The sequence below is a fragment of the Streptomyces sp. NPDC001002 genome (assembly GCF_053599215.1).
Genome location: NZ_JBSFLV010000087.1, coordinates 1 through 40,715 on the forward strand (window position 1 = coordinate 1; position 40,715 = coordinate 40,715).

The following is a 40,715-nucleotide window of genomic DNA, read 5'->3' on the forward strand; positions in this document are numbered from 1 at the left end:
GGAAAGCGAGCGGGTCAGCTCTTGGTGAAGCGGTACGTCTTGCTGTCCGTCAGCACACAGAAGCCCGGCGACACGACGATCACGCGCAGGGTGCCGGTGCGGCGGTCGTAGTCGATGCCCTCGGCCTCGAAGGTGCCGGAGCAGCCGCTGCGCAGCGGGAGCTGGCGCAGGGCCGTGACGTGGCCGGAGACGTCACCGCTGCCGCTGGGCTGGGCGGAGAGGTCGACCTGGAGGAGCGGCTTGGTGATGCCGAACAGCGTGCCCGCCGGGTCGTCGGAGGAGCACAGGAGCGTGGTCGCGCTGGAGAAGTCGCAGCCCTGCACGTCCCGCACCGGGTGGTCCAGGTTGACGACGGAGACCTGCGGGAGGTTCGCCGAGGGCGAGGTGCTCGCGTTGACGCCGGGCGTCGGGAAGACCAGGAAGCGGCTCATGGTGCCGTACTCGCCGGAGAGCATCCACTGTCCGTCGGGCGAGATCGCGACCCACGAGTTGTTGAGCGCCTCACCGGAGCTGAGCGTATGCACGTACTCCGACCAGGCCCCGCCCGGCGCCTGCACGCGGTACATCTTCGCGGTGCCCGAGTCGGCCTGGTACGGCTCGACGTAGTAGCCGTTGTAGGAGGCGTCGGGGTCGCCGACGTGGTTCCAGCCGCGGACGCTGACGCCGACGGGGATGGTGCCGATGCCCGTGTAGCGGTTGGCGCTGTTCGCCGGGACCTCCACGGAGGTCAGGCCCTGGCTCTCGGTCAGCGGGTCGGCCCGGTCGGAGCCCACCTCGGTCCAGGTGTCGGCGGCCGACGCGGGCGGGGCGGCGGACAGGACGGCCGCGGTGGCCAGGGCGAGCAGAGCGGTGAGCGTCGCGTGGACACGTCTCCGGGCGCGCAGGGGCATAGGGAGTGCTCCTCCGTGGGGGGCGGAATAGATCGCCGGACAGTCTGTCGGGCCGACGTAGGGCATGTACAGACCAATAGGAGAACAGAGGCCGTCCAGTCGGCGACGGCCCCTCGCGGGTACTGTCGTCACGGCTTCACCGGACGTCCGTGGCCGTGTTGAGAGATGGTGGAGGAGAGCGGCCAAAGCGTCACAGGGACGGTTGAGCGCGGTAGAACAGGGGTGTCGGCACGGGGGACGGCGTGCCGCGTCGAAGGGGCTGAGGCGGTGCGTGGAATGAGAGCACCTGGGATTCCACCGGCCGGGAGCGACGGGTCGGTAGGCCCGAGCGGGCTGCTCGACGTGCTGGGCGTGGCCTCGGTGGTGCTGGACACCAAGGGCCACATCGTGCTGTGGAGCCCGCAGGCGGAAGAGCTGTTCGGCTACCCCGCGGACGAGGCGCTCGGGCAGTACGCGGCCCGGATCATGGTCGACGAGCAGCATCTCGACCTGGTCGTCAAGCTGTTCGCCGACGTCATGCTCACGGGTCAGAGCTGGGCCGGCGCCTTCCCCATCCGGCGCAAGGACGGCACCACCCGGCTCGTGGAGTTCCGCAACATGCGGCTCCTGGACGACCAGGGCGACGTCTACGCGCTCGGTCTGTGCGCCGACCAGTCGACCGTCCGCCGACTGGAGCGGGACGTGGCGCTGTCCACCCGGCTGGTCGCGCAGTCGCCGGTCGGGCTCGCCGTCCTGGACACCGATCTGCGGTACGTCTCGGTCAACCCGGCCCTGGAGCGGATCAACGGCATTCCGGCCGAGGAACACATCGGCCGCACCTTCCGCGAGGTCCTGCCGCATCTCGACGTCGAGGCGATCGAGTCGGCGGCCCAGCGGGTGCTGGAGACCGGCAATCCGCTCGTCGACCAGCAGACCACCGGCCGTACGCCGGCCGATCCGCACGACGAGCACGTCTGGACGATCTCGCTCTACCGCCTGGAGGACGCGGTCGGGACGGTCCTCGGCGTCGCCGGATCCGTCGTGGACATCACCGAGCAGCACCGGGCGGGCGTCGAGGCCGAGGCCGCACGCCGGCGGCTGGCCCTCATCGCGGACGCCTCCGCGCGCATCGGCACCACCCTCGAACTGGACCGCACGGCCCGGGAGTTGGCCGACGTGGCGGTGCCCGAGCTCGCCGACATCGCGGCCGTGGATCTGCTGGAGGCGGTGGTCGACGGCCGGCGCAGCAGCCTGGGTCCCGCCGAGCCCGCGGTGATCCGGGCGCTGGCCGTGCGGGCGGCGGACGCGTCCGAGGCGCTGCGGGCGGCCGACCCGCCGGGGCAGGTGGCCCGGTACGGACCCGACCGGCTGGTCACCGAGTGCGTACGGACCGGCGCCCCGGTGCTGGTGGCGCAGGTCGGCGCGGACGACCTGCCGCACATCGCCCGCTCCCCCGAGGCCGCCGAGCTGCTGTCCCGGGCGGGCGTGCACTCCTATCTGGCGGTGCCGCTGATCGCGCGCGGCGAGGTGCTGGGCGCCCTCGACCTCAAGCGCACCCGCAATCCGCTGCCGTTCAGCGACGACGACCTGCTGCTCGCGCGGGAGCTGGCGGCGCGGGCGGCGGTGCAGATCGACAACGCCCGCTGGTACCAGAACGCCCGCGACACCGCCCTCACCCTGCAGCGCAGCCTGCTGCCCAGCCACCCGCCGGTGATCGGCGGCCTGGAGGTCGCCTCCCGGTACCAGCCCGCGGGCGCCACCACCGAGGTCGGCGGCGACTGGTTCGACGTGATCCCGCTGGACGGCCGCAAGACCGCGCTGGTGGTGGGCGACGTGATGGGCAGCGGCATCAACGCCGCCGCGACCATGGGCCGGCTGCGCACCGCGACGACCACGCTGGCCTCCCTCGACCTGGATCCGGCCCGGCTCCTGGAGCACCTCGACCGCATCACCCAGGACCTGGACCACTCCATCGCGACCTGCGTGTACGCCGTCCACGACCCGGAGCTGCGGCAGTGCCGGATCGCCAACGCCGGACATCTGCCACCGGTCCGGCTGCGCGAGGGGCGGGCCCCCGAGCTGCTCGACCTGCCCACCGGGGCGCCGCTGGGCGTGGGCGGGGTCGCCTTCTCCACCACCGAGATCGACCTGGAACCCGGCGACCGGCTGGTGTTCTACACCGACGGACTCGTGGAGACCCGCCAGCATCCCCTCGACGAGCGCCTGGACGCGCTGCTGTCCCTGCTCGAAGGCCCCGACCGCCCGTTGGAGGACGTCTGCGACCTCCTGCTGCGCACGCTCCACCAGCCCGACAACTCCGACGACGTGGCACTGCTCATCGCGCGCGTGCAGAAACAGGACGGATGCGAGTGACCGACGGGCCGTTCTCACAGCGATTGATTACCTGCTCCTTATCGGGCGCATCCCACAATCACAGCTAGGCGTGGCACAGGGGTGCCGGGCCGATGGGAGCTTGCCGTGACGCACGAACCGGACCAGCAGCCCACCGCCGGGGGCGAGCCGCCCGAGCGGCCCTTCGGTGAGACATCCGACTGGGAAGTCATGACGGGCCCGGGCGGCGCCGAGCGCTCACCGGGCCCCACCTGGGACCGGGTCTGGCGGCGCCGGTCCGCCCGGGCCCGGACGGTGATCGCGGCGACCACGGTCGCGGTCCTGGCCGTCGGCGGCACGGTCGCCTTCGCGGCCACGTCCGGCGGCTCGGACGAGAGCGCCTCGCCGTCGGCCGCGTCGTCCTCGGCCTCGGCGTCCCCGTCGCCGGACGGGCCCGGCGAACGGCACGGCGGCGGCCGGTGGTTCGGGCTCGGCGGCATGGGCGCGCACGGCGAGGCGACCGTCAAGGACCAGGACACGGGCAAGTGGGTGGTACGGGTCTGGCAGCGCGGCACGGTCGAGAAGGTCGACGGCGACCAGGTCACCGTGAAGAGCGGCGACGGCGCCGAGTGGGTCTGGTCGGTGCCCTCGGACGCGACCGTGTTCCACGACGGCACCAAGGGCTCCGGCGCGGACGACCTGAAGAAGGGCGAGAACGTCTTCCTGGCCGGCACCCGCGCCGACGACGGCACCAGGGCCGCGACCAACGCCCTCATGGGCACCTGGGACCACAAGGGCCCGGACGGCGACCGGCGCGGGGGCCCGGACCGCGGCGGCCCGCACAGCTGGCTGCCGCCCTCCCCCTCCGCGCCGCCCTCACCGTCGGACAGCGGCGCCACGACGTGACCCGGCCCGTCAGGCCCTGACGCCGATCACGACGTGGGCGTACGGCTCGTCGTCCGTGGCGAGACGGGATGTCAGGCCCGCCTCGCCGAAGACGGCGAGTGCCGCGTCGGCGCGGTGCTCGCCCGTGTCGACGAGCAGACAGTCACCAGGGGCGCGGCCGTCGAGGACGCACGACGACAGGACCCGGTCTGTCAGCCCATGACGCCGATGACCACGTGGGCGTACAACTCCTCCTCCGTGGCCAGGCGAGCCGTCAATCCGCCGTCGGCAAAGGCGGCGAGTGCCGCGTCGGCCTGGTGGTCGCCGGTCTCGACGAGCAGGCAGCCGCCGGGGTCGAGCCAGTCGGAGGCCGCGGCGGCGACCCGGCGCAGCAGGTCGAGCCCGTCGGAGCCGCCGTCCAGCGCGGTGCGCGGTTCGTGGTCGCGGGCCTCGGCGGGCAGCAGGGCGATCTCGGCGGTGGGGACGTACGGCACGTTGGCGGCGAGGATGTCGACCCGGCCGCGCAGGGCGGCGGGGAGTGCCTCGTACAGGTCGCCAGTGTGCACGTGGCCGCCGTACTCGGCGATGTTGCGGCGGGCGCAGCGCACGGCCGCCGGGTCGATGTCGGCGGCGTGCAGTTCCACCGTGCCGAGCGCGGCGGCCAGGGCGGCGCCGACCGCGCCGGAGCCGCAGCACAGATCGACGACCACGGCGGCGTGCGGGTGCTGGGCCAGGGCCTGGTCGACGAGGAACTCGGTGCGGCGGCGGGGCACGAAGACGCCCGGTTCGACGGTGACGCGCAGTCCGTGGAAGCCGGCCCAGCCGAGGACCTGTTCGAGGGGCTCGCCGGCGACCCGGCGGTCCGTCAGGGCGGTGACCTCGTCCGGGGTGCGCGCCCCGGCGAGTATCAGTTCCGCCTCGTCCTCGGCGAAGACACAGCCGGCGGAGCGCAGGGCGGTGACGACTCTGGACAGCAGAGCGGGAGAAACGTGAGGGGGCATGAAAGCCGAGAGCCTTTCGGTGATCCGAAGGGCGCTCCCGCGGTCACCGGCGAGCGGTGATCCGTGTCGTCGCTACGAGGCGAGAGCACCCGACCTGAACAGCGGTAATGGGTCTCACCTCCAAGGAACGGGCGGCTGGGACGGACCCCGGCCGGACCCGCACACCCTACCCCAGCGCCATGGACGGCCGGGGGGCGGCGGCCGTATGTCCAGTTGTACTGTGCAACCAGGTGAGTGAGGGAGGTCCCATGGACGCGGCCGAGGCAGTGGAGGTCATCCAGCACGAGATGACGGCGTTCGCCCGCCGGGCCCGCGCCTCCGCCGGGCGGATGCATCCCGAGCTGTCCCTCGTCTCGTACACGCTGCTCGGGCATCTGGAGGAGAGCGGCGGCTGCCGGGCCACCGACCTGGCCGCGCACTACGCGCTGGACAAGTCGACGGTCAGCCGGCAGGTGTCCGCGCTGGAGCGGGCCGGGCTGATCGGGCGGCACCCGGACCCGGACGACCACCGGGTCCAGACGCTGCACCTGACGGACGCGGGCCGGGAGATCCTCGCCCAGGTCACCCGCAGCCGCCGAGCCGCGTTCCGGGAGCGGCTGGCGGACTGGCCCGAGGAGGACCTGGTCCGGTTCGCCGCCTATCTGGAGCGCTACAACGCGGGTACCGCCGCGGACTGATCCAGCGTCTGCGGCACCCGGACCCCGAGGAAGGTGATCTTGCGGCGCAGTCGGAAGCCGAGGGCCTCGTACAGCCGGATGGCGGTGGTGTTCTGTGCGCCGGTGTGCAGGAACGGCGTCTCGCCGCGCTCCCTCATGCCGTGGGCGACGGCGAGGATCAGCCGGGTCGCCAGGCCCTCGCCGCGGAAGGCGGGGTCGGTGCAGACGGCGCTGATCTCGGTCCAGCCGGGCGGGTGCAGCCGCTCCCCCGCCATGGCGATCAGGGCGCCGTCACGGCGGATTCCCAGATAGGTGCCCATTTCCACGGTCCGGGGCAGGAACGGGCCGGGCTTCGTCCGTTCGACCAGGTCGAGCATCTCGGGCACGTCGGCGGGGCCGAGCAGCACGGCCTCCGGTTCCGGCGCGGCGGCCAGGCCGTCGTCGACGAACTGCACACCGTCGATCCGGAAGGTGACCTCCCAGCCGTCCGGGATCTCGCCCCCGAAGCCCGGCAGCGCGATCTCGGTGCCGGGTCCCGCCAGGGCCGCGACATCCGCCCAGTCCTCGGCGTCGGGATCGTCGGGCAGCGCCAGCCACGGCGACACGTCGACCGGGTAGCGCAGCACCCGCCCCTGCCGCTCGGCGAAGTGCGCGTGCGGGCCGGTCAGGGCGCCGAGGGCGGGGTTGTCAAGGATGAGGGACGCATCTGCCGCGGTCCTCGGAGCGCCGAGGGCCGTACCGCTCAGCCCGCTCCCGTCCGTACCGTTCGCCTCGCTCATCCGGCGACCTCGATCACGATCTTGCCGCGGGCGTGACCGTCCTCGACGGTGCGCAGCGCCTCGCCGGCCTGCTCCAGCGGGAAGGTCTGGGTGACGTGCGGATCCAGCTCGCCGGCCAGGACGAGCCGCGCGATGTCGTCCAGGACGGCGGCGGTGCGGGCGCGTTCGACGCGGGCGCCGCCCAGCTCCGCCACGATGTGGGGCGGGGCGGCCGCGGTGATCAGCTTGGAGTGGTCGGTGAGCAGGGTGGCCGCCTCGGTGAGCACCGGGCCGCCGACCAGGTCGTACACGCCGTCCACGCCGTCGGGCGCGGCGGCACGGACCCGCTCAGCGAAGTCCGGTCCCGAGGGCACGTGTACCGCGCCGAGCGACTCGACGAAGTCCTTCTTGCCCTCGCTCGCCAGTCCCACGGTGCGCAGGCCGAAGGCCCGGGCGATCTGCAGGGCCGCCGCGCCGACTCCGCCGCCCGCGCCGGTGACCAGCAGGGTGGCGCCCGCGGGCAGGTCGAGCTGGCGGACGCCGTCGTACGCGGTGGCCGCGGCGATCGGCAGCGTGGCCGCGTCGGTGAAGGACAGGTCGGCTGGCTTGTGCGCGGTGACCGCGGCGGGCAGCAGGGCATACTCGGCGTATCCGCCGGCCACGGTGTTGCCGAAGACCTCGTCGCCGACGGCGAATCCGCTCACGCCGTCCCCGGTCTCCTCCACGACACCGGAGACCTCGCCGCCGAGCACGACGGGAAAGGCCGTCTTCTCGCTCTCGCCGGGGCGGCGGTAGCCCCCGCGCAGCTTCCAGTCGACGGGGTTCACTCCGGCGGCGCGTACCGCCACCAGGATCTGGCCTGCTCCGGGGCGAGGCCGCTCCACGTCAACGAGCGCCTCGGTCTCCGGGCCGCCGTGCCGCGTGTAGACGTACGCCTTCGGCATTGCTCCCACTCTCCCTTCACGGTCGCCGGACCAGCGGTCGTCCGGGCCACCGGAACCGGCACGTCTCGTCCAAGGAAGATCGCCGGGCGGCTATTCCCGGAGGCCGGGACACTTCACACAGCCTTAATGATCGCGGGCCGCCCGCGTTCGGGCCACACCTGACAGGGACGTACGGTTGAACACGCAAACAGTCCGCACCCGTCCCGCTGGATCCGCATGAACGTCACCCGAGGCTTCACCGGACGCCCCCGCGTCCACAATCCCGGCCTGCCGCCGGGGCAGTACGACGCGGGCGACGACTGGCCCGTCCTGTCCGCCGAGGTCACGCCCGAGCTGGCGCCCGCCGACTGGACGTTCCGGATCGACGGTCTGGTCGAGCGGCCGCACACCTGGGACTGGGAGCGGGCGCACACGCTGCCCGCCTCCGCGTACGCGGGTGACATCCACTGCGTGACGAGCTGGTCGAAGTTCGGGGTGCGGTTCGGGGGCGTGTCCCTGGACGCCTTCCTCGACGTGGTGCGCCCGCACGGGTCGGCCACTCACGCGGTCGCCTATTCGCACACCGGATACACCGCCAACCTCCCGCTCGCGGACCTGACCGGCGGGCGCGCCTGGATCGCGTTCGAGTACGAGGGTGAGCCGCTCGCCCCCGAACACGGAGGCCCGGCGCGGCTGTTGGTGCCGCACCTGTACTTCTGGAAGAGCGCCAAGTGGATCGCCGGCATCCGGCTCCTCGACCACGACGAGCCGGGGTTCTGGGAGAGCAACGGCTACCACGCACGCGGCAACCCCTGGGCCGAGCAGCGGTACGCCGGTGACTGAGACCAGCGGTGTGCCGGTGATTGAGGCCTCCGCGCCCGACAGGACCCGCACCCCCTCCACGACCTTCACGCCCGCCACCCGGTTCGCCGTGCCCGGCCGGATCGCGGTGAGCGAGCAGGCCGCTTCCGACTGGCAGACCGCCACGCTGACCGAGATCCGCCGGGAGACTCCGCGCGCCGCCACCTTCCGGTTCGCGGTGCCCGGCTGGACGGGGCATCTGCCCGGCCAGCACCTGATGCTGCGACTGACGGCCGAGGACGGCTACACGGCCCAGCGTCACTACTCGATCGCCTCCGCTCCCGACGACTCCGGGCACATCGAGCTGACCCTGGACCACGTCGAGGGCGGCGAGGTCTCGGGCTGGTTCCACACCGAGGCCAGGACCGGCGACCGGGTCGAGGTGCGCGGCCCGGTGAGCGGCTTCTTCGCCTGGCCCGGCGACCGGCCCGCACTGCTCATCGGCGCCGGCTCCGGTGTCGTACCGCTGATGTCGATGGTCCGGCACCACCGGGCGCGGGACCTGTCGGTGCCGTTGCGGCTGCTGGTGTCGGCGCGCGATCCTGAACAGCTCATCTACGCGCGGGAGTTCGGCGCCGAGACGACACCCGTGTTCACGCGGGGCGCGCCGCGCGGTGTGCCGGTGGGACGGCTGGCCGCCGCCCATGTGGCGCCGCTGCTGGCCGAGTTGCCGCCCGGTGGGTGGGAGGCCTATGTGTGCGGCTCCAACGCGTTCGCCGAGCATGCCTCTCGGCTGTTGGTCGAGGCCGGGCAGCCGGTGGACCGGATCCGGATCGAGCGCTTCGGCTGACCCGTCTCGGCGAATCTCGGCCGATTCCCTTCGGTCTACATCGACTTGGCGGTTTCCGGCCGGTCCGGCACTGAACGTTGTGCGGACTTCGGGGTACCAGCATGCGTGTACGCACGCGTACGCATAAGCGCTGCCGAGGGACAATGCGGACCGGACACGGTACGGCTCCTCCGGCTCAGGTCACGTCGAGGAGGTCGGCATGCGAACCCGGGTGCGCGGCTGGCGGTGGCGGCGCAATCCGCTGCGCCGCCGGTCCGACGTCGTGGAGGCGTGGACGGCACTGGCGGTCGCCGTCCTGCTGTTCGTGGGCGTCCCGCTCGCGGGAGTGCTCGTGGGCTGGTGGGCCCACGACGAGGCACGGTCGGTCGCGGCGGCACAGCACGCCGAGCGCACACAGGTACGGGCCGAGGTGGTCGGGAAGACGCCCGCCACCCTGCCCACGGCCCAGAACGGTCGGGAACACCCGTACCGCGTCGACGTGCGCTGGACCGATCCCGTCACCGGAGTCCACACGACCACGGCCCGGGTCCCGTCGGGCACCCGGCACGGGGACACGGTCAAGGTCTGGTTCGACTCCGAGGGCCGGGCCGTCGCCCCGCCGCCGGGCGTGAGCGAGATCTGGCAGCACACCGTGAGCATCGGCATCTGCGCGGCGGGCGGCACGCTGGCCCTGACGCTGCTCGGCGGCACGCTGATCCGCCATACGGCCCACCGCAACCGCCTGTTGGAGTGGGAACGGGAGTGGGCACGCACCGAGCCGGAGTGGACGCGGCGCGGGGTGTGAGGCCTCGGGTGTGAGCGCCGCGGGTCGAGCAGGCGCCCCGCGAGCGAGAGACACGCAGGTGAGAGACGCGCCCTCAGCCCACGGCCTGTCCAACTCCCTGCATCCGCCGCGCGATCCGCCCGTGATCCCGCAGCGCGTCCGCCAACCCCGGCAGCACCGGCTCGCCCCGGTCGACCAGAACCCGGCCCCCGACCACCGTCGTCCACGCCCGAGCCGGTCCGCAGCGCAACCACGCCTCGACGGGATCGCTCAACGCACCGGCCAGGGCGACCTCGTGCAGGTCCCAGACGACCAGGTCGGCACAGGCGCCCGGCCGCAGATGCCCCAACTCGTCGGCGCGGCCGAGGCATTGGGCCGAACCGCGGGTCGCGATGTCGAGGGCGTCGCGCGCGCCCATGGCGCCGGGACCGCCCCGATAGCGGCCCAGCAGCAGGGCGTTGCGGGTCTCCATCCAGAGCGAGGCGTGGTCGGTGGACGCGGAGCCGTCACAGCCGATGCCGACCGGCAGGCCGAGTTCCCGCATCTCCTTCACGCGCGCGGTGCCGCCGCCGATCAGCATGTTGGAGCTCGGGCAGTGCGCCACGCCGACGCCCGCGGCACCGAGCCGCCGCAGCTCGTCGTCGTTCGGGTAGATGCAGTGCGCGACCCAGGTGCGGTCGCTCATCCAGCCGGTGTCCTCGAAGTACTCGACGGGACGGCAGCCGTAGGTCTCCAGGCAGTACGTGTCCTCGTCGCGGTCCTCGGCGAGGTGCGTGTGCAGGCGCACGTCGTGGCGCTCGGCGAGTTCGGCGGTCGCAATCATCACTTCTTTGGTGACCGAGAACGGCGAGCAGGGCGCGAGGGCGACCCGGATCAGTGCGCCGGGCGTCGGATCGTGGTGGGTCTTGATGAGCCGCTCGCTGTCGGCGAGGACCTCGTCGGTGGTCTGGGTGACGCTCCTCGGCGGCAGTCCGCCGTCCTCCACGGAACGGGTCATCGAGCCGCGGGTGGCGTGGAAGCGGAAGCCGATGTCGCGGGCGGCGCGGATCTCGGCGTCGACCAGGTTCGGGCGCGGATGCACGTACAGGTGGTCGGAGGACGTGGTGCAGCCGCCCATCAGCAGTTCGGCCATGCCGACGTACGCGGACACGTAGACGGCCTCCTCGTCGAGGGCGGCCCACAGCGGGTAGAGCGTCGTCAACCAGTCGAAGAGGGTGCCGTTCACGGCGGGGGCGTAGGAGCGGGTGAGGTTCTGGTAGATGTGGTGATGCGTGTTGACCAGCCCCGGCGTGACCAGCCGTCCGGCGGCGGACACGGTCGCACGGGCCTCGGGTTCGCCGCCCGCGGTGCCCACAGCGGTGATCCGGCCGCCCGTGACGGCCGCCCAGCCGCCGGGGATCTCCCGCTCCCCGTCCACGACCAGCACTCCGGCGTCCTTGACCAGCAGATCCACGGCTGACGTCATGGCGCCATCGTAGACAGGGGGTACGACAAAGGCCTGGCGAGTCCTCCGACGTCACACGTACGGTGTGATCATCCACGCTGTCCCTTCACAAAGGCGGTCCTGCATGGCCCTGTTCGACCTCCCCCTCGACGAGCTCCACGAGTACCGCAGCGCGTCCGCCGAGCCCGACGACTTCGACGTGTTCTGGTCCAAGACCTTGCAGGAGGCCCGGGAGCACGACCTGGACGCCCGGTTCGAGCCGGTCGACACGGGTCTTTCCACGGTCCAGGTGTACGACGTGACGTTCGCGGGCTTCGGCGGGCACCCGGTGAAGGGCTGGCTGCGGCTGCCCGCCGGGGCGACGGAGCCGCTGCCGCTGGTCGTGGAGTTCATCGGGTACGGCGGCGGGCGCGGGCTGCCGCACGAGAACCTGCTGTGGGCGTCGACGGGCCGGGCGCACTTCGTGATGGACACCCGCGGCCAGGGCAGTGCCTGGGGCGGCGGGGGCGGCACCCCGGACCCGGTGGGCGGCGCGCCCGCGTACCCCGGCTTCATGACCCGCGGCATCGACGCGCCCGAGAACTACTACTACCGCCGGGTGTTCACCGACGCCGTGCGTGCCGTGGAGGCCGCCCGCTCGCACCCGCTGACCGACGCCTCGCGCACCACGGCCCTCGGCGCGAGCCAGGGCGGCGGGATCACGATCGCCGTCGGCGGACTGGTCCCGGACCTGGTCGCGATCGCGCCGGACGTGCCGTTCCTGTGCGACTACCCGCGTGCGGCGACCCTGACGGATCGTCACCCCTACCGCGAGATCGCCCTGTTCCTCAAGACCCATCGCGGCCGCAGCGAGGACGCCCTGCGCACGCTCTCCTACTTCGACGCCGTCCACTTCGCCGCCCGCGGCAGCGCCCCGGCTCTGTTCTCGGCGGCCCTGGAGGACCAGACCTGCCCGCCCTCCACCGTGTTCGCGGCCTTCAACGCCTGGGCGCACGAGGACAAGGCGATCGAGGTGTACGACTTCAACGACCACGAGGGCGGCGGGCCCTACCAGGAGGCGACGAAGCTGCGCTGGCTGAAGTCGTACGCCTGAGCGGCGGCCTTCGCCACGCTGCGAGGTTGTCGTCGCGCCACTCTTCCACCCAGTCCGACCAGTCGGTACGTTCGGTTTCGCCCGGGTCGCAGCGTCGCGGCCCGGGCCTGCGCGGACGACGGAGGTCCCCATGGCGGAGCGCGAACCCACGGTGCACGGCGACTGCGACGAACGGTTCGCGGCGGTGCGGACGGCCTTCGAGGAGAACTTCCGCGACCGGGACGAACTCGGTGCCGCCGTCACGGTCACCGTGGACGGCGAGGTCGTGGTCGACCTGTGGGGCGGCTGGGCCGACGGGGCGCGCACGCGGCCCTGGGAGCGGGACACCCTGGTCAATGTGTGGTCGACGTCGAAGGGTCCGGTCGCGCTCTGCGCGCACATCCTCGCCGACCGGGGCCTGCTCGACCTCGACGCCCCGGTGGCCGCGTACTGGCCCGAGTTCGCCGCAGCTGGCAAGGAGAGCGTCCTCGTACGGCATCTGCTGTCCCACCGCGCGGGACTGGCCGGGCTGCGTGAGCCGCACTCCGTGGAGCAGCTCTACGACTGGGAGTTCACCACGCGGCGGCTCGCGGCGACGGAGCCGTGGTGGGAGCCGGGCACGCGGTCCGGGTACCACGCGCTGACGTACGGCTTCCTGGTCGGCGAGGTGGTGCGCCGGGTCTCGGGGCTGCTGCCGGGGGAGTTCCTGGAGCGCGAGGTGACCGGGCCGCTCGGCGTCGACTTCACGATCGGGCTGCCGGAGAAGGAGGCCGGGCGAGCCGCCGAGCTGATGCATCCGCCGGTCGCCTCGGAGAGCGAACAGGCCGCGATCTTCAGCCAGTTGACACCCGTGGCGATCGCGGCGCTGACCAACCCCATGGTGGGCGCGACCGAGGCGAACACGGCCGAGTGGCGGGCCGCCGAGATCCCGGCCGCCAACGGACACGGCACGGCACGGGCCGTCGCCGCGCTCTACGGGATCTTCGCGGGCCGGGGATCGTACGGCGGCCACCGGGTGCTGTCCGCGGAGGCGGCCGAGCGGGTCCGGGAGGGGCAGGGCAGTTGCCGCGACCTGGTGCTCGGTGCCGGGTTCGAGCACGAGACGGAGGTCGCGCTCGGGCTGTGGCTGAGCGGTCCGAACGGCTCCTACGGACCCGACCCGCGCGCTTTCGGACACGACGGCTTCGGTGGCTCCTGCGGTCTCGCCGACCCGGAAGCGGGGGTGTCCCTGGGCTACGTCATGAACCGCATGGGGCCTCATATCGCGGACGACCCACGGAAGATGGCACTGGTGGACGCCCTGTACAGCACCCTCTGAAGGGTGATCGACGCGGACTTGTTTCGGCCGAACCCGCCGACCGCCCTTCCCTGCTGGTTTAGACCAATGCTAGACCTTGTGGCGCAATGAGCCCGCACGGCTACGGAACGTCACCAACAGGAGGCGCGGCATGGCCCGCACCGATCACCCGGTCTCCGAAACACAGCCGCTGTACTGGCGCGTCGCGACGGAACTGCTCGACGAGCTGCGCAACGGGCCACCCGGCGGGCGGCTGCCCAGTGAGCGGCGGCTGGCCGAGCGCTTCGGGGTCAGCAGGGAGACCGTGCGGCAGGCCCTTGAGGTGCTGCGCCGGGACGGGCTGGTCGCCACCGACCGGCGCGGCAGCCACACCACGCTGCCGGGGCTGCCGGTCGAGTCGCCGGCCGCGCTGACCTTCCCGGTCGGCGCCCGGGCCGCGGAGCCGGGCGCCGACCGGACCTCGGTCAACTGGGAGACTCCCCCGCCCGCACACGCCGAGGCGTTGGGGCTCGCCCCGCACCGGCCGACTCTGGTGCACCGCTACGAGTCCGCGGACGCGGACGGTCGCGGCCGGCGTACGGCGGTGACCTCGTTCTCCGCCGTCGCACTCTCGGAGGTCGAGGAGCTGGGCCGCTACCGCGACCGTGCCGACGGCGCCGCGTCGGCCCAACTCCGGCGCACCTACGACTGGATGCGCAAGGCGGGCCTGACCCTGCACCACCGGGACTCCATCACCCGGCTCGCGGACGTGCCCTCGGTACGGGTCACCCGGCGCGTGCACGACCAGTACGACCGGCCGCTGGAGATCACCGATCTGCTCGTGGACGCCCAACAGGACGCCCTGGTCTACGAGTTCACCCTTCCCGCGGAGTGCTGACCGGGTGCCGGTGGCGGAAGTACAGCCGAACGACCGAGCCCGCGGTATCGAGGTCGTCGGCGACCAGGTCGCTCAACTGCCGCACCAGCCACATCCCGTGGCCGTTCGCGGCACGCGGACGCGGCGGCAGATGACCGGGGAAGCGGGGGCGCGGTGCGGAGGCGTGCGAGCCGTCGTCGCGAATCTCGCAGATCACGTACTCGGGGTCGCTGTGCAGCCGCACGACACCCTGACCGCCGCCGTGCCGCACGGAGTTGACGACGGTCTCGTGCACCGCGGCCACCAGGTCGCGGGTCCGCTGCTCGGGCAGACCGAGGCCGCTGGCGTACGCGGTGAGGGTGCGGCGGACGGCGGCCGAGCGGCCCCGGGTGAAGCGGATGTCCCGCGGTCCGGCGGGGAGCGCGGCGGGGCGGTGCTCGTCGCACTCGGCGCCGAAGTCCGCCGGATCCGTGTACGCGGCGCCGCTCTCACCGGCGAGTTCGGGGTGGGTGCGGGCCGCGCCGCGCACCACGGACTCCGGGAGGACCCGGGTGTCGTACGGGCACAGGATCCGGTGTCCGGTGCCGGCGAAGACGACGTTGAGGAGGGACTCGTAGCGCAGCCACTCCTGGGTCTCGAAGGCGGTGCGGCCGGTCCAGACGGGCTCGCCGATCACACGGGCCCGCCGGTCGGGGCCGAGCCGGTCGCAGTACGCGTGGTAGCGGCCGAGGGTGCGCGACGGGTAGTCGTACCAGTCGCGTACGTCGACGAACTCGACCTCCCTGGACCGGCTGCCGAGGGCTCCGGCCAGCAGGGAGATGTTGTGGGCGCTCACCACCGCGAGGACGGTGTCGCCGGCGTCGAGTCCGGCGCGGGCGTGGTCGGCGGTGCCGGCGAGGAACGCGTCGTCCGAGCCGTAGCGCAGAGCCTGGTGGACGAAGCCGGTGCGGGTCATGGCAGGTCTCCTGGGGGCTCGAAGCGCAGTCCTGGCACCCGGTCCCAGCCGGCCACCCGCATCACCCGCCGCACATGGGGAGCCACGCCGGTCAGCACGAGGGTGCCGCCGGAGGCGTACAGGCCCAGCGCCGTGAAGACCAGCAGGCGCAGTGCGCCCACATCGATGAAGTGCAGTTCGCGCAGGTCGAGTCGGATGCGGATGCCGTCCGTCGTGCGGGCGCGGGCGCGGGCCGTCTCGGCGTGCAGGGCGCGCGCGACGGCGGTGACGTTGGTCTCGTCGACCTCTCCGGCGAGGGCGAGGCCCGGGGGTGCGAAAGTGCGGGTGACGGTGAGGAGTTCGTCGCGCCACACGGCATCCGCGCCGACCCGGCCGTGGTGCAGTCCGGCGATCGGTACCAGCTCGGCCTCGTCGAAGACCCGGCGGTCGTACTGGCAGATGCCGAGCACCGGCAGCGAGGCGAACACGGGGTCGAGCAGCAACTCGCTGTCGTGCAGGGTCTTCAGGCCCTTCCCGGCCTGCGCGCGCAGCACCTCGGTGCACACGCGCAGCGCGAGGAAGCCGTCGCCGACCGCGCGGCGCGCCTCACGGCGGATCGCCTCGTCCAGGTCCCACAGCCCTTCGGGGACGGCCAGTTGGGCGTCGACGCAGAGCCGGCCGGTGGCGATCTCCTCGTCGACCCGGCAGCCGTGCGCCTCCAGGAAGGACAGGGCGACACCGGCGGGGATGTCGGCGGGCGGCAGGACGAGACCTCGATGGCCGCTGGCCAGGCCGTCGAGGAGGAAGGCGGCGAGTACGGTGTCGCGCTCCTCGTCCGTGTCGTAGCCCAGGAGCAGATGGTCTCCCTGGCGCATCTGTCCCACGGTTCTCCGGGCCGGTACGACGGTCATCCCCACACCTCCCTCGGTGGGCGGACCGCTTCCACGCTACGCCGGGATCAGGCCCTCCGTGAGGGGTTATGGTGTCGGCGTTCGGCTGGGTGAGGGGGGACCATGGCGGCCTCGGTACAGGGCGGCAGGACCGGCAACCTTCCCGCCGAGGCGAACGCGTTCATCGGCCGCCGGGGCGAACTCGCCGAGATCGCGGGGCTGTTGGGCAGCACGCGACTGGTGACACTGACGGGACCGGGCGGGGTGGGAAAGTCCCGGCTGGCGCTGCGGGCCGCGCATGCGGCGCGGGCCGGTTTCCCGGGCGGGGTGTGGCTGGTGGAGCTGTCCGAGCTGCGGGACCCGGACCTGCTGACCAACGCCGTGGCCCAGGCCACCCGGCTGACCGAGCAGACCCTGCGCCCGCTCCTCGAAGCGGTCACCGAGCACCTCACGGGCGCGCCGCTGCTGCTCGTCCTCGACACCTGCGAGCACGTGCTGGAGGAGAGCGCGCGGGTCGTGGACGAACTCCTCGCGAGCGTCCCGGAGTTACGGATCCTGGCCACCAGCCGCCAGCCGTTGGGCCTGCCCGGAGAGCAGTTGCTGACGGTGGCGCCGCTGCCGCTCGGCGAGCGGGACGACGCGGTGGCGCTGTTCGCGGCCCGGGCGGTGGCCGCGGTGCCGTCGTTCGCGCTCACCGAGGCCAACCGGGCGGGAGTGGCCGCGGTCTGCGCCCGCCTGGACGGGATACCGCTGGCCCTGGAGCTGGCCGCGGTGCGGCTGCGCGGCTTTCCGCTCGACCGTCTGCTGGAGGGCCTGGACTCCCGGTTCGACCTGCTCGTCTCGCCCGCGCGGCCACGGCTGGCCCGGCATCAGACGCTGCGCACCGCGATCGGCTGGAGCCATGAACTGTGCACCCCGCTGGAGCGGTTGCTGTGGGCGCGGCTGTCGGTGTTCGCCGGTGGCTGGGACGTGGAGGCGGCCGAATTCGTGTGCCACGGCGGCCCGTTGGACGCCGAGGAGATCCTCGCCCTGCTCGCCTCGCTCACCGAGAAGTCCATCGTCACGCGGGACGGCGAGGCGGTGGGCACGCGCTACCGGATGCTGGACACGGTCCGTTCGTTCGGCGCCGAGTGGCTGACCGGCCTGGGTGAACAGGAGGCGGTCAGGCGCAGGCACCGGGACTACTTCCGGTGGATCGCGCGGCAGGGCGAGGCGGAGTGGCTCGGGCCCGGCCAGCGGATGTGGGCCGAGCGGCTGACCTCGGAACACGCCAACCTGCGGCTCGCCGTGGAGGAGTGCCTGACCGCGCCGGAGCCCGAGACGGCTCTCGAACTCACCGGTTCCCTCTGGTACTTCTGGTTCGCCTGCGGCTTCACCGAGGAGGGCCGAGGCTACTTGGAGCGAGCACTGGAGCGCGCCCCGGAAGCCGGCGGCCCCGACCACACCCTCGCGGTCTGGGCGCACCGGCTCGTCACCGTCGTACCGGACGATCTGGAGGCCGCCGAGTCAGTGAGCGCCGCGTATGTGTGGCTCGCCGAGGAACGTCAACTGCCGGTCCCCGCGCTGCCATTGACGGGGGCGAGCCTGGCCGTGCGGGGCGAGTCGGCGCGGTCGGCGGTGCTGTACGGGACCGTCGGGCAGGCGCCCGCCGGGGACGGCGGCGCCGAGTTCTTCCAGCTGCTGACGCTCGCCCTGCAGGCGTATCTGCTGGCCAGCCAGGCCGCGTTCGAGCGGTGCGCGACGGTTGCCGAGCGGCTGCGCGCGGACTGCGCCAAGCGCGGTGAGCTGTGGATGCGGGCATGGGGCGATTTCTTCGTCGCGCTGGCCGGGATCGGCCTGGGCCACGCGGACGAGGCGCTGCTGTCGGCACGTGCGGCCCTGACGGCCAAGTGGCGCGTCCACGACCGGATCGGCGCCGCCGCCGTCGCCGACCTGCTGGTCGCCGCGCAGGCCACGCGGGGCGAGGCGGAACTGGCGGCGCGGCTGCTCGGCGTCAGCCGACGCCTGTGGCTCACGGCGGGCCTGCCCCAGCTCGGCCGACCCGACCTGACCGTCTTCCACCGCGAGTACGAGCGCCGGCTGCGCACCGCTCTCGGCCACGCCCGGTTCGGCGAAGCGGTGCGCGAGGGCGGGGAGTTGACCCCGGAGGCGGCGGTCGCGCTGGCGTTGGGCGGGGTGTCGGTCGAGCTGGATCTCTGACGGGCCTTGGACCGGAGCGCGGACCGACCTCGGACCTGACCTTCGACCGACCTCCGACCGGCGCTCCGCCTGGACTCCGGAGGCGGCGGTTGCGCTGGCGCTGGGCGGGGTGTCGGTCGAACTGGATCCCTGACGGGCCTTGGATCGGAGCGCGGACCGACCTCGAGCTGACCTTCGACCGACCTCCGACCGGCGCTCCGCCTGGACTCCGGCGAGCGGGACCACCTTGCCGACCCGGGCCTGTGACCGGACCCGGCCACTGGCCGGCCTCGGACCGGCGCTCCGCCTGGGCTCCGGCGCCCTGACCGCCCTGCCGACCGGCACCTCCGACCGGCCCCGAACCTGACCTCCGACCAGCCTCCGACCGACGCTCCGGCGGGCGGCCCGCCCTACGTCAGCTTCCGGGCCGCCACCATCCGCACCCGGGAGCTGCCGTCGCTCCGCTCGCCGAACTCCGGGAGGGCGTGGAGATCGACCGCGAATCCGGCGCGCTCCAGCTCCCGTCGCACCTCGCCGAGCCGGAAGGCGCGGTAGTACATGACGAACGGCGGGCGCCAGACGGCGTTGCGCACCCGCATCACCCCGTCGAACCCGAGCAGCATCCAGAACACCGGCGAGGTGGGCCGGGGCGGGGCCAGCACGGGGAACGCGAAGCAGCCGCCCGGCCGCAGCACGGAGTGGACCTGCGCGAACAGGCCCGGCAGCTCCGAGGGCAGGAAGTGCCCGAACGCCCCGAAGCTCACCACCACGCCGAAGGAGCCGGGGCGGAAGGGCAGCGCACGGGCGTCCGCGCGCACCCAGTTCACCTCCGGGACGCCGATGCCGTGCAGGTCTCGGCGCGCCACGTCCAGCATTCCGCCGCTGAAGTCGACCCCGGTGATGCCCTGCCGGCACACCGACGCCAGCACTTCCATCCCGGCCCCCGTGCCGCAGCACAGGTCGAGTCCGGTGTCGTAGGGGCCCGTCCGCTTCAGCGCCGCCGCCACCGCGTCCAGCACGGAGTCCGGGGTCCGGAACGGCGTGTGGTCGAACTTCGGGGCGAGCAGGTCGTACCCGCGTTCGACGGAGGACAGCGCCTGGACGGCGAGTTCGCGGAGGCTGGGTCCTTCGGGGCTGAACATGCGGATCAGCCTAGGTGAACGCGCCGCGCCGGTGGACACCGCGACGAGGGCTCATTACTCTCATCCACATCTACTCAACAAATTGACTATGAGGTGATCCGATGCGCGCGTTCCGCGAGGCGGTCGAGGCGGGCGACCTGGACGCCGTCGAGGCGCTGCTGGCCGACGACGTCGTCTTCACCAGCCCGGTGGTCTTCAAGCCGTACCCCGGCAAGGCGATCACCGCGTCGATCCTGCGCGCGGTCAGCCGGGTCTTCGAGGACTTCCGCTACGAGAGTGAGCTCGCCGGGGCCGACGGCCGCGACCACGCCCTGGTCTTCGCGGCCCGGGTCGGCGACCGGGAGCTGACCGGCTGCGACTTCATCCACGTCGACGAGAACGGCCTGATCGACCAACTCACGGTCATGGTGCGGCCGTTGTCGGGAGCGCAGGCCCTCGCGGCCGCCATGGGCGCGCAGTTCGAGCAGATCGCCAAGGAGGCGGAGGCGCGGTCCGCCTGAACGACCGCGCCCCCGCCCGCCCTTACGCGACGGTGAGGGTGATAGCGCCGGTGTAACTCGCACCAGGAGCGATCGCGGTCGCCGTGCCGTCGACCGTCATCGTCACCGACTTACCGCGCGGCGCCCGTACGGTGGCGTCGGCGGCGAGGGTGAGCGCGGTGAGGTACGAGGTGCCGGTGACGGTCCATCGGGAGCCGCTGTTCAGCCGGACGATCGCGCCGTTGTTGACGGCGGCCTGGGCGGTGTTGGTGACGATGCCCAGCTCGTAGAAGGTGGTGGCGTCGATGCTGGCGACGCGGTGCTTGGCCTTCGTCGCCGAGATGACGCCCTCGACCGACGCGTCCTCGAAGGTGAGGACCATGTTCTTGCCCTTGCGCATGCCGTTGTAGAAGTCGCCTTTGAGCGCGATGGCGGTGAAGGCGGCGGCTCCGTCGGTGGCGTGGACGGCGGTGACATCGAAGGTGGTGTCCTTCGTCGGGTCGTCGGTGGGCTCGGTGTAGACGCCGATGTTCATCATCTTGCCGTCGACCGGCACCGGGCCCGGGTCGTCCAGCTCGATCATCTGCAGGATGACGCCGTCGCGCGGGGCGAGACGGGCACCCTTCGAGCCGTCGACCGTGATGGTGGTCTGCTGGCCCTTGTTCAGGAAGGTGGCCCGCTCGGAGTTGACGACCGTGCCGCCGTCCAGGGTCAGCGTGCCGGTGCCGAAGAACATGTAGCCGAAGTGCCCCGAGTTCACGACCGTGCTGCGGACCGGCAGCGCCTTCAACTCGGCCGTCGACAGCCCGAGTTCCAGCTCGGTGTTGAGCGCGGACACCGCCTCACGGGTGCTGTCCCCGTAGTGCACCACCGCTGCCGGGCCCGCGATGATCGTGGCGTAGCTGCCGACGTCGAAGCGGGAGCCGAGGACGCGGACGGTGGCGTCGCCGATGGCATAGGTGCCGTAGCCGTACTCCCCCGTGTTGCCCACATGGCTGTTGATCGCGGTGAGCTTGAGGCCGCTGCCGCCCTCGACCGACAGGGCGCCCCAAGTCTCCGAGAAAACGGTGGAGTTGAGATAGGTGGCGGTGCTGTTCGCGCCGATCAGGTTGGTGGCGCGGACATTGCCGTCGAGGCCGAGCATCCAGGGCACCGACTCCATGTACGGGGTCTCGACGGTGGCCTGGTAGTCGGCGGGCAGGACGCCGTTGCGGCAGCGGATTGCGGAGTTCTTGACGATGACGTTCGCGCCGTCGTCGGAGATGACGCCGGTGCGGACTACGCCCTTGTTGGTGATGCGGGCCCCGTCCACGACCAGCTTGGTGGCGGAGCCGTCGCCGACCACGGCGGCACCGTAACCGGCGAAGTCACTACGGCCGTTGCCCGTCAGGGAGATGACCGGCCGGTCCAGCGTGTAGGTGGCGCCCTGCACGTACACGCCGTCGAAGCACTCGCCGGTCGAGGTGATCGACACGCCCCGGGCGAGGGTGTCGGTGAGCCTGCCGCCGAGCACGGCCGCGAGGACGGACTTGTCGCGCACGACTCCGTCCGCGTCGACGTAGATCGCCTGCCGGAAGGGGAAGGTGAGCGTCTCGTACGTCACCTCGTTCGCCGCCGCCACCGTGAGGACGACATCTCCCTGGTAGGTCCCGGCCTGGACGAGAGTCGCGGTCCCGCCGGTCTCGGTGAGCAACTGACCGGTCTCCACGCCGTCGACGGTCAGCGTGAGACTGTGTCCGTCCGGCGCGACGATCTTCCCGCCCGCGGCGATCGTCAGGCGGCTCACCCGGGTGGTCGCGGCGACTTCGTACGTCTCTCCGGAGCCGACGGTGATCTGCCGGCCGGACACCTTCGGCGAGGCGGTGGCGGAGGCGGAGGTGGCCGGGACCAGGAGCGCGCCGGCCGTGGCGGTGCCTGCGATCAGGACCGAGCGTCGGGTGATCAGCGTCATTGCATGCCTTCCAAGGATCGAGTGCGCCGTTGCGCAGCGTGACGAACCGGCCGTCTCGTCCGTGGCGGCAACGGCTCGGAGCGGGCACCTGAGGTGCGCACGAAGGAGTGAATCAGCCCTGCACAGAAGGGAATAGGCGCTTCGCTGACGCATCCCGGAACCCGATGCCTCGGATCGGGCGGCTCGTTTCATGGCCATCACACAACGTGGTCACAGGACGTGCTCGGGGGCGGACATGCAGACGAGGCGAGCGGCCGGTACGCCGCCCACCTCGCCGTTCCGTCTCCGCCTACGCGGGCGCGACCATCCCCGCTGACAGATCGATGTCGGCCCCGCACAGGCCGGGCATGCCGAGCATCGCGACCAGTGCGCGGGCCACCTCGTCCTCCTCGACCAGCCGACCGAGAGCCGCGCGGGAGGCGAAGTCGTGTTCGGCCTCCTCGACCGTGCAGCCGGCCAGTTCGGCGGTGAGCCGGAAGTTGCGGTCCATCCGCGGTCCCCGAACGGGGCCCGGGGAAAGGGAGTTGACCGTGACACCCCGCGGGCCGACCTCTCCGGCGAGCGTCCGGGTGAGGCCCAGCAGCGCCATCTTGGAGGCGGTGTACGGGGTGCGGTTGAGGAGCGGCCGCTTCCCGCTCACCGAGGCGACGTTGACGATGTCACCGCGGCCCGCCGCGATCATCGGCGGCAGGAAGGCCCGGCACATGAGGTAGACGCCACGGACGTTGACCGCGAAGACGCCGTCCCACTCGTCGGGTTCGACGTCGACGAGGGGTCGCACCGGTCCCGCGACGCCCGCGTTGTTGAGGAGCAACGACACGTCCTCGTCGGCGAGTTCGGCGGCGAGTCGACGCACGGCTGCCTCGTCGGCGACGTCACACACCGCCGTACGCGCCTCGCCGCCCTCCTTAGCCACGCGGGCCGCTGCGTCGGCGAGAGCCTGTTCGCCGCGCCCCACGAGGATGACCCGGGCGCCCTCGCCGACCAGGGCCAGGGCGAACGCCCGTCCCAGCGGTCCGCCTCCCCCGGTGACGACGGCCGTGCGCCCGCGCAGGGTCATGCGGTGTTCCACGGCAGCTCGTCACCGGCGGCCCGCGCGGCCCGTACGTCGCCGGAGCGTGCGTGCCCCTCGAAGAGCTCGACGCGGGAGGCCCGGCCGCAGAGCCGTCCGAGCAGGACCTGCGACGCGGTGTCGGTGACCTCCTGGTACGTCACCGTCTTCAGATACTTCCCCACCCAGAGGCCACCGGTGTAGCGGGCGGCGCCCCGGGTCGGCAGTACGTGGTTGGTGCCGATGACCTTGTCCCCGAAGGAGACGCAGGTGCCCTCGCCGAGGAACAGGGCGCCGTACTGGGTCATTCGCTCCAGGGCGAGACGGGGTTCGGCGGTCAGCACCTCCACGTGCTCGAAGGCGAATTCGTCGGCGAGCGCGTACAACTCGTCGAGTGTGTCGACGACATGGACCTGGCCGTGGTCGCGCCAGGCGGGCTCCGCGAAGTCGCGGGTCGGCATGCCGGGCAGCAGCCGTTCGACCTCGGCGATGGTCTGCTCGGCGACCTCACGGGAGGTGGTGATGAGCACGGCCGGTGAGTCCGGGCCGTGTTCGGCCTGGGAGAGCAGGTCGACGGCGCAGACGAAGGGGTCGGCGTGCTCGTCGGCCAGGACGAGGATCTCGGTCGGCCCGGCGAACAGGTCGATGCCGATCTCGCCGAACAGCTGCCGCTTGGCCTCGGCGACGTAGGCGTTGCCGGGCCCGGCGATCAGGTTGACGGGCGACATCGAGTCGGTGCCGACGGCCATCGCCGCCACCGCCTGGACCCCGCCGAGCAGCCAGATCTCGTCCGCGCCCGCGAGGTGCATGGCGGCGACGGTGGCGGCCGGGATCTCGCCGTGGATGGGCGGCGTGCAGGCGACCACGCGCGGTACGCCCGCGACCTTCGCGGTCACGACGGTCATGTGGGCGGAGGCGGTGAGCGGATACCGCCCGCCGGGGATGTACGCGCCGGCCGCCTGCACAGGGATGTGCCGCTGCCCGAGCCGCACACCCGGCAGCGTCTCCACCTCGAACTCCCGCAAGGAGTCCAGCTGATGGCCGGCGAAGGCACGGACCTGCTCCTGTACGAACCTGATGTCGTCGATGACCTGCTGCGGCACCGACGCGACGATCTTCTCGACCTCCTCCTCGCTCAGCCGGAAGGAATCGGGGCTCCACCGGTCGAACTTCTCCGAGTACGCGCGCACGGCCTCGTCGCCGCGCTCGCGGACATCGGCGATGACACCGGCCACGGTCGAACGCACCTGATCGAGGGACGCGGTCACCTCGGCCCCGGGTACGGCATGCTTCAACACCTCTGCCACAACTACCGCCTCTCCATGAGTACTTCGGGTCAGACCGGCGGCGCTACGAAGAGCACGTCGGGGTCGTTGAACTGCTCCTTGGCGACCGACTCGCTCATCGGGTCGGCGGTGCCCCACTGGTCCTGGGTGATCGGGTCGTCCACGTCGTGTCGGCCGGGGTGCCACAGGTCCTCTTCGAGGACGGCGAGTTCGGTGGTGTACTCCACGGTGTTGCCGTGCGGGTCGTGGAAGTACGAGAAGGTGTTGTCGCCCGCGAGATGCCGGCCGGGCCCCCAGGTCAGCCGCGTCCCCGCGCGCAGCGCCCGTCCCGTGCCGCGCATGTACTCCTCGACGCCGCGCATCTCGAACGAGGCGTGGTGCAGGGAGACATGGGGTCCGCGAGCGATGGCGAAGGAGTGGTGGAGGGGGCTGCAGCGCAGGAAGTACATGAGGTCGCCCATGTGCGTGGAGTAGAGGGTGTCGGTGAGCCGGAAGCCGAGGTGCTCGACGTAGAAGTCCCGCAGCCCTTCCGGGACCTGGGAGTTGACCACGCAGTGCGAGAGCCGCACGGGGATGGCCTCGCGCTCCTCGATCCTCCGGTGCGTGCGGGTGGCGACCTCGGCCGACACCTCGACGACGCGGCCATCCGGGTCGAAGAAGCGGAGCCCGTAGCCGCCGCCCGGGGTGTCCAACGCCCGTGGCTCGTGCACGAGTTGGACCCCGGCCCGCACGAGCCGTAGCGCCAACTCATCGACGGCGCCCGGCGATCCGGCGCCGAAGGCCACCAGGTCCATCCGCTTCCGCTCGTCCGCGCGGATCCGCACGATGTACTGCTCGGGACTGCCCTCGGCGGCGAAGAAGGCGAGCCCGCTGTCGTTCGCCACCTCGGTCAGACCCCAGGTGGTGGCGTAGAAGGCGCGCTGCCGCTCGAAGTCCGGTACGGCCAGGTCGACATGGCGCAGATGAGTGATCGGCTGGAAGGTCATGCGTGACTCCTGACGGTGTTGCGCTGCCGGCCCAGGCCGGTGATCTCCGCGTCGAGCACGTCTCCCGGCTTCAGGAAGACGCCCCAGTGGGCGCCGTTGCCGGCCGGCGATCCGGTCAGCAGCAGGTCGCCGGGGCGCAGGGTGGCGGTCGTGGAGACGTACGCGATCAGACGCGGGATATCGAAGATCATGTCCTTGGTGGACTCGTCCTGCCGGACAACTCCGTTGTGGCGCAGGGTGATCCGCAGATCGTTCGGGTCCCCGACGAAGGCGGCCGGGACGAGGAAGGGACCGGTCGGCAGGAAGGTGTCCGCGTTCTTGGCGGTGAACCAGTCGGTGCCGATGGCCTTGAGGTCGGGCCGGTAGAGGCGGTCACGGGTGGTGAGGTCGTTCGAGATCGTGTATCCGGCGACGTACTCCATCGCCTTCTCGGCAGGGATGTTCTTGCCCGACCTCCATATGACCAGGGCGAGTTCGAGCTCCCAGTCGTGCTGTTCGCCGAGCGCGGGGAGCACGATGTCGTCATAGGGACCGGTGATCGCGCGGGGGGAGCCGAGGAAGATGTACGGCACTCCATTGCGGGCGCGTTCGTCCATCATCTGCTCGGCGTCCGCGCGAGCCTCCTCGGGGGTGGCGCCGTGCACGCTCTCCTTCTCGGCGGCGACCAGATCGACCACGTGCTTGCGGTAGTTGGCGCCGCTCTGCAGGATCTGGCCGGGCTCGACGGGGGCGAGGACACGGAGGTCGGCCAGGTCGTGCCAGGTGCCGTCGGCGGCCCGGGCCAGGTCGTGCAGGCGGGGCAGCCAGGCGTCCCAGTCCTCGACGAGCGCGCGGACGGACGGCACGAGGTCGGAGAGGTCGCGCACGCGGGAGCCGGTGACGAGCCCGGCGAATCCGCGCCTTTGATCAGCGAGTTGATCGGCGAACGTACCGAGCGCGAAGGGTCCGGCATGCGTGGGCAGTGGATCGGGCACGGCGCTCTCCTCGTACGGGTAGGGGCTCGCCCTCGACGCTAGGCAGCCCGGGGACGCGGCGGAAATGGCGATCCGCGATGCCTGCCATCACCGGCCGGTCCCGGCCCTGAACTGCGCCTCCATCGCCGTGCGGGATGGATGACGTCCCCCTTGGCGATGCCTCGATCCGTTGACCCCGTACGGACCGCCGATCAGGCTCGGAGCCACCCCGAACCGAGGAGAACGCCGTGGTGGTCGAGCATGCCGAGCTGACGGTCGAGGACGGCCGGGAGGCGGAGTTCGCGGAGGTCTTCGGCAAGGCACGCGAGGTGCTCGCCGAGGCCGACGGCTTCCGCTGGGCGGAGTTGCTGCGCTGCCACGAGCGGCCGACGACCTTTCTGCTGCTGGTCGGCTGGGAGTCGGTCGAGGCGCACACGGTCGGCTTCCGGGAGTCGGAGGCCTTCGGTCGCTGGCGGGCCCTGGTCGGACCGTTCTTCGCCGAGCCGCCGACCGTCGAGCACTTCCACGAGCTCGGCGCCCGCTTCTCGGGCTGACCCCCACCTCTGTCTACGTTCGCAAGGATCGCCCATGCCCGTACAAAAGGTGCTCGTCGTCGGCGGCGGCATCACCGGAAGCGTGCTGTGTCTCGCGCTCGCCCAGCGGGGCGCCGAGGTGGAGCTCGCCGAGATCTCTCCGCAGTGGTTCGGTGTGGGCCATGGCATCACCCTTCAGGGCAATGCGCTCAAGGCGCTGCGTTCCGTTGGTGTCCTCGACCGGGTGCTGGCTCGGGCGGTGCCCTTCGACATCATGCGGCTGCGCCGTGCCGACGGCGGGCTGATCACCGAGTTGGACACCCCGCACACCGGTGGTCCCGAACTGCCCTCCACGGCGGGCGCGTTGCGCTCGGATCTGCAGGACGCGCTGTGCGACGCGGTGCACGCGCACGGGGTACGGGTACGCCTCGGACTGAGCGTGGACCGGCTCGGCCAAGCGTCCGACCATGTGGACGTCGGCTTCACGGACGGCTCGACCGGCCGCTACGACCTCGTCGTCGGCGCCGACGGCATCAACTCGGCGATGCGCGCGTTGATCGGCATCGACGCGAGGCCCCGTCCCGTCGGCATGTCGATCTTCCGGGTCGTCGCCGAGCGGCCCGCCGAGATGGACTGCGCCGAGGTGTACTACGGCGGCCCCCGCTTCAAGGCCGGCTACAGCCCCATCTCCCCCGACCAGTGCTACGCCTACCTCCTCGACGAGAACCTCGACGCCACCCTGATCGGCTCCCGCGCCCCGCTCGACCTGCTGCGCGAACGCGGCGCTGGATACGGCGGCACCTGGGGGAAGATCCTCGCGTCGCTGCCCGGCGACACGGCGGTCGACTACCGCTGGATCGAGGCGATCCTCGTCGACGAGCCCTGGCACCGCGGTCGCGCGATGGTTATCGGCGACGCCGCGCACGCCTGTCCGCCGCTGATCGCGCAGGGTGCGGCGATGTGCATGGAGGATGCCGTGCTGCTGGCCGAACTGGTCACCGGGAGCGAGCCGTTGGGGGTGGCCCTTGACCGCTTCATGGCCCGTCGGCTTCCGCGCGTGCGGATGGTCCTGGAGAACTCCCTCCAACTCGCCGACTGGGAGATCCACCCCGGTACGCCCGGCGCCGACCCGGCCCGGATCATGTCGGAGACGCTGGACAACCTGACGGCAGCGGCATGAACAGCTCACCCGTGGTCGACTTCCACGGCCACCTCGCCGTCCCCGCCGCCGACGCCCTGGTCGCGGGCACCCCCGGCCTCGCCACCGAACTCGCGGCTGAACAGCACGCCCACTCCCCCGCGTCCCTGGCCGTCAACCGCGCCCAACTCCAGCGGCTCGCACCAAAGTTGACGGACGTCACCACCCGTCTCGCGGACCTCGACGCGATGGGCGTCGACATACAAGTGGTCGGCCCAATGCCGATGCACCACTACTGGGCCGACCCGGACCTCGCGATCCGGCTCGCCCGGACCGTCAACGCGGCCGTGGCCGCGCACTGCGCCACCGCACCCGACCGGCTGTACGGCCTGGGCACGGTCCCGCTCCAACACCCGGACCTGGCCGTCGCGTTGCTGGACCAGGCGGTCCACGACCACGGCCTGTACGGGATCAGCGTCTCCACGACGGTCGACGGCCGCGAACTGGCCGACCCCGCGCATGACGTGGTGTGGCAGCGGGCCGAAGAAGTGGGCGCGGTCGTGTTCATCCACCCCTGGGGCTGTTCCCTCGGCGAGCGCCTGGCGACCAACTACCTGGGAAACTCGGTCGGTCAGCCGGTGGAGACGACGATTGCACTCTCGCATCTCATCTTCACCGGTGTCCTCGACCGCTTCCCGCGCCTGAAGGTGGTGGCGGCGCACGGCGGCGGCTATCTGCCGACATACATCGGGCGTTCGGACCACGCCTGGCAAGTACGCGAAGACGCGCGCGGCTGCGTTGAGTCGCCCAGCTCCTATCTCCGGCGGATGTGGTTCGACGCCCTCGTGTACACGCCGAGCGCGCTGCGCCAGCTCGTGGCCCAGGTGGGTGCGGACAGGGTCGTCCTCGGCACGGACCACCCCTTCGACATGGGTGTCGCCGACCCGGTGGCCCGGCTGGACGCGGCGGGGCTCGCCCCGGCCGACCGGGCCGCCGTCGCCGGGGGCAACGCACTCGACCTGCTCCTGAAAGGACGTACCCGATGACCTTGGGTCCGATTGAGGAAGAACTCGCAAAGGCCCGCTCCGCCTACCGCAATTGGGGACGGTGGGGCGAGGACGATGTGCTGGGCACGCTCAACTTCATCGACGACGCGATCCGCGCCCACGCGGCCGGACTGGTCCGGCGCGGGCGGTCCTTCTCGCTCGCCCTGGAGTTCAACGAGTCGGGTCCGCAGCGCGGGTTCCGGGGCCGGATCAACCCCGTGCACTACATGAAGGACACCGGTTCCGACGCGGCGGCCGGCACCCAGGGCTTCCCGCACGGGTTCGGCGGGGCGGACGACCATGTCGTGATGCCGTTGCAGGCCTCCACGCAGTGGGACGGGCTCGGCCACATCTACGACAACAAGCAGGCGTGGAACGGCCGTCCGTGCACCATCGTCAACGGCAACGGCGACTCCGTCACCGGCATCGAGCACATGAAGGAGGCTTTCACCGGCCGCGGCGTCCTCCTCGACGTGGGACGGGCGATCGGCGACGAGCACGGTGAACTCCCCGACGGCTTCCCCATCTTGGAGGAACACCTGCGCGCCACGATCGAGGCACAGGGCGCGACATCGAGCGTCCGCCGCGGCGACCTCGTACTCATCCGCACCGGCCAACTGGGCCGCGTACGACGCCTCGGCGAGTGGGGTGGTTACGCCGCCGGCGACGCCCCCGGCCTCTCCTTCTCCACGCTCGGCTGGCTGCACCGCACGGAGATCGCGGCGATCGCCTCCGATACATGGGGTCTTGAGGTGCGGCCGTACGAGTTCGCCGAGCCCGCGATGTCCCCGCTGCACCAGATCGCGATCCCCAACATGGGCCTGCCGCTGGGCGAGATGTGGGACCTGGAGACGCTCGCCGAGGACTGCGCGGCGGACGGCGTGTACGAGTTCCTGCTGGTCGCCGCTCCCCTGCCGGTGACCGGCGCGGTGGGCGCGCCGGTCAACCCCATCGCGGTGAAGTGAGCGTGGGCATGAACAGGTTCTCCGGCACCCTGCACCTGCCCGGTGACTCGGACTTCGAGGAGGCGTGCTTCGGGCGGGTCTTCAACGCCCGTCGCCCGACGGACCGGTGGCCCGCCGCCGTGCTGCGTGCGGCCTCGGAGGAGGACGTCGTCGAGGGAGTACGCCTGGCCCTGGAGCGCGGCTGGCAGGTCTCCGTCCGCTCCGGCGGGCACAGTTGGGCCGCCTGGTCGGTGCGCGCGGACGCGCTGCTGATCGACCTCGGCGATTTTCGTGAGCTGGCGTACGACCCGGACACCGGGATCGTGACCGCCACCCCGAGCATCAAGGGCGGCGACGAACTCAACCCGTATCTGGGCGAGTTCGGGCGCTTCTTCAACGGCGGGCACTGTCCCTCCGTCGGTATCGGCGGCTTCCTGCTCCAGGGTGGGCAGGGCTGGAACGCGCGCGGGTGGGGCTGGGCGGCGGAGAACATCGTGGCGCTCGACGTCGTCACGGCCGAGGGCGAGCTGGTGCGCGCGGACGAGTCGACGAACAGCGACCTGTTCTGGGCGGCGCGCGGCGCGGGCCCCGGCTTCTTCGGTGTCGTCACCCGCTTCCACCTGCGCACTCGCCCGCTGCCGAGGCACCTCGGGCACACCGTGCATGCCTACCCCCTCGACCTCTTCGACGAGGTCATGACCTGGCTGCACGGCATGCACCACACGCTCTCCGAGCTGGTCGAGATCGTCGCCCTCACCCAGACTCCGCCCGACTTCGACGAACCGGTCCTGCTCGTCACCGGTGTCTCGATGACCGACACCCCGGAGCAGGCCGCCGAGGCTCTCGCCCCGCTGCACGCGAATCCGTACGCCGATCGGGCCCTGTTCCGCGTGGAAGCCCAACCGACCACGTTCGCCGCGCAGTTGGCCGGTCAGCGCACGGCCAACCCCGAGGGTCACCGCTATCTCGTCGACAACGCCTGGCTTAGCGGACCCGCCGAGGAGGTCGTACCGGCGATCCGCAAGGCGTTCACCGAGCACCCCACCCGACAGACCTTCACCATCTGGTTCTCGATGGCTCCCCTGCGCGAACTGCCCGACATGGCCTTCTCGTTGCAGTCGGAGATCTACTGCGCCACGTACGTCGTCCACGACGAGCCCGAGCGCGACGGGGAGTTGCGGGCCTGGCTGGACGAGGTGACGGCGGCGATGCGGCCGGTGACCGTCGGCCAGTACCTCGGCGACTCCGACTTCACCGTCCGGCAGTTGAGGTTCATGGGCGACGAGCAGTGGCGACGGCTGCGGGAGATCCGGGCCGTCCGCGACCCCAAGGGCCTGTTCGCGGGCTATCTGAGCGCAGGGACTGTCACCAACACCAACCACTGGGAGCAATGAGGCCATGCGTTTCGCGACGTACGAGTACGAGGGCGTGGAGCGCGCCGGGGTCGTCCGGGACGGAGTGGTCCATCCGCTGCCCGAGGGGATCACGGTCCTCACCCTCCTTGAGCAGGAAGTGCTGCATGCGGCCGGCACCGAAGCGCTGCGTGAGACGAGCGAGTTGACGGTGGATCAGGTGCGGTTGCTGCCGCCGCTGAAGCCGCCCGCGATCCGGGATTTCGTCGGTTTCGAGGCGCACATCGAGGGCGTCGCGAAGTCGCTGGACGGCCTGGAGCACGTGCCCGAGGAGTGGTACCGGGCGCCGAACTTCTACTTCACCAACCCGCACGCGGCCTACGGCGCCCACGACGACGTGCCCGTCCCGGCGGGCTGTTCGGTGCTCGACTTCGAGCTGGAGGTGGGGGCCGTGATCGGGCGTGCGGGGCGGGACCTCACGCCGGAGCGGGCGCGCGAGCACATCGTCGGCTATCTGGTCTTCAACGACTGGTCGGCGCGCGATCTGCAGAAGCCCGAGAAGAACCTGGGCCTCGGCTTCTCCAAGGGCAAGGACTTCGCGAACACCCTGGGCCCGTATCTGGTCACCGCCGACGAGGTGGCGGACCGGCGGGACGCCGACGGCTTCCTCGACCTGGAGATGACGGTCACCCTCAACGGGGAGCTGATCGGCCGGGACACCCTGGCCAACATGTCCTGGACCTTCGAGGAGATGGTCGCCTACGCCGCCCGGGACACATGGGTGCGGCCCGGGGACGTCCTCGGCTCGGGCACGTGCGGCTGGGGTGCGCTTGCGGAGTTCTGGGGGCGGCTCGGGGAGCGTACGCCGCCACCGCTCACGCCGGGCGACACGGTGACGCTGAGCGTCGAGCGGCTGGGCACCGTGTCCAACCGGATCGTGCCGGGGCGCACGGACGCGTATCTCCCCCGGGCCCGCAAGCGCGGCCGCACTCCACGGCCGTAGCAACGCTGACCTGCTGATATCCGTCGGCGCGATGGCTCTTATCGGATCGCTGTGAGTTCCGTCCCGGCATCTTCCTCGGCCGGAGCCCGGTCGTTACGCTCCGGTTTCACCGAGCTTCAACGACGCGGCCGGAAGGAACTCCATGGGTCTCGGAGCGATCGACCTGAATCTTCTGGTGGCACTGGAAGCCCTCCTGGAGGAGAAGAACGTCACGCACGCGGGCGTGCGGCTGTCCACCAGCCAGTCCGCGATGAGCGGCTCGCTGGCCCGGCTGCGCAGACACTTCAACGACGAGCTGCTGGTGCGGGTCGGCCGGGAGTACGAGCTGACACCGCTGGCCGAACGGCTGCTCCCGGTGGTGCAGGCCTCGCTGCACAAGGCCGAGGAGGCGCTCTCGCTGACCCGGCACTTCGACCCGCGGCGCAGCCGGCAGCGCTTCTCGGTGGTGATGTCCGACTACGTGATGACGGTGTTCGTCGAGCCGCTGCTGCGCGTCATCGCGCAGGAGGCGCCCGGGGTCCGTATCGACTTCCACCCCATCGTCGACGGGCAGTTGGAGAACGAGACGCACCTGCGCTGTCACGACCTGATGATCGTGCCCCTCGGATACCAGTTGCCGGGGGTCAGCGAGACCGTGATGCACGACCGGTTCGTCTGCCTGGTCGACCCGGACAACCCTCGGCTGACGGACGGGCGGCTCGCGCTACGCGACCTGGCGGAGATGCCGCACGCCGCGTGCGCGATCGGCAAACTCACGCCCGCCGAACGCCAGTTGGAGACCCTCGGCATCACCCCGAGGGTGCAGGTCAGCACGCCCGGCTTCAACGTGCTGCCGTTCCTGGTCGGCGGCACGGACCTGGTCGCCCTGGTGCCCGAGCGGCTCGCCCGGCGCTACGAGAACTTCGCGCGCTGTGCCGTCGTACCGACGCCGTTCCCGGACGTACCGCTGGTGGAGGCCATGTACTGGCACCACAACCGGCACTCCGACCCGGCCCACCGCTGGCTGCGCGAGACCGTGCGCAAGGTCGGCGCCTCCCTGGGGCAGGACGAGATCGTGGCCGCTGACGCCGAGTGTGACCAGATCACGACCGTCGATGCCGCCTGTGACGGGATCACGGCCGCCGATACCGACTGCGACGAGATCACGGCCGCGGATGCCAGCCATGCCGAACGCGCGTTTCCGGAGCTGTCCGCGGCTTCCTAGCGTGGGCGGGAGACATCCCGCACCCACCCCTGGAGGAGCCGTGAGCCGTACGCGCCTGGCGGGCCGTACCGTCGTCGTCACCGGAGCCGCGCAGGGCCAGGGCGCCGCCGAGGTGACCGCCGCCGCCCGCGAGGGCGCGTCGGTGGTCGCGACCGACGTCCTGGACGAACCCGGCGAGAAGCTCGCCGCCGCCCTGCGCGCCGACGGCCTCGACGTGCGCTACCGGCACCTGGACGTGTCGGCGCCGGACGACTGGACGACGCTGGCGGCCGACCTCGCGGTCGTGCACGGCCTCGTCAACAACGCGGGCATCCCCATGCGGGCCCGCCTCGGCGAGGTCCAACTCGCCGACTGGAACCGGGCGTTCGCGGTCAACACGACGGGCGCCCTGCTCGGCATCCAGGCCCTGACCTCCCTGATGCCGGCCGGCTCCTCCATCGTCAACGTCGGCTCGGTCGCGGGGCTCACGGCACATCACGCGGTCGCGTACACGGCCAGCAAGTGGGCACTGCGCGGCCTGTCCAAGGTGGCGGCCCTGGAGCTGGCGCCACGCGGCATCCGTACGAACGTGATCCACCCGGGGTACATCGAGACCCCGCTCATGGCGACCGCCAACCCGGTCTTCGTCCGCGCCCATCTGGCGATGACACCCCAGGGACGCGCGGGCACGGTCGACGAGGTGGCCCCGCTGGTCGTCTATCTGCTGTCGGAGGAGGCGGCGTACGTCAACGGCGCGGAAATCACCGTCGACGGCGGATACGCGGCGCACGGCGGGGTGAAGGCGATCACGAACGCACTGGACGGTTCCTGACCGGCGGCTGGATTCTCTACGACCTCTACGACCCGAGCCCCGCGAAGGGCTCCTACGACCCGCCCCCGCGAGCCGCTCCTACGCCCCGCACTCCGCGAGCCGCTTCTCCAGGAACCTCCGCTCGGCCTCGTTCTCCACCAGCTCCAGCGCCCGCCGGTACGCCTCGGCCGCCTCCTCCATGCGCCCGTCGCGGCGCAGCAGATCCGCGCGGGTGGCCGGAAGCAGGTGGTAGTCGGCCAGCTCGCCCTCCCGCTCCAGTTCCGCGACCAGGGCGAGGCCCGCCTCCGGGCCCTCGGCCATGCCGACGGCCACCGCGCGGTTGAGGCGGACCACGGCCGAGGGCACGAAGCGGGTCAACTCGCCGTAGAGCGCGGCGATATCGGCCCAGTCGGTCGCAGCGGCCGTACCGGCGGTGGTGTGGCACGCGGCGATGGCGGCCTGGATCTGGTACGGCCCGGGGCTGCCCCGGCGCAGTGCCGTTTCCACCAGGGCGGCGCCCTCGTCGATCTCGGCCCGGTCCCAGGAACCGCGGTCCTGGTCCTCCAGGGTCACCAGCTCACCCGCGTCATCCACGCGCGCGTGCCGACGGGCGTCGTGCAGCAGCAGAAGCGCGAGCAGCCCGAGCACCTCCGGCTCGTCCGGCATGAGCCCGGCCAGGACCCGGGCGAGCCGGATGGCCTCGGCGCACAGGTTCCGCCGGACCAGCTCCGCGCCGGACGAGGCCGCGTAGCCCTCGTTGAAGAGGAGGTAGAGCACACCGAGGACGCCCGCCGTGCGCTCGGGCAGCAGGTGCGCGGGCGGTACGCGGTAGGGGATGCCGGCGTTGCGGATCTTCCGTTTGGCCCGCACCAGGCGCTGGGCCATGGTCGCCTCGGGCACGAGGAAGGCGCGGGCGATCTCGGGGGTGGTCAGCCCGGCGAGCGTACGCAGGGTCAACGCGACCCTCGCCTCGATGGGGAGTGCGGGGTGGCAGCAGGTGAAGATCAGCCGCAGCCGGTCGTCATGGACGCCGCTGGCGTCGTCATCCTCGTACGGCGATCCGGCCCTGTCCCTGTCGTCGTACGGTTCGTCGCCGGCCAGCACCGCAACCTCCCGCAGTTTGGCCGCCCCGACCGCCTCCCGGCGCAGGACGTCGAGAGCTCGGTTGCGGGCGGTCGTGGTCAGCCAGGCGCCGGGGCGGCGCGGCACTCCGTCGCGCCGCCACCGGTCGAGGGCCTGGGCGAAGGCGTCCTGCGCGCACTCCTCGGCGAGGTCCCAGTCGCCGGTCACCCGGATCAGGGTGGCGACGACCTGGCCCCACTCCTCGCGGAAGGCAACGGCGACGGCCTCCTCGATGTCCGGCGCCTTCATGTCGGACGCCTCGGTGTCAGACACCTCCGCATCGGACGCCCCCGCCTCGGACACCTCCTCGTCAGACACCGTCGGTCACCCCCGCACCGGCCGCACCTCGACCGGCCCGCCCCCGCCGGCCGCGGAGTGCTGCGCGGCGAGCGCGATGGCCTCGTCGAGGTCCGCCGCCTCGACCAGGTCGACGCCCGCGACGTAATGCTCGGTGCGGGCGAACGGCCCGTCGTCCAGCAGGACTTCGTCACCCCGGGCGCGCACGGTCGTGGCGTCGGAGGGCGGGCGCAGGAGGGCCGTGACCGGCGTACGGACGGGCTCCTCGTCGTCCGCCGGTGCGCAGACGAACAGGACGTATTTCACGGCCGTCATCCCGTCTGGCGCGACACGTGCTCGTGGGTGATCAGCCAGCGCAGACCGGCGTCGCGGTAGCCGGTGGTGACGCGGAGGACGTCGTCCAGGGGCGTGCCGTCCGTGCGGGTGGCCCGGATCCGTACGAGGGAGTGGGCGAAGGCGACGCTCTCATCCCCCTGGACCCGCAGGTCCAGCACCTCGCGGATCACCGGGCCGGTCACGCTCCCGAAGAAGTCCTCCACGACCTTCCGGAAGCTGTCCAGACCGTGCAGTTCCCGGCCGTCGGCGAGATGGAAGGCGGTGACGTCGGGCGCGTAGTAGGCCAGCGTCCGCTCGACGTCCCGCTCGCGGGCCGCCTCGGTCAGTTCGGCGTCGAGGCGGCGGATCTGGGTCTCGCCGTCCTCCTCGCCCTCCATCGGCCAGAACGGACGTACCTCCATGGCCCCGATGGTCGCCACGGGGTGCCGGGCGGCTGCCTGCACCGCCTCCTCCAGGCTGTCGCACTCCAGCACGTCGAATCCGGCGACGTACTCCTTCGTCTCCGCGAACGGCCCGTCGGTGCGCAGCACTTCGCCGCCGCGGACGCGCACGGTGACGGCCTCGGAGGGCTTCGCGAGGCGGTGGCCGTGCAGCCGTACGCGGCTGTCGCCCAGCTCCTCCACCCAGGGTTCGACGGGTGCCATTCCCGAGCCGTCGGCGGTGTCGTCGCCACAGACGAGCAGCATGTACTTCATGGGGTCCTCCAGGTCGTCTCTTGCTTCCTACACCCCGCCGACGAACGGCACCGACCCGAATCGACACCACGCCGGAAGAATCTCGGCGAGAAAATTCCACGGCCGCGTTCCTGGTACCGGCGTTCCCAGGAAGCAGGAGGTACTGCCTACCCGGCCGCGACCGTAGGAGAGTGGTGATCGCATCGGACGACCACACGAAGGGCGCCACCATGGCCACCTCAGCTCCCGGCGGAACGATCACCCTCGCCCCGGACCTCACCCTCAGCCGTATGGGCTACGGCGCCATGCAGTTGGCGGGGCCGGGCGTGTTCGGCCCGCCCAAGGACCGCGACCAGGCGCTGGCGGTGCTGCGGGAGGTGGTCGAGCTGGGCATCACGCACATCGACACCAGCGACTTCTACGGCCCCTACGTCGTCAACGAGCTGATCAAGGAAGCCCTGCACCCGTACCCGGCGCACCTGAGGATCGTCACCAAGGTGGGCGCCCGCCGCGACGGCACGGGGGCGTGGCTGCCGGCCCAGGAACCGCACCAGCTCAAGGCACAGGTGCACGACAACCTGCGGCGGCTGGGCGTCGACGCCCTCGACGCCGTCAATCTGCGGCTCGGCGCGGTGGAGAGCTCAGGGGACGACTCGATCGCCGAGAGGTTCACCGCCCTCGCGGAGCTCCAACAGGAGGGGCTGATCCGGCACTTGGGCCTCAGCGGTGTCTCCGCCGCCCAGCTCACCGAGGCCCGGTCCATCGCCCCGGTCGTGACGGTCCAGAACCTCTACAACCTGGCCAACCGCAAGGACGACGATCTCGTCGACCGCTGCGCGGCCGAGAACATCGCCTACGCTCCCTTCTTCCCGCTCGGCGGCTTCTCCCAGCTCCAGCACGACGCCCTCACCGCGGTCGCCGCCCGCCTCGACGCCTCGCCCCAACAGGTCGCGCTGGCCTGGCTGTTGCAGCGCTCCCCCTCGATCGTCCTCATTCCGGGTACGTCCTCGGTCGACCACCTGCGCGAGAACGTGGCGGCGGCCGAGCTGACGCTTCCGGCGGACGCGATCGCGGAACTGGACGCGATCGGGCGGTGAGCTCAGGGGCTTGCCCAGGGTGCGCTCGGGGCCTTGCCCTTGGGAGCTCGGTCCGGAGCACGCCCCGTCGCCATCACGCCCCGCCCCCGACCTCCCGCACCAACTCGATCGCCCGCCCCAACGTCGCGAGCCGCGCCTCCAGGGTCTCCCCGGCCGGATACAGCCGTACGGTGTCCACCCCTGCGTCCCGCCACACCTCCAACCGGCGTCGCACCATCGCCTGGGTGCCGATCAGCGTCGTACCCAGGACCATCTCGTCGGTGACGAGAGCCGCCGCGCCGTCCCGGTCGCCGACCTGCCAGCGCTCGCGTACCTCGGCGGCCACCGCGGCCCAACCCTGGCGGCTGTAGGCCCGGTTGTAGAAGTTGGTCGAGGCCGAGCCCATGCCGCCGAGGCTGAAGGCGAGTTCCTTCTTGCGCCCTGCGACCATCGCGCCGAGGGCGTCCTCGTCGGGAGCGAACGCGACCTCGGCGCCCTGGCAGACGTCGAGGTCCGCCCGCTCGCGCCCGCTCCGCGCGAGCCCCTCGTCGAGCGGCGCGAAGTAGGCGTCGGCGGCGCCCTCGGGCACGAAGCTGGTGCCGAGCCAACCGTCGGCGACCTCACCGGTGAGGCGGAGCATGGCCGGTGACAGGGCGGCGAGATAGACGGGGACGGCGTGCTCGGCCCGCGTCGACAGGCGCATCGGGACGGCGTCGCCGTCGGGCAGCGGGATACGGAACTCCGTGCCGGCGTAGGAGAGTTTGCCGCCGTCGAGGACGCGGCGCACGATCTCCACGGTCTCCCGCATCCGGGCCAGCGGCCGGGCGAACGGGACGCCGTGCAGGCCCTCGATGACCTGTGGGCCGGAGGCCCCGAGGCCCAACAGGAAGCGTCCGCCGGACAGGTTGGAGAGCGTGATCGCGGTCTGCGCGACGGCCACCGGCGTGCGGGTGCCGACCTGGATGACGCCGGAGCCCAGCAGCATCCGCTCGGTGCGGGCGGCGTAGTAGCCGAGAGCGGAGGGCGCGTCGGAGCCCCAGGCCTCGGCCACCCAGCAGACGTCGAGTCCGAGTTTCTCGGCCTCCACGACGAACTCGGTCTGCTCGGCCCAGTGTCGGCCGCCGGATGCCTCGACGGTGGTCGCGGTGCGCATCAGCCGGTCTCCGCCAGCCGCTTGATCCGCTCCAGGGTGGCCGTCATGTTCCGCTCGAACTCCCGCAGCCGTACAAACACGATCTTCTCCTCCTTCTCCGGCATCCGGCCGATGGCCAGGGAGAGTCCGGAGCGGCCGGGCCCCAACTGCACCCACTCCGACAGTTCGGTGCCGCCGTCGCCCGCGTGGAGACGGAAGCGCCAGACGGCGGACGGGTCGGCGGGGTCCTCGACGGCCCACGCGAAGACGTGGCCGGGTTCGTACTCGATGACGTACGAGGTGGTGGTCCAGTCCCCGAGCGCCTCATGGCTGCTGCGGCCGAGGAACCGGGCGCCGACCGCGGGTGCGGTGGCGTCGTCGAGCCATTCAACCGACTGGAGTTCGTCACTCAGGCCCGGCATCAGTGCGACGTCCGACACGAGCGCCCACACCCGCTCGGGCGGGGCGTCGATCCAGGTTCGCACCTCGACGGTGGGTTTGTCGGTGTAGCGCGCGCCCGTCCATTTCATTCCGGTCGGCCTCCTCGCCAGGATGTTTACCGCATCCCGTCAAGATATCCATTCGTCAACTTCACTTCTTTCCTTAAGTGTTGACGCACTTGAATGGACCTGCCAAGGTCTGGACCAGTTGCATCAGTGGTGCCCTTTGGACTCTCCCCCACCCCCCATTCACCGCCAAGGAGCGACATCCGTGATGCCCACCTCCGGCTTCGGCCTGCTCCGCCCCAGACGGATCGCCTTCGACCGTCTCGCCCTCGTCACCGCTCTCGTCGCCCTGCTGGCCGCCGCGATGACAACGTTGTTCGCCGTCACGCCGGCCCATGCCGCGGACGGTCGGATCACCGGCCTGGCCGGCAAATGCGTCGACGTGGCGGGCGCCAACACCGCCAACGGAACCGCCGTCCAGCTCTACGACTGCAACGGCACCGCCGCCCAGACCTGGTCCAACCCCGGCGACGGCACCCTGCGCGCCCTCGGCAAGTGTCTCGACGTCACCAGCGGCGGCACCGCCGACGGCACCACGGTCCAGCTGTACGACTGCAACGGCTCCGCCGCCCAGAAGTGGGCCGTCAGCTCCGCGAACGACATCGTCAACCCCCAGGCCAACAAATGCCTGGACGTCACCGGCAACAACAGCGCCAACGCCACCCGCCTGCAGATCTGGACCTGCTCCGGCGCCGCCAACCAGAAGTGGACCGCCCCCGCCAGCGGAGGCGGCACCACTCCTTCCGGCTTCGTGGTCAGTGAAGCGCAGTTCAACCAGATCTTCCCCAGCCGGAACTCGTTCTACAGCTACAGCGGCCTCACCGCCGCCCTGTCGGCCTACCCCGGCTTCGCCAACACCGGCTCCGACACCACCAAGAAGCAGGAGGCCGCCGCCTTCCTGGCCAACGTCAGCCACGAAACCGGCGGACTGGTGTACGTGGTGGAGCAGAACACCGCCAACTACCCCACCTACTGCGACTGGAGCCAGTCCTACGGCTGCCCCGCCGGACAGGCCGCCTACTACGGACGCGGCCCCATCCAGCTGTCCTGGAACTTCAACTACAAGGCCGCCGGCGACGCGTTGGGCATCGACCTGCTCAACAACCCCTGGCTGGTGCAGAACGACTCCGCCGTGGCCTGGAAGACCGGCCTTTGGTACTGGAACACCCAGACCGGCCCCGGCACCATGACCCCCCACAACGCCAT

39 protein-coding genes are annotated in these 40,715 nt (G+C 71.7%); 21 read left to right on the forward strand and 18 right to left on the reverse strand.

Annotated elements, in window-relative coordinates; translation table 11 throughout:
* Nucleotides 1-14: 14 nt before the first annotated feature.
* Nucleotides 15-890, reverse strand: coding sequence for a hypothetical protein (locus ACWDR3_RS31700; RefSeq protein WP_450356009.1), 876 nt, complete (start codon nucleotides 888-890; stop codon nucleotides 15-17).
* Between the two features lie 276 nt (nucleotides 891-1,166).
* On the opposite strand from ACWDR3_RS31700, the gene ACWDR3_RS31705 reads away from it, so the two are divergent.
* Complete coding sequence (locus tag ACWDR3_RS31705) at nucleotides 1,167-3,242, forward strand: SpoIIE family protein phosphatase (protein WP_450356010.1); 2,076 nt, start codon at nucleotides 1,167-1,169, stop codon at nucleotides 3,240-3,242.
* Nucleotides 3,243-3,347: 105 nt separating this feature from the next.
* Nucleotides 3,348-4,106 carry a hypothetical protein gene (locus tag ACWDR3_RS31710; protein WP_450356011.1) on the forward strand — a complete coding sequence of 253 codons (759 nt, stop codon included), beginning with the start codon at nucleotides 3,348-3,350 and terminating at the stop codon, nucleotides 4,104-4,106.
* Between the two features lie 191 nt (nucleotides 4,107-4,297).
* Here the strand turns inward: ACWDR3_RS31710 and ACWDR3_RS31715 are convergent, their stop codons facing one another.
* Nucleotides 4,298-5,086: a putative protein N(5)-glutamine methyltransferase gene (locus ACWDR3_RS31715; protein ID WP_450356012.1), complete on the reverse strand. Its 789-nt coding sequence runs from the start codon at nucleotides 5,084-5,086 to the stop codon at nucleotides 4,298-4,300.
* Between the two features lie 248 nt (nucleotides 5,087-5,334).
* On the opposite strand from ACWDR3_RS31715, the gene ACWDR3_RS31720 reads away from it, so the two are divergent.
* Complete coding sequence (locus ACWDR3_RS31720; RefSeq protein ID WP_450356013.1) at nucleotides 5,335-5,763, forward strand: MarR family winged helix-turn-helix transcriptional regulator; 429 nt, start codon at nucleotides 5,335-5,337, stop codon at nucleotides 5,761-5,763.
* Here ACWDR3_RS31720 and ACWDR3_RS31725 read toward each other — a convergent pair.
* On the reverse strand, nucleotides 5,736-6,521 hold the full coding sequence (locus ACWDR3_RS31725) for a GNAT family N-acetyltransferase (RefSeq protein ID WP_450356014.1): 786 nt from the start codon (nucleotides 6,519-6,521) through the stop codon (nucleotides 5,736-5,738). The two genes, ACWDR3_RS31720 and ACWDR3_RS31725, sit on opposite strands and share 28 nt — an antisense overlap.
* Nucleotides 6,518-7,444, reverse strand: a complete 927-nt coding sequence (locus ACWDR3_RS31730) for an NADP-dependent oxidoreductase (RefSeq protein WP_450356015.1) — start codon at nucleotides 7,442-7,444, stop codon at nucleotides 6,518-6,520. The genes ACWDR3_RS31725 and ACWDR3_RS31730 overlap by 4 nt, the downstream gene beginning before the upstream one ends.
* A gap of 216 nt (nucleotides 7,445-7,660) precedes the next feature.
* On the opposite strand from ACWDR3_RS31730, the gene ACWDR3_RS31735 reads away from it, so the two are divergent.
* The 3 genes from ACWDR3_RS31735 (at nucleotide 7,661) to ACWDR3_RS31745 (ending at nucleotide 9,858) form a co-directional block, all read left to right on the forward strand.
* Nucleotides 7,661-8,266, forward strand: coding sequence for a sulfite oxidase-like oxidoreductase (locus tag ACWDR3_RS31735; protein WP_450356016.1), 606 nt, complete (start codon nucleotides 7,661-7,663; stop codon nucleotides 8,264-8,266).
* A gap of 88 nt (nucleotides 8,267-8,354) precedes the next feature.
* Nucleotides 8,355-9,074, forward strand: coding sequence for a ferredoxin reductase (locus ACWDR3_RS31740; protein ID WP_450356044.1), 720 nt, complete (start codon nucleotides 8,355-8,357; stop codon nucleotides 9,072-9,074).
* A gap of 199 nt (nucleotides 9,075-9,273) precedes the next feature.
* Nucleotides 9,274-9,858: an Rv1733c family protein gene (locus ACWDR3_RS31745; RefSeq protein ID WP_450356017.1), complete on the forward strand. Its 585-nt coding sequence runs from the start codon at nucleotides 9,274-9,276 to the stop codon at nucleotides 9,856-9,858.
* Nucleotides 9,859-9,931: 73 nt separating this feature from the next.
* Here the strand turns inward: ACWDR3_RS31745 and ACWDR3_RS31750 are convergent, their stop codons facing one another.
* Complete coding sequence (locus ACWDR3_RS31750) at nucleotides 9,932-11,302, reverse strand: 8-oxoguanine deaminase (protein ID WP_450356018.1); 1,371 nt, start codon at nucleotides 11,300-11,302, stop codon at nucleotides 9,932-9,934.
* Nucleotides 11,303-11,405: 103 nt separating this feature from the next.
* Between ACWDR3_RS31750 and ACWDR3_RS31755 the strand changes: the two genes are divergently transcribed.
* The 3 genes from ACWDR3_RS31755 to ACWDR3_RS31765 all read left to right on the forward strand — a co-directional run bounded on the left by ACWDR3_RS31755 (nucleotide 11,406) and on the right by ACWDR3_RS31765 (nucleotide 14,527).
* A complete protein-coding gene (locus ACWDR3_RS31755) occupies nucleotides 11,406-12,374 on the forward strand; it encodes an acetylxylan esterase (protein ID WP_450356019.1) in 969 nt (322 codons plus the stop codon).
* A 130-nt stretch (nucleotides 12,375-12,504) separates the two neighbouring features.
* On the forward strand, nucleotides 12,505-13,671 hold the full coding sequence (locus ACWDR3_RS31760; protein ID WP_450356020.1) for a serine hydrolase domain-containing protein: 1,167 nt from the start codon (nucleotides 12,505-12,507) through the stop codon (nucleotides 13,669-13,671).
* Between the two features lie 130 nt (nucleotides 13,672-13,801).
* On the forward strand, nucleotides 13,802-14,527 hold the full coding sequence (locus tag ACWDR3_RS31765) for a GntR family transcriptional regulator (protein ID WP_450356021.1): 726 nt from the start codon (nucleotides 13,802-13,804) through the stop codon (nucleotides 14,525-14,527).
* Here ACWDR3_RS31765 and ACWDR3_RS31770 read toward each other — a convergent pair.
* The gene (locus ACWDR3_RS31770) at nucleotides 14,505-15,461 is read right to left on the reverse strand and encodes an anti-sigma factor RsbA family regulatory protein (RefSeq protein WP_450356022.1); all 957 of its coding nucleotides are present in this window, start codon (nucleotides 15,459-15,461) and stop codon (nucleotides 14,505-14,507) included. The genes ACWDR3_RS31765 and ACWDR3_RS31770 overlap by 23 nt on opposite strands.
* Nucleotides 15,458-16,351, reverse strand: coding sequence for an MEDS domain-containing protein (locus ACWDR3_RS31775; protein ID WP_450356023.1), 894 nt, complete (start codon nucleotides 16,349-16,351; stop codon nucleotides 15,458-15,460). The genes ACWDR3_RS31770 and ACWDR3_RS31775 overlap by 4 nt, the downstream gene beginning before the upstream one ends.
* Before the next feature lie 102 nt (nucleotides 16,352-16,453).
* Here ACWDR3_RS31775 and ACWDR3_RS31780 point away from each other — a divergent pair, with 102 nt between their 5' ends.
* Nucleotides 16,454-18,529, forward strand: a complete 2,076-nt coding sequence (locus ACWDR3_RS31780; protein WP_450356024.1) for an ATP-binding protein — start codon at nucleotides 16,454-16,456, stop codon at nucleotides 18,527-18,529.
* A 389-nt stretch (nucleotides 18,530-18,918) separates the two neighbouring features.
* Here ACWDR3_RS31780 and ACWDR3_RS31785 read toward each other — a convergent pair whose 3' ends face one another.
* Nucleotides 18,919-19,650 (reverse strand): methyltransferase domain-containing protein, encoded by a 732-nt coding sequence (locus ACWDR3_RS31785; RefSeq protein WP_450356025.1) that lies wholly within the window; start codon nucleotides 19,648-19,650, stop codon nucleotides 18,919-18,921.
* A 101-nt stretch (nucleotides 19,651-19,751) separates the two neighbouring features.
* Between ACWDR3_RS31785 and ACWDR3_RS31790 the strand changes: the two genes are divergently transcribed.
* Complete coding sequence (locus ACWDR3_RS31790; RefSeq protein ID WP_450356026.1) at nucleotides 19,752-20,150, forward strand: nuclear transport factor 2 family protein; 399 nt, start codon at nucleotides 19,752-19,754, stop codon at nucleotides 20,148-20,150.
* A 22-nt stretch (nucleotides 20,151-20,172) separates the two neighbouring features.
* Here ACWDR3_RS31790 and ACWDR3_RS31795 read toward each other — a convergent pair whose 3' ends face one another.
* The 5 genes from ACWDR3_RS31795 to ACWDR3_RS31815 all read right to left on the reverse strand — a co-directional run bounded on the left by ACWDR3_RS31795 (nucleotide 20,173) and on the right by ACWDR3_RS31815 (nucleotide 26,377).
* Nucleotides 20,173-22,080, reverse strand: coding sequence for a hypothetical protein (locus tag ACWDR3_RS31795; RefSeq protein ID WP_450356027.1), 1,908 nt, complete (start codon nucleotides 22,078-22,080; stop codon nucleotides 20,173-20,175).
* 289 nt (nucleotides 22,081-22,369) lie between these two features.
* Complete coding sequence (locus ACWDR3_RS31800) at nucleotides 22,370-23,140, reverse strand: SDR family NAD(P)-dependent oxidoreductase (protein ID WP_450356028.1); 771 nt, start codon at nucleotides 23,138-23,140, stop codon at nucleotides 22,370-22,372.
* Nucleotides 23,137-24,438, reverse strand: a complete 1,302-nt coding sequence (gene hisD, locus ACWDR3_RS31805) for a histidinol dehydrogenase (protein WP_450356029.1) — start codon at nucleotides 24,436-24,438, stop codon at nucleotides 23,137-23,139. Before hisD ends, ACWDR3_RS31800 begins: the two co-directional genes overlap by 4 nt.
* A gap of 29 nt (nucleotides 24,439-24,467) precedes the next feature.
* Nucleotides 24,468-25,403 carry a VOC family protein gene (locus ACWDR3_RS31810; RefSeq protein WP_450356030.1) on the reverse strand — a complete coding sequence of 312 codons (936 nt, stop codon included), beginning with the start codon at nucleotides 25,401-25,403 and terminating at the stop codon, nucleotides 24,468-24,470.
* Entirely contained in the window at nucleotides 25,400-26,377 is a 978-nt protein-coding gene (locus ACWDR3_RS31815) for a fumarylacetoacetate hydrolase family protein (RefSeq protein WP_450356031.1), read from the reverse strand. Before ACWDR3_RS31815 ends, ACWDR3_RS31810 begins: the two co-directional genes overlap by 4 nt.
* Before the next feature lie 227 nt (nucleotides 26,378-26,604).
* On the opposite strand from ACWDR3_RS31815, the gene ACWDR3_RS31820 reads away from it, so the two are divergent.
* The 8 genes from ACWDR3_RS31820 to ACWDR3_RS31855 all read left to right on the forward strand — a co-directional run bounded on the left by ACWDR3_RS31820 (nucleotide 26,605) and on the right by ACWDR3_RS31855 (nucleotide 34,387).
* On the forward strand, nucleotides 26,605-26,910 hold the full coding sequence (locus ACWDR3_RS31820) for an antibiotic biosynthesis monooxygenase family protein (protein WP_450356032.1): 306 nt from the start codon (nucleotides 26,605-26,607) through the stop codon (nucleotides 26,908-26,910).
* 34 nt (nucleotides 26,911-26,944) lie between these two features.
* Complete coding sequence (locus tag ACWDR3_RS31825) at nucleotides 26,945-28,069, forward strand: FAD-dependent monooxygenase (RefSeq protein WP_450356033.1); 1,125 nt, start codon at nucleotides 26,945-26,947, stop codon at nucleotides 28,067-28,069.
* A complete protein-coding gene (locus ACWDR3_RS31830; RefSeq protein ID WP_450356034.1) occupies nucleotides 28,066-29,073 on the forward strand; it encodes an amidohydrolase family protein in 1,008 nt (335 codons plus the stop codon). The genes ACWDR3_RS31825 and ACWDR3_RS31830 overlap by 4 nt, the downstream gene beginning before the upstream one ends.
* Complete coding sequence (locus ACWDR3_RS31835; RefSeq protein WP_450356035.1) at nucleotides 29,070-30,038, forward strand: cyclase family protein; 969 nt, start codon at nucleotides 29,070-29,072, stop codon at nucleotides 30,036-30,038. The genes ACWDR3_RS31830 and ACWDR3_RS31835 overlap by 4 nt, the downstream gene beginning before the upstream one ends.
* A 2-nt stretch (nucleotides 30,039-30,040) precedes the next feature.
* Nucleotides 30,041-31,411 (forward strand): FAD-binding oxidoreductase, encoded by a 1,371-nt coding sequence (locus ACWDR3_RS31840; RefSeq protein ID WP_450356036.1) that lies wholly within the window; start codon nucleotides 30,041-30,043, stop codon nucleotides 31,409-31,411.
* A 4-nt stretch (nucleotides 31,412-31,415) separates the two neighbouring features.
* Entirely contained in the window at nucleotides 31,416-32,372 is a 957-nt protein-coding gene (locus tag ACWDR3_RS31845) for a fumarylacetoacetate hydrolase family protein (RefSeq protein WP_450356037.1), read from the forward strand.
* A gap of 142 nt (nucleotides 32,373-32,514) precedes the next feature.
* Nucleotides 32,515-33,576, forward strand: a complete 1,062-nt coding sequence (locus ACWDR3_RS31850; RefSeq protein WP_450356038.1) for a LysR family transcriptional regulator — start codon at nucleotides 32,515-32,517, stop codon at nucleotides 33,574-33,576.
* A 40-nt stretch (nucleotides 33,577-33,616) separates the two neighbouring features.
* Complete coding sequence (locus tag ACWDR3_RS31855) at nucleotides 33,617-34,387, forward strand: SDR family NAD(P)-dependent oxidoreductase (RefSeq protein ID WP_450356039.1); 771 nt, start codon at nucleotides 33,617-33,619, stop codon at nucleotides 34,385-34,387.
* Nucleotides 34,388-34,465: 78 nt separating this feature from the next.
* On the opposite strand, the gene ACWDR3_RS31860 is transcribed toward ACWDR3_RS31855, so the two are convergent.
* The 3 genes from ACWDR3_RS31860 to ACWDR3_RS31870 all read right to left on the reverse strand — a co-directional run bounded on the left by ACWDR3_RS31860 (nucleotide 34,466) and on the right by ACWDR3_RS31870 (nucleotide 36,816).
* Nucleotides 34,466-35,737 carry an RNA polymerase sigma factor gene (locus ACWDR3_RS31860; RefSeq protein WP_450356045.1) on the reverse strand — a complete coding sequence of 424 codons (1,272 nt, stop codon included), beginning with the start codon at nucleotides 35,735-35,737 and terminating at the stop codon, nucleotides 34,466-34,468.
* Nucleotides 35,738-35,812: 75 nt separating this feature from the next.
* Nucleotides 35,813-36,091 carry a YciI family protein gene (locus tag ACWDR3_RS31865; protein ID WP_450356040.1) on the reverse strand — a complete coding sequence of 93 codons (279 nt, stop codon included), beginning with the start codon at nucleotides 36,089-36,091 and terminating at the stop codon, nucleotides 35,813-35,815.
* Nucleotides 36,092-36,096: 5 nt separating this feature from the next.
* Nucleotides 36,097-36,816, reverse strand: coding sequence for an SgcJ/EcaC family oxidoreductase (locus tag ACWDR3_RS31870; RefSeq protein ID WP_450356041.1), 720 nt, complete (start codon nucleotides 36,814-36,816; stop codon nucleotides 36,097-36,099).
* 209 nt (nucleotides 36,817-37,025) lie between these two features.
* Between ACWDR3_RS31870 and ACWDR3_RS31875 the strand changes: the two genes are divergently transcribed.
* Nucleotides 37,026-37,892, forward strand: a complete 867-nt coding sequence (locus tag ACWDR3_RS31875) for an oxidoreductase (RefSeq protein WP_450356046.1) — start codon at nucleotides 37,026-37,028, stop codon at nucleotides 37,890-37,892.
* Between the two features lie 73 nt (nucleotides 37,893-37,965).
* On the opposite strand, the gene ACWDR3_RS31880 is transcribed toward ACWDR3_RS31875, so the two are convergent.
* Both ACWDR3_RS31880 and ACWDR3_RS31885 read right to left on the reverse strand, forming a co-directional pair.
* Nucleotides 37,966-39,024: an LLM class flavin-dependent oxidoreductase gene (locus ACWDR3_RS31880; protein WP_450356042.1), complete on the reverse strand. Its 1,059-nt coding sequence runs from the start codon at nucleotides 39,022-39,024 to the stop codon at nucleotides 37,966-37,968.
* Complete coding sequence (locus ACWDR3_RS31885; RefSeq protein ID WP_450356043.1) at nucleotides 39,024-39,533, reverse strand: SRPBCC family protein; 510 nt, start codon at nucleotides 39,531-39,533, stop codon at nucleotides 39,024-39,026. The genes ACWDR3_RS31880 and ACWDR3_RS31885 overlap by 1 nt, the downstream gene beginning before the upstream one ends.
* Before the next feature lie 280 nt (nucleotides 39,534-39,813).
* Here ACWDR3_RS31885 and ACWDR3_RS31890 point away from each other — a divergent pair.
* Nucleotides 39,814-40,715, forward strand: a 902-nt coding sequence (locus ACWDR3_RS31890) for a glycoside hydrolase family 19 protein (RefSeq protein WP_450356047.1), incomplete at its 3' end; no start/stop codon positions are given.

Coding starts and splice junctions, on each gene's coding strand:
- ACWDR3_RS31700 (WP_450356009.1), bottom strand. CDS start 890: ATGCCCCTGCGCGCCCGGAGACGTGTCCACGCGACGCTCACCGCTCTG.
- ACWDR3_RS31705 (WP_450356010.1), top strand. CDS start 1,167: ATGAGAGCACCTGGGATTCCACCGGCCGGGAGCGACGGGTCGGTAGGC.
- ACWDR3_RS31715 (WP_450356012.1), bottom strand. CDS start 5,086: ATGCCCCCTCACGTTTCTCCCGCTCTGCTGTCCAGAGTCGTCACCGCC.
- ACWDR3_RS31720 (WP_450356013.1), top strand. CDS start 5,335: ATGGACGCGGCCGAGGCAGTGGAGGTCATCCAGCACGAGATGACGGCG.
- ACWDR3_RS31725 (WP_450356014.1), bottom strand. CDS start 6,521: ATGAGCGAGGCGAACGGTACGGACGGGAGCGGGCTGAGCGGTACGGCC.
- ACWDR3_RS31730 (WP_450356015.1), bottom strand. CDS start 7,444: ATGCCGAAGGCGTACGTCTACACGCGGCACGGCGGCCCGGAGACCGAG.
- ACWDR3_RS31735 (WP_450356016.1), top strand. CDS start 7,661: ATGAACGTCACCCGAGGCTTCACCGGACGCCCCCGCGTCCACAATCCC.
- ACWDR3_RS31745 (WP_450356017.1), top strand. CDS start 9,274: ATGCGAACCCGGGTGCGCGGCTGGCGGTGGCGGCGCAATCCGCTGCGC.
- ACWDR3_RS31750 (WP_450356018.1), bottom strand. CDS start 11,302: ATGACGTCAGCCGTGGATCTGCTGGTCAAGGACGCCGGAGTGCTGGTC.
- ACWDR3_RS31755 (WP_450356019.1), top strand. CDS start 11,406: ATGGCCCTGTTCGACCTCCCCCTCGACGAGCTCCACGAGTACCGCAGC.
- ACWDR3_RS31760 (WP_450356020.1), top strand. CDS start 12,505: ATGGCGGAGCGCGAACCCACGGTGCACGGCGACTGCGACGAACGGTTC.
- ACWDR3_RS31765 (WP_450356021.1), top strand. CDS start 13,802: ATGGCCCGCACCGATCACCCGGTCTCCGAAACACAGCCGCTGTACTGG.
- ACWDR3_RS31770 (WP_450356022.1), bottom strand. CDS start 15,461: ATGACCCGCACCGGCTTCGTCCACCAGGCTCTGCGCTACGGCTCGGAC.
- ACWDR3_RS31775 (WP_450356023.1), bottom strand. CDS start 16,351: ATGACCGTCGTACCGGCCCGGAGAACCGTGGGACAGATGCGCCAGGGA.
- ACWDR3_RS31780 (WP_450356024.1), top strand. CDS start 16,454: ATGGCGGCCTCGGTACAGGGCGGCAGGACCGGCAACCTTCCCGCCGAG.
- ACWDR3_RS31785 (WP_450356025.1), bottom strand. CDS start 19,650: ATGTTCAGCCCCGAAGGACCCAGCCTCCGCGAACTCGCCGTCCAGGCG.
- ACWDR3_RS31790 (WP_450356026.1), top strand. CDS start 19,752: ATGCGCGCGTTCCGCGAGGCGGTCGAGGCGGGCGACCTGGACGCCGTC.
- ACWDR3_RS31795 (WP_450356027.1), bottom strand. CDS start 22,080: ATGACGCTGATCACCCGACGCTCGGTCCTGATCGCAGGCACCGCCACG.
- ACWDR3_RS31800 (WP_450356028.1), bottom strand. CDS start 23,140: ATGACCCTGCGCGGGCGCACGGCCGTCGTCACCGGGGGAGGCGGACCG.
- ACWDR3_RS31810 (WP_450356030.1), bottom strand. CDS start 25,403: ATGACCTTCCAGCCGATCACTCATCTGCGCCATGTCGACCTGGCCGTA.
- ACWDR3_RS31825 (WP_450356033.1), top strand. CDS start 26,945: ATGCCCGTACAAAAGGTGCTCGTCGTCGGCGGCGGCATCACCGGAAGC.
- ACWDR3_RS31830 (WP_450356034.1), top strand. CDS start 28,066: ATGAACAGCTCACCCGTGGTCGACTTCCACGGCCACCTCGCCGTCCCC.
- ACWDR3_RS31835 (WP_450356035.1), top strand. CDS start 29,070: ATGACCTTGGGTCCGATTGAGGAAGAACTCGCAAAGGCCCGCTCCGCC.
- ACWDR3_RS31845 (WP_450356037.1), top strand. CDS start 31,416: ATGCGTTTCGCGACGTACGAGTACGAGGGCGTGGAGCGCGCCGGGGTC.
- ACWDR3_RS31850 (WP_450356038.1), top strand. CDS start 32,515: ATGGGTCTCGGAGCGATCGACCTGAATCTTCTGGTGGCACTGGAAGCC.
- ACWDR3_RS31860 (WP_450356045.1), bottom strand. CDS start 35,737: ATGAAGGCGCCGGACATCGAGGAGGCCGTCGCCGTTGCCTTCCGCGAG.
- ACWDR3_RS31870 (WP_450356041.1), bottom strand. CDS start 36,816: ATGAAGTACATGCTGCTCGTCTGTGGCGACGACACCGCCGACGGCTCG.
- ACWDR3_RS31875 (WP_450356046.1), top strand. CDS start 37,026: ATGGCCACCTCAGCTCCCGGCGGAACGATCACCCTCGCCCCGGACCTC.
- ACWDR3_RS31880 (WP_450356042.1), bottom strand. CDS start 39,024: ATGCGCACCGCGACCACCGTCGAGGCATCCGGCGGCCGACACTGGGCC.
- ACWDR3_RS31885 (WP_450356043.1), bottom strand. CDS start 39,533: ATGAAATGGACGGGCGCGCGCTACACCGACAAACCCACCGTCGAGGTG.